Below are 57389 nucleotides of genomic sequence, written 5' to 3' on the forward strand. Positions count from 1 at the left end.
ATTGATCTGGTAGCCGGGGAGTCGAGCCGGGGTGCTTTGCCCTTCTCCACACCTCACTCCCGCCTTGCTTCCTGGGCAAGTGGCGGCACCATGCGCGCTCCTACCATGGCCAAGAAAGCAGCATCCCAGAAACCCGAGTCCCTTCACCGCAAACACAGCGCCATCGTCGTCGATGGACCCGAACGCGCCGCCAGCCGCGCGATGCTTCATGCGGTCGGATTCAAGCGCGAGGACTTCCAGAAATCGCAGATCGGCATCGCCAGCACCTGGAGCATGGTCACGCCGTGCAACATGCATATCGACCGCCTCGCCAAGGAATCCGCGAAGGGCGTGGACGCCGCCGGTGGTAAGAGCATCATCTTTAACACCATCACTATCTCCGACGGCATCTCGATGGGCACGGAAGGGATGAAGTACTCGCTCGTGTCGCGTGAGGTCATCGCGGACAGCATCGAAACCGTCGTCGGCTGCGAGGGCCTGGACGGCTTCGTCGCCATTGGTGGTTGTGACAAAAACATGCCGGGCTGCCTCATGGCCATGGCCCGCATGAACCGCCCCAGCGTGTTCGTTTATGGCGGCACCATCCTGCCGGGCTGCGTGGGCGCGGAAAAGAAGGACGCAGACATCGTCACCGTCTTCGAAGCCGTCGGCAAGCACGCCAACTGCCTCATCAGCGACAAGGAGCTGATCGACATCGAAGAGCACTCCATCCCCGGCGAAGGAAGCTGCGGCGGCATGTACACAGCCAACACGATGGCTTCGGCCATCGAAGCCCTCGGCATGAGCCTTCCCAACTCCGGCGCTCAGGCGGCAGTCTCGAATGAGAAACTCATCGACTGCTTCGACGCCGGCGCGGCGGTCATGAACATGATCAAGCGCGGCATCACGCCACGCGACATCATGACAAAGGAGGCGTTTGAAAACGCCATCACGCTCATCATCACGCTCGGTGGCAGCACGAACGCCGTCCTGCACCTCATCGCCATGGCGCACAGCGCGGGCGTGAAGCTCGGCATCGAGGACTTCGTCCGCATCGGCAAAAAAACGCCGGTGCTCGCCGACGTGAAGCCCAGCGGCAAATACTTCATGAACGACCTCGTCAAAATTGGCGGCACTGTTCCTCTCATCCGCATCCTGGTGAACGAAGGCCTCATGCACGGCGACTGCCTCACCGTCACTGGCAAGACGATGAAGGAGAATATGAAAAACTCCAAAATCGTCTGGCCTAAGAACCAGACCATCGTCCGTCCGCTGAGCGACCCGATCAAGAAGGACAGCCACCTCGTCATCTTCCGAGGCAACCTTTGCCCCGAAGGTGCCGTCGGCAAGATCTCCGGCAAAGAAGGCCTGAGCTTCAGCGGCAAGGCCATCGTCTTCGAATCTGAAGAAACCGCGCTCCAAGCCATCCTGAACGACAAGGTCAAAAAAGGCCATGTCATCGTCGTGCGCATGGAAGGCCCCAAAGGCGGCCCCGGCATGAGAGAGATGCTTTCCCCCACCTCCGCCATCATGGGCAAGGGGTTGGGCAAAGACGTCGCCTTCATCACCGATGGTCGTTTCAGCGGTGGCAGCCACGGTTTCGTCGTCGGCCACGTCACACCCGAAGCCTTCGTTGGCGGCCCCATCGCCGTCATCAAAAACGGTGACCCGATCACCATCGACGCCGAGAAGCGCTCGATCACCCTCGGCATCCCTGCCAAGGACCTCAAAGCCCGCCTCGCCAAGTGGAAGCAGCCAAAGCCTCGCTACACCCGTGGTGTGCTGGCGAAGTATGCCAAGCTCACGAGCGATGCCAGCCACGGCGCGGTGACGGATTTGTAGAACGAGTTTTCAACTCGTAAACTGGTGGGGCGGGTTTGAAACCCGCCCTTCTTTTTGGGTGAGATACAATCTCACCCCACCAGTGTACGACTTATAAAGTCGTTCTACTTCGCCAGCGCCTCTTCGAACCGTGCGATGAGATCCGCGCTGTCTTCCAGACCGGCGGACACGCGGATCAGATGTCTCGGCACGCCGCAGCTCTCTGCCCAGTCGAGTTCGTCGTAGTGAGCCAGCAGGGTATAAGGGCTGACGAGGGTGAAATTCGTGCCGAGGCTAGGGCCTTTGCAGACGCGGAGGTGGTCGTAGAAGCGTGGGCTGGTATTGGCGGCGTCTTTCAGCAGGAAGGAAAAGAGGCAGCCGTAGCCGCCGCCTTCACGTCGGATGAACTCGTAACCGGCACCGCCTTGTTCGCGGGCGTGCCACACTTTTTCGACTCGTGGATGCGCACGCAGGAACTCGGCGAGAGCGAAGGCATTGCGGCTCATCGTGTCGGCACGCTGGGCGAAGTCGCGGCTGTTTTGCTCCAGCGCCACGGCATCGCCACGCCAGAGGATGTGATCGGCGTGCTGCGTGAGGAAGGCGGAGAACGCAGCGTGATGCGGCGAGGCGCGATTCAGGATCACGCTGCCGGCGAGAACGTCGCCTGCGCCGGAGAAGCTCTTCGTGAGGCTGGTGGTCACGACATCGGCCACCTTCAGAGCATCCGCATGAGCGACGGTGGAGATGGTGTCATCGATAATGATCGGCACGCCGGGCTGCGAGGACGCACGGATGGCGAGCAGGCGCTCCAGATCCACGCAGCGGAGCATGGGATTGCTCGGTGCTTCGCAGAAGATGCCAGCGAGCGGCTCGGACTTCAGCAGCGAGTCGAGCGTGTCGTATTCCTGCTCATCGATCATCGGCAGGAAGTGCGCACCGTTGCCGAACATCTGCTGGAGCTTCAAAACATCGACATAGGGGAAGTCGAGCTGCGCCGTTTTGCGCCCTGGGAAGAGAGTGGTGAGCATGCGATGCACGGCGAAGTTCGCCGCCATGCCGCTCGGGAAGAGGAAGACATCGCCGGGCTGCTGGCCGGAGTGTGTGGCAAGCCGTTCGCGGATGGTTTGATTGGCGGCGAGACCTTCGGCCTCGGTCACGGTGGTCTTGCGGGTGCCGAGGGCATCGCAGGCTTGGCGAGTGCTGACGATCTCACCGCAGAAGCGCCAGAAGCGGCGGGCTTTGACATAGGCGTCAGCCGGGAAGATGGCGACACCAAGCCCCTCGTGCCAGCTCGCTGCTCGTCCAGTGAAGCCATCGCGTGCGATGAACTCGATGCAGCGCTCGGCGTGAAGCAGACGCGGGAAGACAAGGCAACGCTCACCCGCACTGGCGAGGTCCTTTTCCGCTGCTGCAAAGAGCTGGCTCACGGCAGGTGGGCAGCAGAAGCGCGGATAGCCCGAGCGGAACTTCGAGACGATGTCCTGATCCCCCTCCTCATAGCCGATGACGTGACGCCACAAGGGCAGGCTGACGCTGACGCCGAACTCGTCATCCGGCAGCGCGCTGCCCAGCGAGTCGGCCTGCCAGAGGGGATGGCTCAAAAGGTCGGACATGAAGGTGAGGTGTCCGTTAACCCGACTTCGCGGCGAGGCAAGGCGAGGTTCCATCTTGCCGATACCTCGGCGGCCTCAGAGCAGCCTTGCCAAAATCGGGCGCAGGCTGTCCACGGTCTCCGTCGGCCAGAGTTTCCGGTCCGTCATCACCGCGCCTTCCAGAGACTTGTGCTCAGGCCAATTGGCCTTTTTGGGGATGCGCGGGATGACCCGGGCGATCACTTCTTTTGCCAGCGCGACATTCGCCGCCACATGCGCCATCACGGCCTCGACGGTGACGTGCTCCTCATCCGTCTTCCAGCAGTCGTAGTCCGTGATCATCGCCATGGTTGCCAGGGCGATCTCCGCCTCGCGGGCCAGCTTTGCCTCAGGCAAATTGGTCATGCCGATGACATCGAAGCCGAGCTGGCGGTTCGCATTCGACTCCGCCCGGGTGGAGAAAGCCGGGCCGTCCATGTTCACATAAGTGCCACCATCATGCACGCGGGCTCCAGTGGCCCGTGCCTCCTCCGCCAGCAGCCCACGCAGACCTGGGCTGATCGGATCGGCAAAGGCCACATGCCCCACGATGCCACGGCCGAAGAAGGTGTGATGCTCGCGGCGGCTCGTGCGGTCGAAGAACTGATCCGGCAGCAGCACATCACGTGGGTGGTATTCCTCCTTCAGGCTGCCCACGGCGGTGACGGCGATGATCCAGCGCACGTTCAGGCTGCGCAGCGCCCAGATGTTCGCGCGGTGATTCAACTCCGTCGGCAGAATGCGGTGGCCTTTGCCATGCCGTGGCAGGAAATACACCCGACGGCCGGCATATAGACCCGTCACCAGCTTGTCCGAAGGCGGGCCAAAGGGTGTCTCCACCGTGATCTCCTCCCGCTGCTCGAAGCCCTCCAGATCGTAAAGTCCGGAGCCGCCGATGATGCCGATGGAGAGGGGAAGGTCTGTCATGCGAGCGAGGCTAGACCTTGTCTCGAAACGTCTCCAGCTTTTCCTTCAAACGTGACAACTCTGTTTCCATCTCGGCGATCTTTTTCTCCAGACCGGCGCAGTACTTCCGTGGGTTCCGCTGCTGGAAGCGCTCGAAGAGATTGAAGGCCAGCATGAGCTGCCAGACGCGGCTTTGCAGCGTGCGCAGGCGATAGGCGCGCAGCAGCTTGCCCGCGCGGAGGAAACGCAGCGCGCTGAGCACCCGCAGGAAGGCCACGAGTGGCAGGAGGATGATCGCGAGATTGATCCAATGCTTCTGGCAGTAGAGGAGCTTTTGCGGTGTGGCGGAGATCATCCAGAGAAACTCCGCCGTGAAGCCGATCCAGATCAGGCTCGTCGCCAAATGCACCGCCGTGGCCAGTCGCGGGCGGGTTTCCAAAGCCTCGCCTGCGCCGAGTTCAACACCGAGCACGGGCAGAACGAGCAACGTCAGCACCAGCATCGGCACGGCAAGTTTGCCCTCCAGTTTGGCGGAAGTGGTGGGACCTGTCGCGCGCCAACCGACGCCGGGAATCCATAGCCAACCGTCCGGCGTGCTCGTGGCCGTGGTCATGCGCAGCGGCGGGATCAGGATCGTGAGCACAAGCCGACGCAGCCGCGCCTGCCACGCATCTTTGGCAAAAAACAAACCCGCCACCGCCTCCAGGCCGATGCCGCTCCACAGCACCAGCAACGCCCAACGATGCCAGGGATGCGCCTGCAGCATCTCACGAAAAGCCTCCCCGCTGTCGCCATGCGGCAGGATCACGCCCACCACGACCAAGAACGCCATCGCCAGCACGAGCATCAGCCCGTGACGCAGCGTGCCACCCGCAGGCGGAGTGTGGAAAGGGGCGTCGGGAGAGGTCATGACGGGCGGGATTGTACAGGCCGATGCGCATTTGCAAAGCGGCCACTTTCCCCCATCTTCGCGCCCCTTTTATGCCCGAACTCGAAAAGACCTACACGCCAGCCGACGTCGAAGCCCGCTGGTATCAGCGCTGGCTGGATGACAAATGCTTTGAAGCCGATCCCGCCCGCGTCAGCGAGAAGCGCCCGGCTTACTCCATCGTCATCCCGCCACCGAACGTCACGGGCATCCTCACGCTCGGCCATGTGCTGAACAACACCATCCAGGACATCCTCGCCCGCCGCGCCCGCATGCTGGGGAAGGAAGTGCTCTGGCTGCCCGGCACCGACCACGCTGGCATCGCCACGCAAAACGTCGTCGAGAAGACGCTGAAAAAGCAGGGCGTCATCAAGCACCGCGACGATCTGGGCCGCGAGGGCCTCGTGGCGAAGATCTGGGAGTGGAAGGAGAAGCACGGCGGCATCATCATCGAGCAGCTCAAGAAACTCGGCGCCTCCTGCGACTGGAGCCGCGAGCGCTTCACCTTTGACGACGACTACAACGCCTGCGTCATGCGCGTGTTCGTCGATCTCTACAAAAAGGGCCTCATCTACCGTGGCAAGCGCATGGTGAACTGGTGCCCGTCCTCCCTCACCGCGCTCAGCGATGAGGAGGTCGTCATGAAGGCGCAAAACGCCATCATGTATCACTTCAAAGTCGAAGTCGTCGAGGAGCCCGGCACCTGGCTCACCATCGCCACCACGCGTCCGGAAGTGATCCCGGGCGACCAAGCCATCGCCGTGAATCCGAAGGATGAACGCTATGCCCATCTCATCGGCAAACACGTCCGCCGTCCGCTGCCGATCGAAGACCAAGCGCTGCTGCCGATCATCGCCGATGAGCATGTCGATTTCACCTTCGGCACCGGCGTGCTGAAGGTCACGCCCGCGCATGACAAGGCCGACTTTGAGATCGCGCAGCGTCACAACCTGCCTGCCGTCGATGTCATGCATCCGAACGGCGTGCTCAACGAACTCGCTGGCAAAGACCTCGCCGGCATGGAGCGCTTCGCCGCCCGCAAACGCGCCGCCGAGTTGCTCGCGGAAATCGGCAGTCTCGTCAAAGAGGAGCCGTATCAGAACAACCTCGGCTACTCCGAGCGCGCCGACGTGCCCATCGAGAGCCGCCTGAGCGAGCAGTGGTTCCTCAAATACCCGAGCGTGAAGGAAAGCCAGGCCGTCGTGGCCCATGGCGAGATGAAATTCCACCCCGACCGCTGGGCGAAGGTCTATGACCACTGGATGACCGGCCTCCAGGATTGGTGCATCAGCCGCCAGGTCTGGTGGGGGCATCGGATTCCGGTGTGGAGAAATCGACTTCGTGTCCCAAATCAACCCGGTTATCACGGCAAGGGCTGGTGGTTTGGAGAATTGGACAGTGTGTTGGACAACGAATGGCCCGACACAGTGGTTCGCATCATTCACGTTGGCAGTGGCAAGGAAGTTGATCCGCGAAACCTTGCCCTCACAGAGGAAATGGATTCAGGGAAACCCGACCATGAGTTTGATGTCTTTGTTTGCACAACAAATGAGGAGGCAGTCCAGAGGCTTGTGACCGACGAAGGCTTCACCCAAGATCCCGACGTCCTCGACACTTGGTTCAGCTCCTGGCTGTGGCCGTTTGCGACGATGGGATGGCCGGAGAAGACCTCCACGTTGAAGGCCTTCTACCCCACGACCGATCTCGTCACGGGGCCGGACATCATCTTCTTCTGGGTCGCCCGCATGATCATGGCGGGCTTCGAGTGGATGGGCGAGCTGCCGTTCAAGAACGTCTATTTCACCGGCATCATCCGTGACAAGCAGGGCCGCAAAATGTCCAAATCGCTCGGCAATTCGCCCGATCCGCTGGAGCTCATCGCCAGCTACAGCGCGGATGCCTTGCGCTTCGGCATCATGCGCAGCGCCCCGCTGGGCCAGGACATCTGCTTCGACGAAAAGAACGTCGAGCTCGGCCGCAACTTCTGCACCAAGCTCTGGAACGCCGCCCGCTTCCGCCAGATGCAAGGTGGCGAGGTCGAGACCGAGATCAGCGCCGCCCTGCTCAGCAGCGACGACAAATGGATCCTCCTGCGCCTCAACACCGCCATCGCCGAGGTCAGCACCGCTTTGGAAGAATACCGCTTCAGTGACGCCACCGCCACGCTCTACCGCTTCTTCTGGAGCGAGTACTGCGACTGGTACATCGAGGCCAGCAAAGCCGTGCTCCAAGGCAGCGACGACAAGCGCAAAGCCAACACCCTCGCCGTCATCGACTTCGTGCTCGGCCACACGCTGCGTCTGTTCCATCCCTTCATGCCCTTCATCACCGAAGAGCTGTGGCATGGCATGGGCTTCAATACCGACCTTCCCGACAACCAAGGCGGCAAGAGCATCATGTTCGCCATTTGGCCGAAGCCGCTCGATGCGGACGAACTCGCCCACTTCGGCATCCTTCCCGAGGACGAAAAGACCGCGAACGACAAATACGAAGCCGTCAATTTGGGCCGTGGCCTGAAGAGCACCTTCAACATCAACAAGCGCGTCCGTTTCGTGCTCAAGCCGAGCCAGGAGCTGCCCGACCACGAGATCGAAGTCCTGCGCATCCTCCTGAATGCCGAGCCTCTCGATGTCGATGCCGCATTCGTCCCGACGAAGGGCACCCCAAGCGCCCTGACCCCGCTGGGCACCATCTTCCTCCCGCTCGATGGCCTCATCGACGTGGAAGCCGAGCGCGCCCGCGTCAGCAAAGAGATCGCCAAAGTCGAATCCGAGCTGGAGAAAGTCACCGCCAAGCTCGCCGACACGAACTTCACCTCCAAGGTCCCGCAAAAGGTGCTCGACGAGCATCAGCAGCGAAAGACCGACTGGCAGGAGAAGCTGGCAAAGCTGCGGGAGATGATGGCGGCGCTGGGGTGATGTCCAATTTTCGACAGCCATGAGAGATGTTTTTGCAGGCAACTCGATCGGCGGAGGCACTTCTGCTCGTGTGGATGAATTTGAAGAATTCATCCACACGAAGATGCCTGCTGACTACCGGGACTTTCTCGTAGCCTTCAATGGAGGCCAGCCCTCGCCTTCAAGCAGTCTGTATCGAAGCGGTCTCGAATTGCCGGGAGGAGCTGAAATCGAAGTGAGTCAGTTCTTTACCCTCGAGAGCAGCCACCCCGTCGTGCGCAACCTCCATCGCGAGCTCGAGAAGAGCATCGAGTGGCTGGGAATGAATTCCATCTGCATCGGGGCCGATGATTTTGGCAACTTGATCTGCCTGGACTGCGAAACGGGGTTTGTCGAATGGCTGCTGCTTGAAGAGCGATTCCATTTGGACTTCGCTCGCACCTTTGAACTTGGTGTAAGATTGCCTGATTTTTTAGATAAGCTCGAAGCTGGGGCTTACGCGACAAGTTGAATGCGGGAGATGATGGCCGCGCTGGGTTAAACCAGCGGCGTCTTACTCCACGATCTCGTGTTTCCCCTCTTTCACGGCGACGGCTTTCAAGCCGCTGCCCGTGATTCGGTTTGCCTTCACGACTTGCCCTTCGCCGGAGAGGCTGATGCCGTTCCTGCCGCTGCCCGTGATCTCGTTCTGAACCACCGTGTTCCCCTTGGTGCCGGTGGCGATCTGCACGGCATTGCCCTTCGTGGTCTCAAACAGGTTCTGCGCGATGATGTTGCCTTCGTTGAGCCCTGGCTGCTTGCACCAACGCCAGAGATTGATGCCTGTGCCGCAGTCGCGGAATTCGTTTCCGGCCACGAGGCAGCTCGTCGCATCATTCAGCTCCACGCCGACCAAGCTGCGGGCGATGTAGTTGTGCGTGGCGGTGGATTTGATCGTGAAATGGTCAAAGTCGATCGCCTCGTCGGAGGTGTCCCGGATCGTGCAACCTTCGATCTCCGCGCTCTCCACCGAATACAAGGCGATGCCGCGCCCATGGCAGTTCTGGATGAAGCAGCGTGAGATGGCCAGCTTCTTCACCTGGGGTCCCGTCGGACCTTTTTCATAGCTGTAGGCTCCGGCAGCCATGATGCCACAGAGCTGAGCATGGCCACGAATGGATGGATCATCCTCCACGCGACCTCCGTCGAGCGTGAGCTTTTCAATCCGCACGTCCTCGCAAGCACCACGCAGCTCGATCAAGTTCGGCGCGTCCTCGTGGCGGATCATCGTGCCGTCGGGAACGGGAAATTTCAGCGCTGCTTCGAGCTGGATCGCTTCTTTTTCGACTGCCTTCACGATGGCGAGATGGAAGGGCTTCGGCTTTTTCGTGAAGGAGTCGATTTCGCCATCCGCTTCGATCTTCAAGCGCATGCCTGGCTTGAATCCACGCGGTGACTTCACCCCGATCTGCATCGCTCCAGCCGCAGTCGGCCCGGACGCGATGGCATAGGCCACAGGAGGCAGTTTCAGCACCGTCTCTTCCGCATCCAGACCGACGAGGCGGAGCTTCTTCGCGTCCTTCAGCATGAGGCCACGCTCGATGAGATGCACCCCCGGCGGAATGACCACCTCACCGCCACCCGCCTTGATCGCGTCATCAATGAACCGCTGAATCTCCGCCTCCGGCAGCGCCAGGGCGGGCGAAACGGCGGAGATCAGCAGCAGGGCAAGCGGGGGGAGAAACTTCATGGCCGGGAAAAGACGATCCCAACAGGCTCGAACTCGCTTTCAATCTTCTGCTACTTGGTGAAAGCGGCCACGACACGTGGAGCGGAACCCTTTTTCAGCGCGAAGACTTCAGGGCTCGCAGCATGAGGATCGTCTTTGTAGCGGACAGCGAGGTCGGCGATGAACTCCTCCAGTGCTTCAGCTTTGGCAGGAAAGACGAACAAGGAGTGTCTGTCGGGCAGGGCGACCCAGATCTCAGGGCCGAACATCTCTTCAAAAATCACGGGTAGCGACGGCGCGATGAGCAGCGAGGCCATGACGGGACGATCACCGCGATAGACGGCATAGGTCACTTTGCCGTCGGCTCCTTTGATGAGGTCGGGTTTGATCTCGGTGAGCAGATGTTCGGCGGTCTTTTTCGAGCGCTCGGCGAAGGTCTCCGGACTGAGGCCGAGCTTGGCGAAGTCTTCCTTGGGGTACACCTCGATGCCGGGCACGTCAGCGATCTCGCGGGCTGGAGTAAGCACGGTGGACTGAGCGCCTTCGGGGACGATGGAGCGCTCCGTCCGCATCTCGCGCGGCTCGGGAAGCATGAGCAGGGTTTCCAAACGTGGCTTTTCCTGCGCCAGGGCGGCGGTGGTGAGCAGGAGGAGGGCGAGTTGTTTCATGTGGATGAGGATGCACGCGAAGGCCAGGTTCGCCAGCTTGGAGATCAAAGCTCTTGCACGGCTTACCGCTCGCGGCTTGATGGGCGGCATGATCGCCTTTCTCCGGGGAAAACTCGTCGAATCCATGCCGCACCAAGCCATCGTCGATGTCGGCGGTGTCGGCTATCTCACGAACATTCCGCTGACGACCTTTGATAAGCTGCCGCAGCAGGGTGGGGAGGTGAAGCTGCTGACGCATCACCACGTCACGGAGCGAGAGCACACGCTGTTTGGCTTTTTCACTAGTGATGAGCGCGATTTGTTCCGGCTGCTGATGGATCGCGTGTCGGGCATCGGGCCGAAGATGGCGCTGTCGGTGCTGAGTGGGATGCCGGTGATGGCTTTCAAAGATGCGGTGATCCGCAATGACACGGCGGCACTGGCTCGTATCAAAGGCGTGGGCAAGAAGACGGCGGAGCGCATCGTGCTGGAACTGAAGGACAAAGTCGGTGTCGTGGATGCCTGGCAGGCGGCTGTGGTCGCCAAAGGCACGCACGATCCAAAGCAGGAAGCGCTTAGTGACGCCGTGTTGGGCTTGATCGCCCTCGGCTACAAGCAGAGCGAGGCGCAGAAGGCGGTGAATGCCGTCGTGAAGCAGCCCGGATTCGAGATGGGGAATGGCCCGGACAAGATCATCCGCGAGGCACTGCGCGAGTTGCAGTAATCGGCCTTCAAAACCCGAAGACCATCGGTCCAGGAATGATCTTCACACCGCCACCACCGAGCGGGTTGCCTTTCGTTTCTTCGATGGTGTCCACGACGTTGTCTTTGAGGTTCACGGCGAGGCTGCCGGTCTCGACTTTGATGTAGGTCACGGTTTGAAAGGGGCGGCCAAAGGCATCGACGCTGGTGGTGTACTGCGGCACGCGTTCGTAGATCACATACTCGAGTTTCTCCTCCTTGCCGGTGGCGCTGAGTTTGCTGGATTTGCGGGTCGGTTTGCCCATGGAGGCGGAGACTTCCTCGCCCGTCATGCCGAGCGCAATCTGGTGGGCGGCGATGAGTTCCTCGACCTTCGTCTGGCGCTCGTGGAGCTTCTTTAAATTGGTGACGAGGTTCGGATCAGGATGGGCGACGGCGGCAGCGGGCAGCCAGCCGGAGGTATCGCCATGACGTGCTTTTCCGCGGACGCGGAAGGCGGTGTCTGACATGCCGACGAGCTTCACGATGGTGCCGGGGGCCATGGAGCCGATAGCGCGATCCAGCTTCGAGCTGACGTAGATCGGCGAGTCCTGCATGACCTTCATGAAGACGGCCTTGGGCAGGATGTCCTCGACATGGATGGTGCCAGGCTCGACGGCGAGTCGTGAGCTGGGGCGTTTGGCCGTCTGAGCGCTGAGTGTGCCGACGAGAAGGGCCAGGAGGAAAGGGATCAGTTTCATGGCGGGCGGAAAGTAGCAGACTCCGACGCGCCTTGGGAAGCCTTTGTTCGACTTCGTTGATCCTCAGCGGGAAACTACTCGGCCTTCCTGGCGCGCGGTTCGCGGGCGACGGTGTCTTTGCCACCAGCGCTGGTGACGAAGGGTCCATCGGCCATTGGAGCGACGTTCGTGAAGCCGACTTCGGGCATGTCGCTCGGTTTGCCGGCGAGGGGGAATTCTTTCCGCAGGGGGAAGAAGGGGTAGCCCTCCCACATGAGGATGCGGCGGAGGTCGGGATGACCGGCGAACTTCACGCCCATCATGTCCCAGGCTTCGCGCTCGTGCCAGTTGGCGGTGGGCCAGACATCGCAGACGGTGGGCACATCTTCGCCGTCGGGGATTTTGGCACGCACGCGCAGATGCTCGTGGTGGCCGTAGCCGTAGATTTCATAGACGACCTCGAAGCGGGGCTCCTCGCCCATGTGGTCGAGCGTGGAGATGTCCACGAGGTAGTCGAAGCTCAACTCGTCACGGCAATACTTCAGCAGCGGCTTCGCGGAGGCGAGGGTGACGTGAAGCGTCTGCTCGCCACGAAACTCGGTGGTGCTGAGCACGGCGTCGCCGAATTTTTCCTTCAGGGCGGTGACCATTTGCGCGGCATTCATGGGCGGAGTCAGTGACTAGAGATTCAGTGGGACGGCAGATCAGGCGCTCATTTCCTCGAAGAATTCCTTCTTCTGGTCTTCGATGGCGTGCTCGGTCTCGATCTTCTTTTGCAGGCGCATCAGTCCCTCAAGCAGCGCCTCAGGGCGTGGAGGGCAGCCGGAGATATACACGTCCACAGGGATGAGATTGTCGATACCCTGAAGGACGGCGTAGCTGCGATACATGCCGCCGCTGGAGGCGCAGGCACCCATGGCGATGCACCATTTTGGCTCGGGCATCTGGTCCCAGATGCGCTTCACGGAGAGCGCCATTTTGTAAGTGACGGTGCCGGCCACGATCATCACATCAGCCTGACGGGGGGAGAAACGCATGACCTCCATGCCGAAGCGGCTCAGGTCATAGCGGCTGCACGCGGCGGCCATCATTTCAATGGCGCAGCAGGCGAGACCCATCGGCATCGGCCAGAGGGAGTTTTTGCGCATCCAGTTCGCAGCCGCATCGAGCTTCGTGAAAACGATGTTTCCCTCGATTTTCGAGTCGTAGGCGGCATGGGTTTCAGCAGGGGCGACCATGGTTTTGGGGGGCAAAATTGTGCGCAGGGATACGCCCCTGCCTCCCCCCCGGCAACCCCTTTGTGAAAGTTTTCACAAGCACGACGAAGGCCCGTTTTCGCAAGCCGCAGCCTGCCTCCCGCAGCGGAGAGTGGGCATCGCGGCGCGAGGAAAGCTAGCCTCGGCACGTTTCATCCGACCTGTGACCTCCATCATCGCCTTCTTTGTCATCGCGCTCGTCTCGCTCATCGCCGTGCGGGTGGGGTCCACGGCGCTCATGATGACCGGCCTGAGCTATGACACCGCCAGTTTTCAAGCTTACTCCGCCTTCTTTGGCGTCGGCTTCACTACCCGGGAGGCTGAGATGGTAGTGAATCACCCCGTCCGCCGCCGCATCATCCGGGATCTGATTTTAGCGGGCAATGTGGGCCTGACCTCCGCGCTCGCCACCTTGGTGGTCACGCTCATGCAGTCGGCCACGACGGCGCGACTGCTGATGCTTGTCGGCTTGGCGATCCTGGGCCTGATCTCCCTGCTGATGCTATCGAAAGTCGGCTGGCTGCAAAAGCTGCTCGATCACACCATCCAGCGTGCTTTGGAAAGCACCGGCATGGTCCGCGCGCTCGACTACGAACTGCTCCTGCGCATCCAGCACGGCTACGTCGTCTCTGAGATCGAGGTGCTGACAGACACCTACCTCGCGGGTCGTGCTCTCCGAGATTCACGCCCCTGGGACCGCGGTGTGGTCATCCTCTCCGTGAGCCGGGGCACTGAAATCATCCCCGGCCTGCCCGGCCCCACCGATGTCATCCAGCCCGGCGATGTCGTCACCGCCTATGGCAAAGAAGCCTCGCTCAAAGCCATGGTGGAGCCTTTGAAGAATGATCCTTTGCCGGGGCCGGCGGAGTGAGGCTCAGGCACTGGCCGACGCCTGCCGCACGATCTCTTCGAGCACCTGATGCGTGCGCACGATCCACTTCTCCTCCATCGGAGTCTTCCAAAGCAGTTGGCGCACCTTGGCTTTATCGAGACGATTCGTTTTCAGCAGGAAGACCAGGCAGAGGTTTCGTTTGCCCGGCTGGCAGGAAGCGCAAGACTGCCGGGCCGTGCCTCGTTTGCACACGCTCATCCCTCCACTACCCAAATGATCCGCCCTTCGCTTCTCCTCGCTGGTGGCTCGCTGCTCGCAGCGGCCAGCCTTTCCGCCCAAACCGCCGCCCCTGCCGAATGGGCGAAGTTCCGTGGTCCGAACAACGACGGCACCGCGCCCGTGCTCAAAGTCAGCAATTGGAAGAGCGCCAAGATCAAGACCCTGTGGAAGACAGACACACCGGCGGGCTTCAGCTCCTTCGCGGTGGCTGGAGCCAAGGCCTACACCATCGTCACCGGTGAAACGGATGGCAACGTGGGTGAGGTCGTCGTCTGCCTTGATGTCAGGAATGGCAAGGAACTCTGGAAACAGCCCCTGACAGTGATCAGCAAATACGATGGCGGCGGTGATGCTGGCGCGAATGACAACAAAGGTGGCGACGGCCCCCGCTCCACGCCTGTGGTCGATGGTGATAAAGTCTATGCCATTGACGCCAACCTCGGCGTTTTCTGCTTCGATGCAGCCACCGGCAAGCCCGTGTGGAATCTCGATGTCATGAAGGACAATGCTGGCGTGCAGATCAAATGGCAGAACGCCGCATCTCCCGTCATCGACGGCAACGTGCTCATGATGTGCGGCGGTGGTGCTGGCCAGGCGCTGCTCGGTCTCGACAAGACCACCGGCAAAATTTTGTGGAAAGGCGAGGACGACAAAATGACCCACGCCACGCCCGTGATCGCCGACATCCACGGCGTGCATCAGTGCATCTTCTTCACCCAGACCGGACTCGTGGCCGTGGCTCCTGCCGATGGCAAGGTTCTCTGGCGCGCTCCCTTCCCCTACAAAGTCTCCACCGCTGCCAGCCCGGTCGTGTTTGAAGACATCGTCTATTGTTCGGCCGGTTACGGCGTGGGTGCAGGTGCCTTCAAAATCAGCAAGACCGGCAGCGGCCTGAGTGCCGAGCAGATCTGGCGTCGTGAAAACGAGTGCTTCAATCACTGGAGCACTCCCGTGGTGAAGGACGGCTACCTCTACGGCATGTTCAGCTTCAAAGAGTACGGTGCCGGCCCCCTCGCCTGCGTGGACATCAAGACCGGCAAAGACATGTGGAAAGAAGCCGGCTTCGGCCCCGGTCAGGTCATTCTCTCTGGTGACAAGGTCATCGCTCTCAGCGACAAGGGCGAAGTCGTCGTGGCTGAAGCAACTCCTGAAAAATACACCGAGCTGAAGCGCGACGACGTGCTCGACGGCAAGGTCTGGAGCTATCCCGTGATGGCCTACAACCGCCTTTTTGCACGCAGCACCAAAGAAGGTGTCTGCCTGGAAATTCAGTGATGCGATCTTGGACGTTCGCGATGTGAAACACCAAGGCCCGGGGCGAAAGCTCCGGGCCTTTTTGCTTACTCGACTTCGTTCACCGGCTCATCGAGCGATGACTTCTGCCAGCGCCCATCCAGCGTGTAAACGAGATGCGGCGTGTAGAGCTGAGGTTCGAGCAGGAAGGAGTCGTGCCCTTTGTCCGAATGCACGGTGATGTGCATGGAGGAGACTCCAACTCGCTCCAAAGCCGAGACCATTTCCGCCTGCTCTTCGGGATAAAAACAGAAGTCACTGTCGATGCTGAAGATCAGGTAATGATGCCCCGCCGCCTTGCTGCGGGCGAACAACTCTTCGTAGCTGCTGACACCAGCGTCACGCAGAGGATCGTAGCGCAGCCACATGTCGAGGATGCGCAGGTAGGAGTTCGCATCGAAACGCTTCACGAACTTCTTCCCCTGATGCAGCATGTAGCTCTCGACGTTATGCCCGACTTTATACCAGGAGAGCTGTCCGTTCGGCTGGGACACAGTCTGGCTCGCCCGTTTTTCGATGGCATCGAGATGCACGAAGGTCTTGTGTGAGATCATGCGAGCGAGTGCGAGCCCATATTCCGGCGTGGCATCATCGCTGTAGTCACCGCCGTGGAAATGCGGATCGTTTTCGATGGCGAGCACCTGCTCAAACAAAGTCAGCCGCGTGAGCACGGTCGTGCGCAGGCCCGTAGCCACGGGCATGATGATTTTCACCCGCTCGGGATAAAGCGTGGCGAAGTTGATGGCGAGCAAGCCGCCGACGGAAGAGCCGATGACGGCATGAAGTGTCCTGATGCCGAGATGATCCAGCAGCGCCGCCTGACTGCGGACCACGTCACTGCTCAGCACAGGAGGGAAATCCTTCCCATACGGCTTGCCCGTTTCGGGGTTCGTCGAAGTCGGGCCGCTGCTGCCATAGCAACTGCCGAGGTAGTTCGCGCAGATGACGAAGTAGCGGTTCGTGTCCAAAGCCTTGCCTGGGCCAATGAAAAGATCCCACCAGCCCTGCTTCACATCATCGGTCCAGCGTCCAGAGAGTCCCGGCACCTCGGAATTGTGTCCCGCAGCATGCTGGCTTCCCGAAAGCGCGTGGAAGAGGAGGATGGCGTTGGTTTTACGCGCATTCAGCTTCCCGTAGGTTTCATACGCCACCGTGATTCCCGGCAGCGAGTCTCCGCTGGCAAAGACAAAGGGCTCGGCAGCGCTGCCGAGTTGGAAAAAATGGGTGGATGTCTCGCCGAGACTTTTGGACATGGGCTGGGATGAAGAGGTGAAGATGAGCCTGCTGTCAAAGGCCGAACCAGTTTACAGCCAGCCCGTCTGCTGTAGGCGGCCTGTGAGGTCCATCTGACGTTCGAGCTGCTCGGCGTAGTGCTTGGCGTTCGCGGCGTTGGGTTTGCAGCGGGTGCTTTCATCCAGTGTCACCAGCTTGGCGCAGAGCGCCTCGTAGCTGATCGTCTCGCCGTGTTCGTTGGCTTGGGCATACGCGGCCTGGATGGCTCCGCCGAGAGCGGCACCTTCACTGGTGCTGAGCGTGACGACTTCGGCATTGAAGCAATCGGCGGCGATCTGACGCCAGACACTGCTTTTGCTGCCGCCGCCGGTGAGGCGGATCTCGGTCGGGTTCATGCCGAGGTCACGGAAGCGCTTCAAACCATACGCGAGGCCGAGTGTGGCACCTTCCACAGCGGCACGGGCGATGTTGGCAGGTGTCATGTTCGTGGGGCGCAGGCCATGGAGCACGCCGGTGCCGTTTGGTAGGTTCGGGGTGCGCTCGCCATTGAGGTAAGGAAGGAACATCACGCCATCCGCACCGACAGGCGCAGAGGCCACGGCGGCTTCGAGCTGTTTCAAATCCCAGCCATACATGTCACGCACCTGCTCGGTGACGACGGTGACGTTCATGGTGCAGACGAGCGGCAGCCATTGATCCGTGCTGTCGCAGAAAGCGGCCACTTCGCCCTGGCCATCGACCACGGGTGATCCGGCGACGCCATAAAGCGTGCCGCTGGTGCCGAAGCTGGCCGTGATGACGCCGGGTTTGATATTGCCGGTGCCGATCGCGCCCATCATGTTGTCGCCACCACCGGCGGAGATGATGACGTTGTCGCCGAGTCCCCAGGCTTTCGCCAGCTCTGGGCGGAGCCGACCATGCACGCTGCGGCTGGAGCCAAGCTCAGGCAGCATGGAGCGCACACGCGGGTCGATGTAATCGCACAGCTCGTAGCACCACTGACGCGTGTTTACGTTGAGGATGCCCATGCCGGAGGCGTCGCCATATTCCATGCGCTTCACGCCGCTGAGCCAGAAGTTGATGTAATCGTGAGGCAACAGGATGGAGGTGATCTTGGCGAAATTCTCCGGCTCGTTTTGTTTGATCCAAAGCAGCTTCGGGATCGTGTAGCCGGGTAGCATGGCATTCCCCGCCAAAGCGATGACTCCGGGCTGACCGCCGAACTCATGGGCGATCTCAGCGCACTGAGCCTGCGTGGAAGTATCGCACCACAGCTTGGCGGGCCGCACGGGTTTGTCGTCCGCACCAAGCGCCACCAGACCATGCTGCTGACCGCTCACGCCAATGCCCGCGATCTTCGATTTGTCGGCCCCGATCTTCCCCAGGCACTGCTTCACGCTGCTCTCCACAGCGTCGATCCAGCTCTGCGGATGCTGTTCGAGATGACCTGCGGGCAGGCCTTCGATCAAATCATAGGTGCTGTGCCCGGAGGCGAGGATATTGCCGCTGTCGAGATCGAGCACGATGGCCTTCGTGCTCTGGGTGCCGCTGTCGATGCCGAGGAAATACATGATGAAAAGATTGGGTGAAGTGGCCGCGATGATGGCGGGGCGGGTGAGTTTGGGCAAATGAGAAAGTGGCTGACCCAGGTCGCCTCATGCCGCGATCATTGTCAGCCCGAACGACGACCTGTAGCTCAGCCAATGGAAACCCAGTATCGCCCCTGCCGCTCTATCATGAGTCTTTGATCGGCAACATCCGCTGAGTTCAGCCCGTAGGTTTCGGCCCCCTGATGAAGTTCCCAGCTTTACTTTTACTCACCGCCTCTGCTTCCGCAGTAGAGCCACTGCTCACCTTTGAAAAGGACGTGCGGCCCATCGTGAAAGCACACTGCACGCACTGCCATGGTGAGGAAGAAAAACCGAAGGGGGACATCGATCTGCGTCTTCGACGTTTCATGGACGAGATCGTCGTGGTCGGGCATCCCGAGAAGAGCAAGCTCGTCGAAGTGATCCGCAGCGGCGAGATGCCTGAGAAGGGGAAGCCGCTCACCGAAGAGCAACTGGCTGTGATCGAGAAGTGGATCACCCAAGGTGCCAAGACAGCGAAGACGGAACCGCTCGTGCTGGCACCAGGACCGATCATCTCGGATGAGGATCGCGAGTATTGGGCCTTCCAGCCGGTGAAACGGCCTATGGTGCCCAAAGCGGCGAACACTCGAAATGCGGTCGATGCATTCATCATCGCCAAAGCGTCCGAAAAGGGCCTCACGATGGCTCCCGAGGCAGATCGTCGATCATTGATCCGCCGCGTGACGCTCGATCTGACCGGCCTGCTACCAACGCCAGAGGAAGTGGAGGCATTTGTCGCCGACAAATCGCCGCTGGCTTATGAACAGCTCGTGGAGCGCTTGCTGGCCTCGAAAAACTACGGCGAGCGCTGGGCGCGGCATTGGCTGGATGTCGTGGGCTATGCCGATTCAAACGGTTACACCGAGGCGGACAGCGTCCGCCCTCACGCGTGGCGTTATCGCGACTATGTGATTCGCTCAATGAACGAGGACAAGCCGTGGGACCAGTTCATCCAGGAGCAGATCGCGGGAGACGAACTCGCTGGCGCGACGCATGGCGACTTTCAACAGGCGGTGCTCGATCCGAAGCGAACCGACCAGCTTATTGCCACCGCTTTTCTGCGCATGGCTCCCGATGGCACGGGCGACACGGTGGACGATGCCAAGCTCGCGAAAAACCAAGTCATCGCCGAGCAGATCAAGATCACAACCTCGTCGCTCATGGGCATGACCGTGGCTTGCGCGCAGTGCCACGATCATCGCTACGATCCGATCACGCAGGCCGATTACTATCGCCTGCGGGCCGTCTTTGATCCGGCGTATCATTGGGAAGCATGGCGTGCGCCGAACAGCCGCCTCTACTCGCTTTACACACCGCAGGAGCGCACTAAAGCCGCCGAGATCGAGGCGAAAGCCAAGGAGATCGAGGTCGAGGCCCGCGCGATGTCGAAGAAGTTCCTCGACGAGATCTTTGAGGTCGAGATCAAGAAGGTGCCGGAGGCCGAGCAGGCCGCGTTCCGTGTCGCCCGCGACACGCCGGTGGCCAAGCAGACGCCGGAGCAGAAAGCACTGATCAAGAAGTATCCATCCGCGCTCGCCACCTATTCACTCGACCTGTACGACAAGAAAAAGCAGGACATCGTCGATGCAAAGATGGCCGAGGCCACGAAGCTCCGCGCGACGAAGCCTGCTGAAGGCTTCGTCATGGCGCTCACCGAAGTGAAAGGCCAGATGCCCGTGTCGAAGCTCTTCAATCGTGGCGATCACGACCAGCCGAAGCAAGTCGTGCAACCTGGCGAACTGGGAATTCTCGCCAGCCCGCAGATCGAGCCTTTCAAACCGGTGCCGGTGAGCAGCGGCTCCAGCGGTCGCCGACTCGCGTATGCGCAATGGCTCACGAGCGGCAAGCATCCGCTCGTCGCGCGAGTTTTAGTGAACCGCTTCTGGCTCAATCACATGGGTCGCGGCATCGTGAACACGCCAGGCGATTTTGGCCGCCAGGGCGAGCTGCCCACGCATCCCGAACTGCTCGACTACCTCGCCGATGAGTTCGTGAAGAGCGGCTGGAAGCTCAAGTCACTGCATCGCCTCATCCTGCTCAGCAGCGCTTACCGTCAGTCGTCGGTGAATGACGCCTCGCTGCGGGCCGATCCCGAAAATCGATTCTATGCCCGCTTCAAAATGCGCCGCCTCGATGCCGAGACGCTCCGTGATTCGATGCTCGCCACCACTGGCACGCTCGTGCAGGCCAGCTACGGCCCGCCCAGCGGCATTGGTCGCGATCCGCAGGGTCGTGTGATCACTGGCATCGACAAAGGCACCATCACCAATCACAAGGTCGATCCCGCCGGTGCCGATGACTTCCGCCGCTCGATTTATGTGCAGGTGCGCCGTAGCAAACCCGTCACCGTGCTCGACACCTTCGACGCGCCCACGATGAGCCCGAACTGCGAGATGCGCAGCCAGACCACCGTCGCGCCGCAGTCGCTCTTGCTCATGAACGACACCTTCGTGCTCGACAGCTCGCGACGTCTTGCCGACCGCGTCACCGCCGAAGCCCCGAACGACCGCGCGAAGCAGCTCCAGCGCGTTTGGAACCTGCTTTACAGCAAGCCCGCCACCGATGCCGACATCACGAAGTGCCTCGCTTACCTTGATGAGCAAACCAAGGCGCTCACGCAATATCACCACGACATCCAGCACCCGAAGGGCGTCGTCCCGAATCCACCGCAAGAAGCCATGGCCAGCCTGTGCCAGATCCTTTGCAGCTCGAACCGTTTCCTCTACGTCGAATGAACCACCCCCAACTCTGCTCACGTCGTCATTTCCTTCACGCCAACGGCTTCGGTCTTGGCACCGTGGCGCTTGCCTCGTTGCTGGAGCGCGATGGCTTGCTTGCCGCGCCGGTGAAGCCGGAAAGCTTTGGCGAGATCCGTTATGATCTGTCGCCGAAGAAGCCGCACTTTGAGCCACGCGCGAAGGCGATGATCTCGCTCTTCATGATGGGCGGGCCGTCGCAGATGGACCTCTTTGATCCAAAGCCGATGCTGACAAAGTATGACGGTCAGAAATTCCCCGGTGAGATCAAATACGACAACCTCGCGCAGGCATCGGCCAAGTGTTTCGGTTCGCCATGGAAGTTCGAAAAGCGGGGCCAGTGCGGCATGGAGATCAGCGAGTTGCTGCCGAACCTGAGCAAGGTGGTGGATGAGATCACGCTGATCCGCTCGATGACCTCCGGCGTGAGCAATCATGCGCAAGGTCTCTACGCGATGAACGGCGGACGCATCACCGCCGGACGCCCCGCGCTGGGCTCGTGGCTGACGTATGGTCTCGGCAGCGAGACGGACGAACTGCCCGCCTACATGGTGCTCTCGCATCCCGGCGGCCTGCCAACTTTCCAGGGCGAGCATTTCACGAATGGCTGGCTGCCCGCGTTGTTCCAGGGCACGCTCGTGCGGCCCACCGAGCCGCGCATTTTGAATCTCGATCCGCCTGCCTCACTTGCTGGTGCGCCGCAGGAGCGGCAACTCGCGTTGCTGAAGGCCTTCAATGAAGATCATCTCTCGCAGCATCGCGGCGAACTCGATCTCCAGGCGCGCATTTCGAGCTACGAACTCGCCGCGAAGATGCAGACTGCCGCGAAAGAGGCTCTCGACATCTCGAAGGAGCCCGAGCACGTCAAAAAGCTCTACGGCGTCGATAATCCGATCACGAAGGACTACGCCACGCGCTGCATCATCGCGCGTCGTCTCGTCGAACGCGGCGTGCGCTATGTGCAGGTGCTGAATGCGGGCCAGTCTTGGGATCAGCACGGCTCGCTCATCACCGCGTTGCCGAAAAATTGCGAGGCGACCGATCAACCGAGCGCGGCGCTCATCAGCGATCTCAAACAGCGTGGACTGCTCGACACCACCGTCGTCCATTGGGGCGGCGAGATGGGCCGCCTGCCCGTGCTGCAAAACGACGCAGGCCGCGAGAAATGGGGCCGCGACCACAACACCTATGGCTTCAGCATGTGGGTCGCCGGCGGCGGCTTCAAGAAGGGCTACGTCCACGGCGAGACCGACGAATTCGGCCACAAGGCCGTCATCGACGAGGTGAAGCACTTCGATTATCACGCCACGCTGCTGAAGCTCTTCGGTCTCGACCACACCAAGCTGACCTACAAACGCAACGGCCTCGCCGCGAGTCTCACGGACAACCAGGGCGCGAAAGTAGTGGATCAACTGATCGCATAAATCGCAGTCACATCGCCGCTCGAATCCGACATGACTCCCGACGTTGATTCGAGCGCGACAAATCGCTCCGCCACCTGGAAGTGGACCATCTGCGGCCTGCTGCTGCTCGCCTCGGCGATCAACTACATGGACCGCCAGACGCTGGCGAATGCGTCCGTGCGCATCACCAGGGAGTTTCAGCTCACGCAGGCGCAGTATGGCAACATCGAGGCCGTCTTTGCTTATGCTTTTGCGGCCGGATCCATTGTGTTTGGCTGGCTGGCGGACCGTTTCTCCGTGCGCTGGCTGTATGCCGGCGTGCTGACGATGTGGTCGCTCGCCGGACTGGCGACAGGTTTCGTGCATAACGAACAAGAGCTGCTGTGGTGTCGCATGGCGCTCGGTTTTTTCGAGGCCGGGCACTGGCCTTGTTCCATCCGCACCACACGGGCGCTGCTCGATGCGCGCGAGCGTTCACTCGGCAACAGCGTGTTGCAAAGCGGCACCTCGATCGGCGCGATCATCACACCGCTGATCATGGCCGGACTCATGACCTCGGAGATCGGCAGTTGGCGCATCGCATTTCAAGCCGTCGGTGCGGTCGGTTTCGCGTGGCTGGTGTTGTGGTTCGCGCTGGTGAAAAAGTCCGACCTGCCTGCACCGGTGAGATTGAGCACGAACGAGGTGGAACCAGCCTCGGAAAGCCTGTGGAGCATCATCTTCAGCCGTCGCATGCTCGTCGTGTTCTTCGTCATCGCCTGCATCAACACGACCTGGCAAATCCTGCGCGCCTGGCTGCCAAAAATCCTTCAAGAAGGGATCGGCTACACGGAATCGCAGACGCTTTACTTCACTTCGGTCTGGTATGTGGCGACGGATGTCGGCTGCCTCGGCGCGGGTGCGCTCGCGGTGTGGCTCGGCAGACGAAAGCTCTCGGTTCATGCCGCTCGCGTGATCGTTTTCGCCGCGTGCGGTGCGTTGTGCGCCACCTGCGCGCTCACGCCGATGCTCGACAAAGGCTGGGTCTTGCTTCTCGTGCTGCTGCTGGCCGGTGCGGGCGCTCTCGGTGTGTTTCCGCTCTACCACGCCTTCACGCAGGATCTTTCCGCGCGACATCAGGGCAAAATCACCGGCATCGCGGGTGTCGTCGCGTGGGTGCTGCCCGCGCAGGCGCAAAAGCTCTTCGGCGCGCTGGCAGATCGCTCGCACTCGTTCGATCAAGGCCTCCTGCTTGCCTCCTTCCTGCCGCTCATCGCCGTTCTGCCTCTTTGGTTGTTTTGGGAAAACAAATCGGACCGCACCTCATGAACACGAAGCTCATCACCCGTCGCTCCTTTCTGCTCACCAGTGCCGCTGCGGCCGCCGCCAGCGCCGCGCCAACTCCAGCGCGCAAAAAGATCGCTCTCATCGCCACCGTCGTGTTCGAGAAATCACACGCGCAGCATTTCATTGACCGCTTCGCGCTCGGTTACGGCTGGAACGGTGAATGGCGGAAGCCGAAGGTCGATCTCGTGTCGCTCTACGTCGATCAATTCCCCGAGAAGGATCTCGCCCGTGGTCGCTCGAAGCGCTACGGTATTCCCATTCACAAAAGCATCGCCGAGGCACTCACTTTGGGCACTGGCAAGCTCGCCGTCGATGGCGTCGTCATCATCGGCGAGCACGGCGACTACCCCGAGAACGAAAAGGGCCAGACGCTCTACCCGCGCTACGAGTTCTTCAAAGAAGTGGTCAAGGTCTTCGAGTCCAGCGGACGCAGCGTGCCCGTCTTCAACGACAAGCATCTCTCCACCGACTGGAAAAAGTGCGTCGAGATGGTCGCTGACTCCAAGCGCCTGATTTTTCCCTTCCTGGCTGGCTCCTCATTGCCCGTGACACGCCGTTTGCCCGCCATCGACCTGCCATGGGGCACGCCGTTGAGCGAAAGCGTCTGCGTCGGCTACGGCGGCGTCGAGAAATACGACTTCCATGGTCTCGAAACCGCCCAGTGCATGTCCGAACGTCGCAAAGGAGGCGAAGTCGGCATCAAGAGTGTGCTGGCGTTGCGCAGTGACAAGATGTGGTCACACGCCGCCGGTTTGAAGCAAACGCAGCGCCTCCTCCTCGCCGCGTTAAGCCGCAGCCACACACTACCAGTCAAAGAAGGCTATCCCACCGAAGCGATCAGCTTCGATTGGGCGAGGCGAAACTTACCCGACGCCTACGCCTACTTCATCGAGCACCGCGACGGCTTCCGCACCACGCTCTTCATGCTCGGCGTGCGCGACTTCAACTACGCCGGCCTCAACAGCGAATCCGGCGAGATCACCTCCTGCCAAATGTTCCTGCCGATGCCCGGCAGCAGCGCGACCACCGCCGACTTCTTCAATCCACTCGTTCAACACATCGAACGCATGGTCATCGAAAACCGCGCCGCCTATCCGCCCGAGCGCACTCTTCTTACTTCTGGGATGATCATCGCCGCCGTCGAATCGCTCCATCGCGATGGGATGGTCATTGAGACGCCCGACATGGAGGTGCGCTACACCGTGCCGAAGGAATCATCCTTCTGGAGGGACTGATGAATTACTTCTCCGCATCAAGCCGATCACAGACGGCGGCGGCGAGGGCTTGCACGCCGGTTTTGATCGAGGCTTCATCGCAATCATACATGGGGGTGTGACCACCGGCGGTGATGCCTTTTTCCTCATTGGCCACGCCGAGGCGAAAGTAGAAGCCGGGCACGACTTGGGCAAAGAAGCTGAAGTCTTCGCCACCCATGCCGGGGATGAGTTCGACGACGTTGTCCTTGCCGAAGAGGCGGCGGAAAGATGGCAGCGTGGCTTCGATGAGAGGCTTGTCGTTGATGATGCTTGGGTAGGTCTTGCGGTATTCCATCTCGTAGCTGGCCCCGTGGGCTTCGGTGATGCCTTTGAGGATGCGATGCATCTGCTCGATCACGCCATCGCGGAAGGCGGCGTCGTAGGTGCGGACGGTGCCGCCGAGTTCGACTTTCTCGGCAATGATGTTTTCACGGTCGCCACCGCTGATGGTGCCGATGCTGATGACGAGCGGCTGTCGTGTGTTGGTCTGGCGGCTCTTGATCATTTGCAGAGCCATGATGGCCTCGGCGGAAACGGTGATGGCATCCACGCCTTTGTGCGGCGCAGAGCCATGGGCCATTTTGCCACGGATGATGATGTGAAAGCGGTCGCTGTTCGCGTTGTCGATGCCGGGCGTGTAGCCGATCTGGCCTGCCTTTAAATAATGCACGCCATCGTCGGTGGTGCTCGCAGGCTGGACGATGGCGGTTGTGTGCAGGCCGAAGACCGCGACGGGCTTTGGATTCTCCATCACACCTTCGGCCACCATGAGCTTCGCGCCCCAGTCGCCTTTAAAGGTGGCGGGCATGGCTTCCTCGGCGGGCTGAAAGAGGAACTTCACGCTGCCGCGCACCTGATCGCGATGCTTCGATAGCAGCTCGGCGAGTCCCAGCGCGCAGGTGACATGCACGTCGTGGCCGCAGGCGTGCATGACGCCGGGGGTTTGCGAGCGATAGGGCACGCTGCGCAGTTCTTTGATGGGCAGTGCGTCCATGTCGGCACGTACGGCCACGCAGGGTCCATCGCTGCCGCCTTTGAGCAAAGCGACGACGCCATGTTTCGCGATGCCGGTCTTCACCTCCAGGCCGAGTGATTTCAATTTTTCCGCGACGAGTGCAGCAGTGCGGACTTCTTCGTTGGAGAGTTCGGGATGGGCGTGGATGTCGCGCCTGATCTCGACGAGCTGCGGGAACATCGTTTCGACGGACTTCGCGAAGACGGCATCTCGGGTGGTGGTGTCGGCAGCGCTGGCTTGAAGTGCGAGGAGGAGGAAGAGCGCGAATTTCATGCGGCGGATGTTAGGGGCACGGCTATGGAAGGCAAGGCTGCTTCACACACCAAGTCTGCACTTCCCCCGACTGGAGGCTGTGCGTAAGGTGAGGCTGACCTTTCTCTCCTGATGCTCGATCCTTTTGCCAAACTCGCCGAAGCTGGCTTCTCCCAACAGGGAGGCCTGATCACGGCTGGACCGGTGACGGAGCACTGGACGCCGGAGCTGATCGCGAGTCTGGACTGGATGCGTGTGGCGGAGCTGGTGCGGGCCATCGCGGCGCATGGTGGGTGTGAGCTGGCGAGATCGATGGTGCTGGAGGATGGCTCGGTGATGTTTGCGATGATCGAGCAACCGCTCACCGCGCATCCGCAGCGGGCGCTGGTGAAAATCGCGGCATGGAATGAATGGGGGGCCACGCCTGAGGCGGTGATGCAGTTCGCTCGTGAAGTGCGCACGGCGCATAAGGCTCGTGGCATCATGATCTCGCCGGGCGGGTTTACGGCTTCCGCGATGTTGGCGGCGCAGGAGCATCGGATTGAGGCGGTGGATGCGGCGGCGCTGCATCAGGTGTTGCTCAGTCTGCCGGCGGATCGCAGCGATTTCTTTTTCACCTTCGCCACGGCGGGTGACTGCACGACGCCGACATGTCCGGTGTGTTTGCAAAAGCTCTCGCGGGTGGAGTCGGTGACGCGCACGGATTTGCCGGAGGTGCGTGTGTTCAAGGAGACGGGTCTGATCGCCGAGCATGTGCAGGCGCGTCGTGTCATCGTGGCACCGTTCACGGAGGTGACCTTTCTGCATGAGGTGAAGGCGGGCGAAGTCCAGATCGCCGGGAATGCGACAGGCGATTTTTTATGCGAAGGGCCGGTGACGTTGATCTCCGGCGGCACCTTGAATGGCACCGTGGCGGCGCGCTCGATCAACGTGGAGGACGGAGGTGAACTGCGCGGGAGCTTCCGCATCCTGCAGGGAGCTCCCCAATCCTTTGTTACGGAGATCCGCCACTGGCAATGGCTGTGCCGCAGTGATCGCGCGAAGCCGGAGTGCCCACGCATCGTCTTTGAACCGCACGGCGATCAGAGAAGCGCCAAACTCGCCAGCTCGCGGTAGTAGGTGCAGCTCTCCACGAGTTCGTCATGCCGGCCATGCGCGAGGATCTGGCCTTGGCGCATGACGTAGATCACATCCGCACTCACGACGGTGCTGAGACGATGGGCGATGACGAGGCAGGTGCGGTCCGCGCGCAGTTTTTCCAGAGCTTCCTGAATCGCAGCTTCGGACTTCGTGTCCACGGCGCTGGTGGCTTCATCCAGCAGCAGGATGGGGGCGTCTTTGAGAAAGGCCCGCGCCATGGCGATGCGCTGCCTTTCGCCGCCGCTAAGCATGACGCCGCGCTCGCCGACCTCGGCATCGAGGCCAGCAGAATGACGACGGACAAAGTCCTCGGCGCTGGCATGGCGGAGGGCGGCCCACATTTCGTCATCGGTGGCAGCGGGATCACCGAGGCGGAGGTTGTCGCGGATCGTTCCGGCGAAGAGAAAGGCGTCCTGCGTGACGTAGGCGAGCGAGTCCCGCAGTGTGACGCGGCTGTAGTTGGCGATAGGCTGGCCATCGAGGCTGATGCTGCCTGACTGCGGTTCGTAAAAGCGGGCGAGGAGCTGGAAGAGGGTGCTTTTGCCCGACCCCGTGGCACCGACGATGGCGACCGTCTGACGCGGCAGCACGCGCAGGTTCACGCCTTGCAACACAGGCTTGTCATCGTTGTAGCCAAAGACCACATCGCGGAACTCAATGTCACCGCGCACGGCTTGGAGCGGCTTGCCGACATCGAGATCCTCCTGGCCTTCCTGATCGAGAATCTTGAAGACGCGCTCGGCGCTGGCGAGGCCAGTGACGATGGTTTGATTCACTCCATGAAGTCGTGCGATGGGCTCGAAGAAGAAGCCAAGGAGGAAGATGAATTTAAAAAGCTCGCCCGTGGTCATCTCGCCCTGGATCGCCCCATATGCGCCGAGGCTGAGCAGCAGCACGAGGCCAAAGCTGCCGAAGAATCCCATGAGCGGACTGTAAACAGCCCACGCGGTCATGAGTCGCTGCTGCGAGCGGCGGAGATCATGGCTGGCGCGGTTGAAGTCATCCTGCTTCGTGTCTTCGGCGGTGTAGCTTTTGATCTGGCGGATGCCGGTGATGGTGTCGTGCAGGAGGGAATTCATTCGGCTGCTGGCCTCACGAGCCTCACGTGAACGTGGCGCGATCCAGCGCGCGAAGAGCCAGCCGCCCGCCGCGATGAAGGGCGTGGGCACCATGACGATGAGCGCGAAGGTGACGTTGGTGTAAAACATGACCACCGCGCTGATGATGATCTGGAGGATGGAAGTGAGCCCCTGCTCGATGCCTTCGAGGATGACGCGTTGTGTAGCGGGCACGTCATCGGCCATGCGCGTGAGGATGTCGCCCGTGCTCTGGCGATCAAACCAGGCCAGCGGCAGGTGGGCGATCTTGTGGTGGAGCTGCCCGCGCAAATCAAAGATCATGCGCTGCTCGAAGGTGCTGTTTACCCGCGTGCGGATGTAGAAGAGGAACTCGCGCAAGAAGAACGCGCCCACGGCCAGCGAGCCCGCCTTCCAGATGCCGGGCACGTCTTTGCGCGGGATGAGGTCATCCACAAACCACTGCACCACGCCGGGAAACACGACGATCAATGACGTGCCAAGCACCGCGAGCACGAACTGGATCAGCGCCATGCGCCAGTGCGCGCGGGCGAACTGAAGCAAGCGGCGGCCAGTGGCGCGGAGAGAAACGGGTTTGGATGACATGGGCAGCTTCAGACGCAGTTCGCCCTGCGCCATTCGGAGAACTTCGTGCCTATCGTGCCTGATAGACGACGGTGTCCATCGCCTCCTCCAACGCGAGTCCTTTGAGGAAAGGTTCGAGCTGTGGATTTGCGGCAGCACGGGCGACCTGCGGAAGTTGGATCAGGCCTGCGAAGTCACGATGCTCGATGGCCTGACGCACCTTGGCATCGCCGCCGAGAGCGATGATGTCGGGATGATTGAGCGCATTGGCTTCTGTCTGACCGCGCATGGCTAGCTGCTGCCAGACGCGGCCATCCGGCCAGAGGATGAGCAGACGTGCGAGATTTGCGCGGGCACGCATGTCATAGGGGTCCAGCTTTTCGACGAGACTGCCGACGGAGGTGCGGTCAATCTTCTGTGCCATCTCTTCGATCCATGCACCGAGCTGGCTTTTCGTGCCCTTGCCCGCCAGCTCGATCTCGGCGTTTTCCATGCCATACACGCTGCCGAGCAGACGCATGACCATGGCCCCGAGCCAGACGAGCACGCCGGAAGGCAGCAAGCTCAGCAGGCCCGCTTTCCAACCGGTAAAGCTGGCCAGCAGGGAGATGAGGCCGAATCCGGCAACGAAATTCACCACGCCACGGACGAGAAAGTAGGTCAGCACCGCCGCCGCTGCCGAGGTGCCGAGCAGGGTGTTCGTGCTCATGGTCGAGGCGTAGGCTCCGAAGACCTCTGTGCGATGCTGAAAAACAAACAGCCCCGCCATGACCGCGATGGCCAGATTGATCATCATGAGCATCTGCGAGACGATGCCGCGGGCCACGGCCATGCCGACAAAGAAGGCCACGATGGCGAGCCCCCAGGCATTCATGCCCTGGCTCGAAACCGCGCGCTTCACGCTTTCGACAGTGCCGCCGAGTTCAGGCAAATTCAGAGCGAGGAAATCCATGGATCAGCTATCAAAGGGCACGCCGCTGGCGGTGCAAGCCGTTTGTGGAAGACGCAGAGCCTGCCGCCCGAATGTGGCTAGGCTGCTCGCTACTCAGCCAGACAGCAGAACCTGCACGATAAGACATGAGTTTGTCCGGAAACGGCAAGTGATGTGGGGAAGGTTGTGGGAAGCTTCTGCGTAAGCTCTTCAAACCTCTTTTTCCCATGACTCGTGCCGCGCCCATTCTTTGTCTGCTTGCTGCCAGTTCGGCTTTTGCCGCTGACAAACTGAGCTTTAATCGCGACATCCGCCCGATCCTCTCGGAGAACTGCTTTGCTTGCCACGGCTTTGATTCGAAGAAGCGCGAGGCCGAGTTGCGGCTCGATACGCCGGAAGGTGCCTACACGGCCAAAGAAGGCGCGTTCCCGGTCAAGCCAGGTGATCTGGCAAAGAGCGAGGTCTGGCAGCGCATCATTACGAGCGATGAGGATGACCTCATGCCGCCGACGAAGTCGCACAAGAAACTCATTCAGCAGCAGAAGGACACCATCAAACTGTGGATCGAGCAGGGAGCGTCGTATCAGAAGCACTGGGCATTTGAAAAACCTACCGAGAAGGCTGGAGCGAGCATCGACAGTCTGCTCGCCGAACGCCAATCAATGGACAAACTCACCTTCGCTGATGAAGCCGAGCGCGAGACGCTTATCCGCCGTGTGTCCTTCACGCTCACCGGGTTGCCGCCGACGCTGGCGGAGGTGGATGCCTTTCTCAAAGGTCAGTCCTACGAGGCGATGGTGGACCAGTACATGAAGTCGCCACGCTTTGGTGAGGAGATGGCGCGGCATTGGCTGGATGTGGCGCGGTATGCGGACACGCATGGCCTGCATCTCGACAACGAGCGCAGCACCTGGGCGTATCGAGATTGGGTGGTGAAGGCCTTCAACGAGAACCTGCCTTTTGATCAGTTCACCGTGTGGCAGATCGCGGGCGATCAACTCCCGAATGCCACGCCGGATCAAATCACCGCCACCGGTTTCTCCCGTTGCAATGTCACGACGAGTGAAGGCGGTGCGATTGATGAAGAGTATCGTCACCTCTACGCCGTGGACCGCGCGGCGACGCTCACGACGGCCTGGATGGGCCTCACCGGCGGCTGCGCACAATGCCACGACCACAAATACGATCCGCTGACAACGGCGGAGTTTTACTCGCTCTACGCCTTCTTTTACAGCGGTGCTGATCCGGCGATGGATAAGAACATCTCGTCCACGGAGCCCTTTTTGAAACTGCCGTCGCCGGAGCAGCAAAAGGCGCTCGATGCGGCCACGAAAGATGAAGCGGATGCGCTGAAGTCACTCGAGGCCTTCGTGAAAAACGTCGCCTACACCGATCCAGTATCGCTCAAACCAGTTCCGGGAGCACAAACGACGACACAGGTCATTTTCGACGATGACTTCGCCCTCGGCTCCGAGACGAGGAACACCTCGCGCAATCCGAGCCTGTGGCTGGTGCAGCCCGGCTTTGGAGCCAAATCAGGCCGACGTGTGTTGAAGCTCAGCAACGGGCAGTTCAGCCAGGAAGCCATCACGCCCGTGCTTCAGCCGGTTGTTCTGGGAGATTCGCCGCGTGTAAGTGTTTGGGTGCGGCTTGATCCGCTGAATACGCCGGGTGTTGTTTGCCTTGAGATCAATGGCCGCCGCGTCGTGTGGGGCGATGCCCAGGTCTTTGATGCCACGACTTATGGCAAGGAGGACACCATAACCGCTGGTCCTTTGCCGAAGCCCGGCGTGTGGACCTTGCTGAGCTTTGATCCCACCACGCTCGGCTTGAAAGCCGGTGCGCGCATTAGCAGTGTCGCCGTGCAGCAAGTGGGCGGCACGGTCATGTGGGATTTGTGCAGCGTGACGAGCCAGGCTCGGCCATCGTCAGATTTGCTGGCTTCATTCGCCGCCTGGTGGAAAGCGGTGAGCACGGGCAAAAAACAACCGTCGGAAGTCCCCGCGAATTTGGTGGGCACCCTGATGACAGATCCAGCCAAGCTGTTTGAAACTCGTCTTGCCGCCTTGAAGGCCAAACTGCCGAAAGCCGAAGCGTCGCCGACGCCTGAAGCCGCTGCTGCGTCTGCCAAACAACTGGCAACCGCAGAGCGTGAAGCGCGCGCCGCCGAAGCCAAAGAACGCGAGGCCCTGCTCCGATTCTACCTCGCCCGCATCATGCATGCCACGACGGACGAACTCGCCAAACATCGCACCACTTGGGCAGAGGCGAAGGTCGCTCGCGCCGCCGCAGACTCGGCCATTCCGGGAACCTTCGTCTTCCGCGATGCCGAAACACCTCGCGACACCTTCATCGCCATGCGCGGAGCCTACAACAAACTCGGCGACAAGGTCGAGCCCACCACGCCCGCCGCCTTTCATCCGCTGAAAAAAGCTGGTGCCCGCGCCACGCGGCTCGATCTCGCGAAGTGGCTCGTGGCCCCTGAAAACCCGATGACAGCTCGCGTGACGGTGAATCGCTTCTGGCAGCAGGTTTTCGGCATCGGTTTGGTGAAGACGAGCCACGACTTCGGCTCCCAAGGCGAGCCACCGAGCCATCCTGAGTTGCTCGATGATCTCGCGGTGCGCTTTCAGAAGAACGGCTGGAATGTGAAGGAGCTCATCAAGCAACTCGTGATGACCAAAGCCTTCAAACAAGCCTCGCCAGTCGAATCAAACCTCCTCAGCCTCGATCCTGAAAACCGACTGCTCGCCCACGGCCCACGCATCCGTCTCGATGCCGAGCAGATCCGCGACAACGCGCTCTTCGTCAGCGGCCTGATCAATCTGGAGATGGGTGGTCGCGGCGTGCGCACCTACCAGCCGCCGAACATCTGGGAACCCGTCGGCTACGGCGACAGCAACACGCGCTACTACCTGCAAGACCACGGCCCCGCGCTCTACCGCCGCAGCCTCTACAGCTTCCTCAAACGCACCGCCCCACCACCCTTCATGAGCAACTTCGACGCGCCCAACCGCGAACAAAGCTGCACCCGCCGCGAACGCAGCAACACCCCGATGCAAGCCCTCCAACTCATGAACGACGTCCAGCACTTCGAAGCCGCTCGTGCTTTGGCTGAGCGAATCATCGCTGAAGGCGGCAAAGAAGACGCTACAAAGCTCAACTGGCTCTTCCGCACCGTTTTGAGCCGCCAACCGGACGCGAAGGAGTTCTCGATGATCACCGCGGCTTTGGCCAAACAACGCGAGTTGTATCAAAGAGACCCGAAAGCGGCTGAGAAGGCCATGCAGGCCGGTGAATCGACGCCAAAGAAGGTCGCCGCACCTGCTGAAACTGCCGCGTGGACCTTGATCGTGAATTTGGTCCTGAATTTGGATGAAACCGTCACCCGCAACTGAGTCATGAACCCACTTTTCGAATCCAATCTCCTCCAAACCCGCCGCCAGTTCTTCGGGCACTCCGGTTTGCGACTCGGTGGCATGGGCCTCACCTATCTGATGGGCAAGGATGCACTTGCGGCACCGGATGCTCGTGTTCATCCACCGATTCCTGGGCTGCCGCATTTCGCAGCGAAGGCGAAGGCGGTGATTTACTTGCACATGAATGGCGGGCCGTCGCAGCTCGATACTTGGGATTACAAACCGGGCCTACAGCAGTGGTATGACAAGGATTTGCCGCCGAGCGTGCAGGGCGGGCAGCGGCTGACGGGCATGACGAGCAAGCAGGCGCGGTTTCCGGTGGCGCCGAGCTTGTTCAAGTTCGCGCAGCATGGGCAGTGCGGGCGCTGGGTGAGCGAGTTGCTACCGCACACGGCGAAGCACGTCGATGACATCGCTTTGATCAAGACGGTGCATACCAACGCGATCAACCACGACCCGGCCTGCACCTTTGTGATGACCGGACGCGAAGTGCCGGGCTTCGCGAGCCTCGGTTCGTGGCTGAGCTACGGCCTCGGCAGCGAGAGCAATGATCTGCCGGCCTTTGTGGTGCTCACGCCGAACTGGAGTGCGAAGGCGATGGCTCAGGCGCTCTTCACCCGCATGTGGAGCAGCGGCTTTTTGCCGAGCAAATTCAGCGGTGTGGCGCTGCGTGCGGTGGGCGATCCCGTGCTCTACATGCAGAACCCGGAGGGCGTCTCGCCCGCGAATCGTCGCGCGATGCTCGACACGCTTTCGCAGATGAATGCGCACAGCTTTGAGAAGTTCGGCGATCCCGAAATCCAGACGCGCATCTCGCAGTATGAGATGGCCTTCCGCATGCAGACGAGCGTGCCGGAACTGGTCGATCTGAAGCAGGAAAGCCAGTCCACGCTCGACCTGTATGGCCCGGAAGTGCTCAAGCCGGGCAGCTTTGCCGCCAGCGCCATCCTCGCGCGTCGGCTCATCGAACGCGGCACACGCGTGGTGCAGGTGCTGCATCGCGGCTGGGATCAGCATGGCAATTTGCCCGCCGACATCCGCCTGCAATGCCGCGACACCGACCAGCCCATCGGCGCTCTTTTGACCGATCTCAAACAGCGCGGCCTGCTCGACAGCACGCTCGTCATCTGGGGCGGTGAATTTGGCCGCACGGTCTATTCGCAGGGCGGTCTCACGCAGACGAACTACGGTCGCGATCACCATCCGCGAAACTTCTGCATGTGGATGGCCGGCGGCGGCATCAAAGGCGGCACCACCTACGGCGAGAGCGATGACTTTAGCTACAACATCGCCACCGACCCCGCGCACCTCAATGACATCAACGCCACCATCCTCAACCAATGCGGCATCGACCACGAGCGCCTGAGTTACAAGTTCGCCGGACTCGATGCGCGGCTGACAGGCGTGGAGAGCCAGCATCCGATCAAGGAGATCATTGCGTGAGGAAGCTGGCCTCCAGTTGATGAAGTCGGAGGAACACATCCGCTCGAAAAAAACTCCGACAAACTCAAACCAGGTTCACTTGGAATGAAGTTGAGGAAACTCTTGCACCTGCGCCTTCGTTAGGCTTACGACAACGCAACGCATGTGGGACTTCGTGACAGAGCATTGGCGCGACGGCGTGGAGATCATCATCCTCGCCGCGCTGGCTTATCATGGATATCTGTTTTTCCGGGCTACGCGTGGCGCACGCATCCTCACGGGCCTGCTGATCCTGCTGCTCAGCCTCGCGCTCATTTCTCAGCTCCTGGAGCTGGAGGTGATCAACTGGCTGCTCCAGCGCATCTCCGTCTTCCTTGCCATCGCGCTCGTCGTACTCTTCCAGCCTGAGCTGCGACGCGTGCTCGCCGAGCTGGGCAGCCACCGCGTATTTTCCTTCAATCGACCTGACCCCGAGTCGCTCGATGTGCTGCTGGAGGCGATGCAAAAGCTGTCCGCCCGCCGTTGCGGTGCCTTGTTTGCCCTGAAGCGGGGCATCGACTTGAAGCAGTTCGTGGAAACCGGCGTCGAGGTGGACGCTGCCATGAGCGTGGAACTCATCACCACCATCTTCCACCCGAAGACCGCCCTGCATGATGGTGGAGTCATTATTGACCAAGGAAGAATCCAGGCGGCGGGCTGCGTTTTCCCCGTGAGTCAAAAAGAGGTGCGTGACCGCGCCATCGGCCTGCGTCACCGTGCTGCCATGGGGGTCACGGAAGAGACGGATGCCATCGCCCTGATCGTCAGCGAGGAAAGTGGCGCGCTCTCGATCGCGTATCGCGGCAAGCTGGAGCACGATTTGGAGCCTGAAGAGGTCCGAGACCGCCTGAACGAGATCCTCACCTTTGGCAGTGTGAAAAACGAAACCTCAACGGAGGAACCAACTCGTGAAATTGGAGCAGCTTAAAAACATCTTCGTCCGCAATTGGAAGGAAAAGCTGCTCGCCGTCGTGCTGGCCTTCCTTTTCTGGTTCATGATCAAAGGTCAGGCCGCCCGCTCAAACATGCCCTACGGCTACGGCAGCGAGCGCTTCCCGCGTGCGGGCACGCGACTTTGAGACCTTTATCATCAAAGCCGTGCATTCAGCAGCCGCCTCACTTTGTAGCCCATGTGCCAGAGGAAGGGTCGCACTGAGCCGATGCGCTTGCCGATCAGGCGGGTGGCTCGGCGGGCGCTGTCCAGCATGATGGGATTGCCGGAATGGCTGTTCATGAACTTCTCCAGCCGCACGGCGGTCGCGCTGAAGGAGGCTGGGGTAGGTGAGCGGTCAGCCTGATGCTCCCGGAGGGCTTTTTGGAAGTCGAGCAGGGTGTTTCCATAACCATCGAGCTGGGCTGGGTTTACGGCGTCCATGAATTCATCGGCCTTGCCCGCATCACCGACGAGGAGGCTTTCCATCGCGCACCAGATGTGGAAGCGCATCTTGATGCCGCCGTTGCTGGCGAGGGTTGTTCCGTGGAGCATCACGGCCTCCGCCTCCGCTCGCTGATTGGTTTCCTGGAGACTGAGCAGGAGGTTGTTCAGGATGTAGGGCTGGATGTGGATGCCACGTTCGCGCCAGTCGGAGAGCCATTGGATGGTTTCCCGCGGCTTGCCAGAGGCATGCAGGGTGTAGCAAACAGCGCCGTAGAGGGCGGGGTCGGTGCGCAACCAGTCGCGGTTCTTGGTGAGGATGCGATGGAGGAGGCGTCTCTCTCCCAGCGCGTTGAGCTTCAGCCACCGGAGCGGGGACTCGACACTCTTTTTCCAGCGCTCACCGATCCAGTGTAGCATCTCGATGAAGGCCAGGCTGCGGGCGCTGTCATCCTTGAGATCTGCCAGAAGGTGGTAGGACGGGAGCAGGTTTCTGAGGCGGCAGATCTCGACATGGAGCTTGCCGGTGCGCGGGTTGCTGACGGGCTTTTGGAGGGCCTCGTGGGTGATGGCGTGGAAGGCTTTGAGCTGCCGACCGCGCTCCCAGAGTGGCAGGTTTTCCATTTCTGTGCGGACGCGGACAAAGGCTTGTTCGTCATCCTCGGGCTCGGCCAGCATCGCTCTCAGCACCTTCCGGGCTTCATCCCACTTTTCACGGCGGCAGTGCAGGATGAACCAGCGGGATTGAATATGCGTGTCCGAGTAGTGATCGGCCTGCCGTTCGAGCAAGGCAGCGGCGGCATCCCACTCTTTTTCCTCAATGTGCAGCCAGAAGAGCCGCTGGAAGGCGAACTCGTAATGAGGGAAGCGATCCACGGCCTCCGCGAAGACCTCTTTAGCCTCCTTGAGCTTCTTTTGAGAGGCGAGGACGCTGGCCAGATAGCCCAGCGGCACAGGCTCATCACATTCGATGCGGGCCAGCTGGCGGCAGGCGCGTTCGGCCTCGGGGTAGAGTTCGTCCTGCTGATACCAGTCGATCAGCATCCGCCACGGCCAGGAGTAGCGTGGATCTTCGGCGACGGCCGTCTCCAGCACTTTCACGGCTTCTTTGCGCGCGCCTTTTTCATTCAGCAGCCAACCTTCACGGAAGCGGATGTTCGGGTTTTTCGATGGATGCGTGCGGCAAAGCGTCAGTGCCTCGTCAAAGCGGCCCGCTTCACCGAGCAGCAGTGCTTTGGCATCTATAGGACCCCAGGAATCGGGTGCGAGCGAGATGGCTTTGTCCAGTGCGGCGAGGCGGGCGGTGAGATCGTTCGGATGGTAGAGCCGCTCCGCCGCGATCATCCAGGTGCGGGCCTCGCCGGGGCGCTCATCCATCACGCGCTGGGCGGCTTCACGCACGGCCTCGGGCTTGTCAGCTATCGGCCCCCATCGCTCCAGGGAATTCCAGGCCCAGTGGTAGCCGGGATCGAGCTTCACCGCCTGCGTGAGGCAGGTGATGGCGGCCTCACGCTCGTCCAGATCCCAGAGCACTTCGCCGAGCCAGCCGTGATTCAGGCCATCCTGCGGATCGTGTCGGAGCAGTTCTTCCAAAACGGCACGTGCCTCTTCATAGTCGCCCTCCTTGCGCATCATTTCAGAAAGGGAACGCATGCCCCATGACCAGCCAGGATTCAGCTCACGCATCTTCAGCCCTGCCTGAATGGCTTCAGGGCGGCGGCCAGCGGCCTCCAAGTTCAACGCGTGCTCCATCCAGACTCGCGGCAAAAGCGGGAACTTCTGCGTCGTGGCCTCAGAGATGGCGACGGCTTCGTCTTCCTGATCATTCTGCCGCAGGTGCTCGGCCAGCATCAGGGACGTCTGCCAGAGGTCAGGCCGCTCCTGAGCCGCATCGCGGAGGCAGGCTTCCACTTCGTCTGGCTCGAGCACGGCCTTGGCGAGTGAGGCAAACTCCAGCACGCCGTCGCCCATCGTGACCTGCTTTTTCAGCTCGGCTTGGATGAGGCGCAGCGCCTCCACGCGCTGCTCCTGGCTTTCACTCACACGCACGAGCCCACGCAGGGCGGAATTCTGGTCCACATCCAGACAGACTGCCCGGCGATACTCCTCACGCGCTTCGTCGCGGCGCTCCTCGTCCTCGAAGACGCTGGCGCGCACATTGTACTGGCAGACGGAACTGCTGTCGATGCGCTCGGCCTCGTCTAGCTCGCGATGAGCTTCCTCAAAGCGCTCCTGAGCACGCAGGGCATCCGCCCGCTCACGATGAGCCCAGGCATCATGTGGATCGATGCGCAGCAGCTCGATCACGGGCAGCTCCCACTCCTCCGCCCCTTCTCCACGGGCCCAGTCCAGCCATGCCAGATGCAGATGCCAGTGCCAGCGGAAGCGCGCGCAGGCTTCTTTGAGAAAGCGCAGCCCGCTCTGCCCGCCCTCCTGGGAGTCCAGCAGGCTGGCCACGGCGCGGTGGGCATCGGTATCGAGTGGATTGTCCTCCAAAATGGCGCGCTGATGCTCCATCTGCGTGGCACGGTCTCCCTGCATCCGGGCCAGACGTGCCTTGGCTCGATGCCACTCCGCCGCCCGGGCACCACTGGTGACGGAATCCAGGATCTCCCGGGCCCGCTCGCGGCGGTTCCAGATGGCCAGTTCCCCGGCGACGAAGACGGCGTGCTCCGCGTCGTCGGGACGCTGCTTGAGCGACTCTTCGAGCACTTGCAGCGCTTCTTCGGAAAGCTTCAGCATGTCGAGCGCACGATAAAGTGTGACCGCTGGCTGGCTGGAGCGCGTGCCTTCCAGCGCCAGCCGTTGGCGCATCATTTGCAGCGCTTCGTCCGTCTTCTTCACCCAGCGGCTGGCTTTGAAGTAAGTCATCACCGTGTCCTCATTACGGAAGTCAAAGCTGGCCGCCAGCCGATACAGCTCCGTCGCTTCTTCATAGCGCTGTTCCCGCCAGAGCATGTCTGCTTCACAGGTGAAGAGGGTGGCGTCCACACGTCGGCGTTCGATGCGGCGCAGCAACCGGTGCGTCTCGGGGCGGTGGCGTTCATCGTAGTGCAGCTCACGCGCCAGCATCTGCCAGTGCAGAGGATGGCTTTCCTTCTCCGCACAGAGCTGCTTCAGCCGCTCCAGCATCGCCTCGCGGCCATGGACTTGATTGATGAGATGCAGGTGGCTCGTGCGCCAGTCCTCCACCTTCGGATGCCGTTTCAGCATCTCTTCGAGCGCCGCCAAATGCTGCGACTGCTGCCCATCATAGCGGGCCATGGAAAGCTCGGCCCGCCAGCGCAGGGTCGTGTCTGCATGAGCGGCCCGCAGATCTTCCAGGGCAGCCTGGGCCGACTTCCGGTCATGGCGTGAGAGCGCCAATTGCAGTCGATGCAGACAATCGTAGGCTGCCGTGTCCAGCAGTGGCAGGGAGGCCAGCTTTTCCGCCTGCTCCTGTGGCACCATGGCAAAGCCACGAGGCCCGAAAGGAAGCTGCTCTTCCAGGGATTCCAGCGCCAGAAACTCAGATGTGTGCCGGCTTCCCGGATCACGGATGAAGAGCACGGCGCGGTGGTCATCGTAACCCATCACCACCTGCGCATGAGCGCCGCCGGGATAGACCGTGTTTAGCACAAAGGGCATCCCCGCATCGATCAGGCACTGGGCGGACTCCACCGTCACGCGGAACTCACGCACCGCCCAGCCTGCCTTCTCCGCCCAGTCACGTTCGCGATAGTCCGGGGTGCCGTCGTAGCAGATCTCGTCCGCCACCTCCAGATGCTCCACCCCGCGCTTCCAGTATTGGGCGATGCTCGTCAACGCCGCCGGAGCACAGGTGTGGTGATGCTGCTGCACAAACGGCACCGGCAGGATCACGCGACGCCATTCCTTGGAGCCTGCGGCCTCCAGCTTCGTCACCAGCTTCTTGTGAAAGCCGCTCTCCTTTACCTGACGTGCCCAGTGCAAGGTCTGGTCATGGTCACGCGCATGACTGGCGATGTCACAACGAGTGGCAGCCAGCCAGTCCTCGCAGGACTCATCGCGCAGCGGCATGAGTTCCTCATAAAGCTTCAGTACGGGTTCGGCTTCGTCATAGCGGTCCAGCTCCGTCAGCAGGTTCGCCAGACGCCGGGCGATGGCCCCGGACTGCACCACTTCCAGCGCGGATCGCATGGCCTGCACGGCATCCTCATCGCGGCCGAGTTCGACCAGCAGCTCTGCTTTGGAAATGTGGGCCGTGATGTAGTCCGGCTCGGCTTTCACCACCTCTTCCACCAAAGCCAGAGCCTCTTCGCGCAGATCCTGCTCCTGGAGCATGTCTGCCCGCAGCAGGGAAAACCAGCGCTCCTTTTTCTGGATCTTCTGCCCGCGGTCCAGACAGGCACGGGCGCGCTCAAAGTCCCGCAGCCGCATCAGCACCACGGCCATGTAAGCCTCATGATCCGCGTGACGGTCCTCAGATTCCTCCGGAGATGGCGCATGCTTCCGCAGCCATTTCCACGTCAGAAAAGCTCCACGCATGTGTAACACCTCCCAGAACATGTCGGACCGGGCTTCAGCCCGTGATGCGGGATCATGCCAGGCCCGGAAAACGATTTTCTGCGCACGCGCATCCGCGCCCAGCTTTTCCAAAAGCAGTGCCCCGCCGAGCCGGTCAGACACCGTGGGCCACTGTTCCGGCGGAGCCAGATCACGCACGAGTTGCCACGCATCCAGGATGCGGCCTTCCCTCCGCAACCTCTTCACCTCGCTTAAAATCGACTCATCAGGCAAATCCATCCGCGCTTTCAAGCAGTGCGGATGAAGTATGCCAAGCAGAAACTCGAGGCTGGTGCCTCTGTTGTCACATCGCGTCCTTTTTGGGATAACTCCTCCCTGTTCGTCATTAACCAACCAGCCCTTTGACCATGAAGATCCCTGCCTTTGTTCTTTGTCTGACCCCCTGCCTTCTTCAGGCCCAGGAGGTGAAGCTCGAATGGATGCCGAAAGGCTTTTTTGAGATCACCGGCTACTACAAGCCCAAGATGGCCAATCTCTCGGAGGTGAAGCCCGCCCACATCAGCAAGCTCCCAGAAGCCTTGGTGAAGCCTCAGTTTGCCAGCATCGAAATGGGGCCGAAGGAAGCGCGCATGAAGGTGGGAATCGTGATCGAGCAGCGGGGCCTGAAGGAGGCGCGCATGTGGCTGGATGCGAACGGCGACGGCGATCTGACCAACGATCCTGCGGTGGACTGGAAGCCCCGAGTGATGAAAAGCGATGCGGGTGAAAAAGTCAGCTGGGGCGGCGAGGCTCAGGTCTCCGTGAAGCATGGCGACACCACCCTGGGCATGGGGCTGCGTTTTTACCGTAATGGCATCTCGGATGGAGCCAGCAGCAGGCCCGGGCCGCTGATGTATAACCGAGATTTTGGGCGCAGTGGCGTCATCCATCTCGGTGAGCGGGCCATCAAAACCTACCTGAGCGACGACACCACATTCGGCGACTTTCTGGCGGGTGACACGAGCATCGGCATCGATCTGAATGGCGACAATCGGATCGAAATGCGGACAGAAAAATTCGCGATCACCGCGCCTTTCAATATCGTCGGCACGACTTATGAAGTGAGCGGTCTGACATCGGATGGCAGTCACTTTGAGTTAGTGAAATCCGACAAAACCGTGCCGGAGGTGAAGCTCGCCCAACCCTTCACGCCGGAGATGAAGGAGCGGCAGAAAAGCGCCGCCGCAGTGCGTTTGGCTGAGGCTCGTTCGGCTCAGGCGGCCATGGTGGGCAAGCCACCGCCTTCTTTTGAGGCCAAGACGATTGATGGCAAGGCGGTGAAGTTCCCGCAGGACTACAAAGGCAAACTCGTGATGCTCGACTTCTGGGCCACCTGGTGCGGGCCGTGCCTGCACGAACTGCCTGGACTGATCCAAGTGCATGAGGAGTTTCACGCGAAGGGTTTCGAGGTGCTGGGCATCAGTCTGGACAGCGAGGACGATGTGGCGACGCTGCCCGAGTTCACAAAATCCAAAGGCATGAGCTGGCCGCAGATCTGTGATGGGCACGGCTGGCAGTGCGCCATCGCCCGCAGCTACGGCGTGCGCGGCATTCCCTCCTGCTGGCTCATTGATGGAGACACAGGTGTAGTCGTCGCGACCTCACAGGAGCTGCGTGGTGCTGCTCTACGTGGCACAGTGGAGCGCTGTCTGGCAAACCTTGGCAAAGCGGTGCCGACGAAGGTTGAGGCGAGCAGCCCGCAGCCTCCCGACCCCGTGGCGCTCCGGGTGCAGAGCCTGGCTGCGGAAGGCAGGCTGACTCCGGCGGAGAAGATCGCGCAAGAGCTGAAAAGCCCGAAAGCTGCACGTATCGAGCTTCCCGCCGCCTCAACGACTCCCATTCGCGGACGCGAGATCGCCAAGCGTGCCGCGGCTGCTCATGTGCGTGTGGGATGGGTGTATCAATGCACGAAATGCGACCGCTGGCACAGCAACCTAGCCGGTGGATATGCCATCGATACGGATGTCGTGGCGACGGCTCGCCATGTGGTCGAGCCGCCCGTCACCATGCGCCCTGGCAGTGGCCATGCCGTTGTCGTCAGGGGTTCTGACGAGGTGCTGAATGTCACCAGCGTGATGCTGGCTGATGAAGTCAGCGACACTGCCATACTGCGAGTTTCGGCGAAAGACCTGAAGCCGCTCGCCTTCAGCCGGGATGTGCAGGTGGGAGACACTGCCTACTGCCTCAGCGATCCGAAAGGGGTGATCGGGCATTTCAGCGCGGGCATCGTGAATCGCCTCTTCTCACTGAGCAAGGCGGGCGAGAAGGCGGATCCACTTCAGGAAAGGATCGCCGTGAGTGCCGACTGGGCTCCTGGCAGCAGCGGTTCGGCGATCCTTGATGAATACGGGAACATCATCGGCCATGTGGCCCGCATTCGTCCGCTCTTCGGCAAGCCGGGAACGCCTGATTCACACGGCAAGGAGCCGACGACCATTCCGACTCTGATGACCGTGAACGAGGCTATCCCCGCATCGGTGATTGTGTCATCGATTGAGAAGCTGGGGGAGAAGTGAGAGGTCAAAGGTTCGTCAAGAGGTCAAGCGTCTATGCTTGACCTTCTTGACCCGCTTCACGGCGAAGCCTTGCCCCTCTCATCCACCTACTTCTTGCCGAAAAAGTCCGCCAGCTTCTTCAAATCTGTCGGCTCTGCAGGCTTCATGGCGCTGTCGATGACCTGCTGCTGGAGCGCGCAAAGTTCAGCCACGCCTTTGCGGCCGAGCACCAGCATCGCATCGAGCTGAGCCTGGGTGAAGGTGGCCTCTTCACCGCTGCCCTGGATCTCCACGAAGTCTCCGCCCTCGGTGAGGACGATGTTGCTGTCCACGTCAGCCTTGGCGTCTTCTTCGTAGCAGAGGTCGAGCAGAGCTTCCTCTTTCCAGAGGCCGACGCTGATGGCGGCGACCTTTTTCTTCAGCGGCTGCTGAGTGATTTTCCCCTTCTCCAGCAGTCGGTTGAAAGCGATCGCCGCTGCGACACAGGCACCAGTGATGGAGGCGGTGCGGGTGCCGCCGTCGGCCTGGAGCACGTCGCAGTCGATGCAGAGGGTGCGTGAGCCGAGCTTCTTGAGGTCCACCACGGCACGCAGACTGCGGCCGATGAGGCGCTGGATCTCGATGCTGCGGCCATCTGGCCGACCGCGGGAGCTGTCGCGGTCTTTGCGGTCGAGCGTGGAGTAGGGAAGCATGGAGTACTCCGCTGTCAGCCAGCCACCCTGGACTCCTTGCACCTTCATCCAACGCGGCACTTCTTCCTGGATCGTGGCAGCGCAAATGACGCGCGTATTGCCAAAGGCGATGAGAACGGAGGCATTGGCATGGGGGGCGATGTCGAGAACAAACTCGACCGGACGAAGTTGGTCGGCACTACGGCCATCGATACGGGGCATGGCAGCCCTTAGCACAGGCTGGGCGCGTTGCGCAAGGCAGGCCCGTTTAGATCAGCACCATGTCCTTCACCATCTGGAACCACAGGTAGAAGCAGCCGCGCCAGGAGTAGCGGAACTCGCCTTCGCCCGTGAGTTCGATGAGGCCGACGTTGATGTTGTGGTCGATCTGCGCGCACATGTCCCGCTCGATGTAGGCGGGCAGTTGCTCGGCATCGATGCCGATGAAGTCGGCGTCTTCGAGTCCCTGGCTTTCGAGAAAGTCAGCGTGGGAGGCCAGCAGATCCTCCATCGAATCCGCGTAGGTGAAGCGGTTGAGATGCTGCCGGGGAGAGGGCTGCATGGTGGCGGGGAAGGGATAATTGCTCGTCGTGTAGGTCACGCCGTCCTTCGTGCGGGAGGTCAGGCTGACGTAGGAAAAGACAAAGCCCTCCTGCTGTGCGAGCCCGATGGCTGCCTGGGCACGCAGATCGGCATCATAGAACAGCCGCATGAAGTGATCCGTGTCACTCCACTTCCAGCCCGCGTCCTCCACGCGCTCGAAGCCGTGGCCTTCGATCTCGCGGGTGATTTCATCGAGATCAGGAAACAGATCGTCAGAGGGCGGGAAGCGGCCTTTCACTTCACTCTTCACCGGAAAGCGCATCCGCCGGATATGCACCACGATCTCCACCCACGGCAGCATGAACCACAGCGCGATGCCACAGGCTCCGGCGGCGTGACTGCCCGTGAGGAAGTAGCCGAGCATGTACGAAGCCGCCAGCAGCGAGAGAAAGCCCAGCTTGCGCACATGCCGGTGATGGAACGTCCGGCAGGCGAACGCGAACACCACGACGGCGGCGAGGATGAGAAACTGCTGGAGGTCCATGACAAAAACAGGCGGGGTTCAGTTTACGAAACAGCGGGCCTCAAGTCCACGAAAGATTCTACCGGCTCAATTTCGCTGCCGTTTGCCCAGTCGATAGGCCGTGCCGTAATACATGCAGCGGAAGCCGAAAGTCGTGAGCAGGGAGAGCACGGCGGAGGCCCGGTGGGACAGTGGCCACAGGCGGAAGGCATCCGCATGCTTGTGGCAGCGGCGCTGGCGCATCACCGCGCCATGGCAGAGCGGGCAGGTGAGTCCATCACCGATGATGAAGACGACCACCCGCGTGATCACCACCACCCCAAGGCCACCGAGCGCCAGCCAGCCCCACTCCGGCAGACGAGTCGCCATCATTCCTGCCGCACCTGCTACGAAGGCCAGGAACCCCACGAGGGCCAGGAACAGCAGCAGCGCCACGATCAGCAGGCGGGCCGAGTGGGGGAAGTGCCGCACCCGCCGCTCACGCGATTCCTCACGAGGGCGTGGTTCAGCAGGTTGGAAGCCGGGGTCTTTCATGGATGGAGCGGACAGCTTTTGAAATAGCGAATGACTCGACGGACGAAAAGAACAAAACGAATCCCGGCGGCAGAAGTCCTTTTTATCCTTTCCGTCTCTGGTGTCCTTCGCTAGCACTAGGCACTCTGCCATTCTCCCCATGTCCACCGCGCTGCTTCCCCTCACCGACTTCCCGGACCGGCTCTCGCCGATGGTGGTGAAGGAACTCCGCCAAGGGCTGCGCACGCGCGCCTTTGCCAGCACCCTGCTGATGCTGCACGGGCTGCTCATCATCACCACCCTGATCACCGGTTCTGCGAGCAATGCCGATGATACCCGCTGGATGTTTGACGGCCTTTCCACGCTCGTGCTGTGCTTCATCATGCCCTTCCGCGTCTCCAATGCGCTGGCCGAGGAGGTGAAGCAAAACACGCTGGACATGCTCATGCTCACCCGCCTGTCCTGCGGTCGCATCGTCTTTGGCAAATGGGCCAGCGTGGCGCTTCAGGCCGGTCTCATCACGCTCAGCCTCATGCCCTACGTCGTCGCACGATACGTCTTCGGCGGGCTGGAGCTCACGTCCGAGCTGCTGATGCTCGGGGCGAAGTGGCTCGTCGGCATCGTCATCACCGCCGCGCTCGTAGCACTCTCCACCATCCGGCAGGGCTGGCTGCGCATGGTGCTCATCATCGTGCCTCTGTTCTTTGGCGGCTTTGGTCTCTTTGGCTGGTTCTTTGCCGTGTCGATGAGCCGCACCCTCGGCGGCGGTGTCAGCGCCGGGCCGACGACGTTCGAGATCACAGCACTCCTCGGCACCATCGCCTTCTCGGCCTGGGCCATCTTCGCCTTCCTCAGCCTCGCCGCCTCACGCATCTCGCCGCCGAGTGAACCGCTCTCCTGGCTGAAGCGCAGCGTGCATGTCGTGGCGTTCTTCGTTCCCATCGTCGCCTACTGGATCACCGGAGAAAAAGCCCTGCTCGCCGCCTGCTTCCCCATTCTCGCCGTGCTCACACTGGATGCGCTCACGGAGACGCTGAACGACGTGCCCTCCGCCTACGTCCCGTTTTATCGTCGTGGCATTCTCGGACGCTGTCTGGTGAACCTGCTGTCGCCCGGCTGGGCTTCGGGATTCTGGCTCTCGCTGGCCCTGGGCGCTGCGATTGCCGCTTTGATGGCGACCACTGGTGGCAATGACGAGCTGCCCTACTTCGTCCTCGCCGCGTGTTCGGTGTGGATGATCAGCGCCATCATCCAGCTCCTGCCCACACGTCATTCGCACGATCTCCTGCCCATCTTCCTCGGCCTCTTCGCCCTCGTTTATCTCATCACCGCCATGTTCTCCGGGCTCGGCGTCATCGTGGCAAAAAGCGCGGGCGAGCAGCCCTGGTTCCTCACCGTGCTGCCACCTGCGGCGATCATCGGCGCGCAGAGCATCACCTCCGGTCCGCCGCGTGATCAATTCCTCCAAACCGCCATGCTTTGTGCCTCTGCATGGCCGCTGCTCCACCTCGTGCTCAGCCTGCGCGCCTGGCGCTGGCTGCGTCCCGTGCGCGATGAAGCCCGCCAGCTCGCCACCGGCCCCGCATGACCCCGCCGCTGCCAGCCCTGCGTGATTTCAGCGACCGCCTCAGCCCGATGGTGGTCAAAGAGATGCGCCAGGGACTCAGGACTCGGTTTTTCACTGCGGCGCTGATCCTTTTCCACCTCGTGCTCGGCTGCCTGATGCTGAGCTACCTATTCGATGTAAACCAGCGTGACACGAAAGAAGTTTTCTGGCTTGTGATCATCGTGACCCTTCTCGGCGTGCTGCCCAGCCGCGCCTTCAATGCGCTAAATGCGGAGGTCAAAGATGGTACGCTGGACATGCTCATGCTCACGGGCATCACCTCCTTTCGCATCGTGTGGGGGAAGTGGGTGTCGCTCTACTCACAGACGCTGCTCGTCGCCAGTTCGCTGCTGCCCTACATGATCGTGCGGTATCAGTTCGGCGGCGTGGAGATTGCCCGCGAGGCGTTGGGGCTGGCTGTGTTGGTTCTAGGATCGGGGGTCGTCACGGCGGCACTCGTCGGCTTCTCCTCGCAAAAGCTTCTGCTCGTGCGGTTGCTCATGGCGGCGGCCGTCGGTGCCGGAGCTTTTTCCATCGGCGTGTTAGCCTATCTCCTCGCGGCTGAAGACTTCATAGGTCAGGAGATCAGCCAAAATCTGATCTCCGCAGGTGCGACTCAGGCCAGCCTGATCTGCCTCGGCATCGCAGCGATGGCATTCTATCTTGGGTATCAATTTCTCTGCCTGGGTTCCGCTCGGCTGCCTTGCGTGACGGACTCTCATGCGGCGATCAAACGCGTGACTGCCATCCTCCTGATCGCGGGATTGGTCGTCTTTGCGTGGGTGCTGGTTTGGCAGGGCTTTGGTCAGTCGGTGATCATCGCCTCCACCTACATGCCAGCCATGCTGTTACTTTTGATCCTCGGTATGGATCTCGTGACGGAAGAGCCGCCTGTGGAAAGTCAGACATCCTCCCGCTGGTTTCTCAAAGCGGGCTGGCCTTCCGGAGTACCCTTGTCCTGCCTGCTCTGGCTGGCGCCATTCCTGATCCTGCTGGCCTATGAATGGCGAACATCCGATGGCTGGGAAATAGAGCCCTGGTTCATGACACTCGGCTTCATGGCAGCGACCTTCGTTCCCCTCTGCATCCCGATCTTCCGCCGCCATTCGCGACTGAGCCAGTGGTGGGCGGTGCAGTTGTTGATGCTGGCGGCGGGTATCGTCCTGACCATCGCCCTGGAAACCATGAGCTATGGTGATCGAGAAGGTTATGGCTTCCTGGGTTTGTTCTTCCCCGTGAGCAGCATGTTCGCCTCCGAATCCGCGTCTTCCGCCGACCGAGATGCCATTCGCTTCCTGGGTTTCTTCACGCACTCGATCTGGATCATCGCCGCCCTGGTTTCAGCCATCCGCGAGCGCCGCCGGGTGCGTGATCTCAAGACTGCGATTCATCGGGCAGACTCGCCCATCCCCGCATGACCAATCCGCTGCCAGCCCTGCGTGATTTCAGCGACCACCTCAGCCCGATGGTGGTCAAAGAAATGCGCCAGGGACTCAGGACGCGCTTCTTCACCGCAGCACTGATCCTTTTCCACGTCGTGCTCGGCTGCCTGATGCTGAGCTACCTCTGGGATCTGAATCAAGAAAACACGCATGAGATGTTTTGGCTCGTGATCATCTTCACCCTGCTCGGCGTGCTGCCCAGCCGCGCCTTCAATGCGCTGAATGCGGAGGTCAAAGATGGCACGCTGGAGATGCTCATGCTCACCGGCATCACCTCCTTTCGCATCGTGTGGGGGAAGTGGGTGTCGCTCTACTCGCAGACGCTGCTCGTCGCCAGTTCGCTGCTGCCCTACATGATCGTGCGGTATCAGTTCGGCGGGGTTGAAATCGCCCGTGAGGTGCTGGCGCTGGCAGCGCTGGTGGTCGGATCGGGTCTGGTGACAGCGGCGCTCGTGGGCTTTTCTTCCCAGCGGCAAATGTTTCCCCGGCTGATCACAGCGGCGGTGGTAGGGCTGGGGGCTTTCGCTGTGGGGGCCTTCGCTGGAGTGCTGGCTTGCGAAGACTATGAAGCAGAGGAAATCATGACGAAGCTTTCGGCCATGGGAGTGACCCAAGTAACCCTGATCTTTTCGAGCATCACCCTGCTTACTGTCTATCTGGGCTATGTCTTCCTCTGCGTGGGCTCGGCACGTCTTTCCGGCATGGGAGACAGCCAGCAGGCGCTAAAAAGAAAGGTGGGTTTGATCGTCCTGAGCTTCTTAACCTTGGTCAGTTTGTGGATTGGTTTCGTGAGGCCCTGGGGGCTGACTCAGAATGAAGCGGAGAAAATCATTGAAATTGCGGTTATGTTTCCCGCACTTCTAATCTGCCTGTTGCTGAGCATGGATCTCTCCAGCGAGTCGGTGCCAGAGGTAGAAAGCCGGTTCGCAGCGCAGGCAGTGAAAGTGAACTGGTTTACTCCTGGCTGGCCCATGGGAGTGCTTTTAAGTCTGGCGCTGTGGGCGATGACCTTTCTGATCCATCTCTGCATGTGTAAAATCGCGGGTAGATGGTATCAACAAGGTTGGTTCCTCATTGCCAGCTTCATGGCGGCGAGCGTGATGCCGGTCTGTCTGCCCCGCCGTTGGCTCGCCAGCTTTTCACTACTCAGCCGTTGGTGGCTGCTGCAGGCCTGCCTTGTTGTCCTCGCCATCGTTTTGCTGGCTGGGACGGAGGCCATGCACTATGAGGAAAGATACTTATTTGGGTATTTCGGCGTCATGACACCGCTGGCCGGGCTGCCGCTTTCCTTATCCTTACCTTGGGGACATCGCGAGGTGATCTGTGCTTTCGGTCTCTATACCCATGGCCACTGGATTTTCCTATCTACATTCATCTCCCTGCGTGCCCTGTTCCACCAGACTCGCCGCAGCCCCTCAGGCGCACCTTTCTCCTCTCAAGACTCCCATGCGTGACTCCCCCGATGACCTCCGCTCCATCCAGGCTCATGCCCGGGCGTGGGCGCGTGTGCTGAAGCTGCCCTTCCGTCAGCAGCGCTGGCGTGGACAGACGGGGGAGTTTGCGGGCACAGGCACGGGCAGCAGCCTGGATTTCCAGGATCATCGCTCCTACATGCCGGGGGATGATCCGCGCCAGATCAACTGGCAGGCCTACGCGCGCACCGGCAGCTACACGATGAAGCTGTATCGCGAGGAAGTCCGCCCGCTGGTGGATCTGATCCTCGATGCCAGCGAGTCGATGTTTGCCTATCCCGCCAAGGAACAACGTACGCTCGAACTGCTGGCCTACACCGTCGAAGCCGCGCTGCAAACCGGGGCCACCGTGCGCGCCTTTGCCGTGCGGGGTGCCGCGCATGTGCCGCTGGAGGTGGATGCGCTTGTCACGGGCCGCTGGGTCAGTGAGCTGGATAAACTCCCCGCCACAGGCGATGCCCCCGCGCTCTCGCGCCTGCCTTTGCGCGCCGGAGCCATGCGCGTCTTCATCAGCGATCTCCTCTTCCCCGCCGAGCCCGAGCCCATGCTCGCGCCTCTGGCTTCAAGAAATGGACGCGGGCTGGTCTTCGCTCCCTTCGCCGCCGCCGAAGCCGCGCCGGAGTGGGATGGAAACTACGAATTCATCGATGCAGAGACACAGCAGCCTCACGAGCACCGCGTGGAGTCGGATGTCATGCAGCGCTACCTCCGTGCCTACACGCGCCACTTTGACCTGTGGAAAAACGCCGCCGCCAAACATGGCATCGCGCTCGCTCGGGTGAGTGCGGAGGCGGAGTTCCTGACCGCGCTGCGCGCCGAAGGGATCATCACGAATGCCGTGGAGGCAGCGTGAGAGACTTGTGCTTTCTTATACCGCGTTTGTGCATCCTGCCAAAGATGGGTGAGTTGGCCCGTTGAAGCCTGCGTGCGTCCCATCCCGCTCATTCTGTCTGCTGTCATGCTTGCCCTGCCCATCGTCGCCGATGAAGCCGGGCCTTTGCTGTTTAAAACCGTCTGCGCCCAATGCCACGGCGAGAAAGGTGAGGGCAAGATCGAGATCAGGACTCCCTCCATCGCCAATGAACCCGTGTGGTATGTGACCACGCAGCTCACGAACTTCCACGATGGCAAACGCGGCTCGGACACCGCCGTGGACCCGCAAGGCGCGATGATGGCCGCCATCGCGAAATCACTGAAGCCCGAACAGATCAAAGCCGTGGCCGAGTATGTGGAAAGCCTGCCGCTCGTGCCGCCGAAGGAGCGCGAGATCGCGGGAGCCGATGTAAAGCGCGGCCAGGAGTTGTTTTACGAGCGCTGCATGGAGTGCCACCGCTACAACGCGAGCGGTGAGATGGCCTTCGGCAGCCCGCCTCTCATCGGTCGGCAGGGCTGGTATCTGCTGGATCAGTTGAAGAAGTTCAAGAAGCTCCACCGCGGTGCCGCGAAGGGCGATGAAAAGGGCGCGAAGATGGTGCAGATGGCCACGCTCTTCATCGAAGACGAGCAGGCGATGAAGAACGTCGTCAGTTACGTCCTTACGCTGAATCCAGCACCGACAGAGGAAGCGGCGGATGATCTTTTCGGAGCTCCTGCCGCAGGCAAGTAGGCCGCTTATCGCTCAATGCTGAAGCTGCGCACTCCCACCAGTGCCGGGATGCTGGACATCTCGCGTTCTTTGATGAGAGAGCCGAGATTGCTCTCGTCGATGGCGGCGAGGAAGGCGTCCAGTTCATCGGCATCGTGGGCCATGGCTTTCAGCTCCACGCGCCCGTCGGGAAGATTGCGCACCGTGCCCGTGACATCGTAGCCAGAGGCGATCTGCTTCGTGCTGTAGCGGAAGCCGACGCCCTGGACGCGGCCGGAATAAAGGATCTGTTTGGCGGGCATGAAAGGCGCGTGCTTTAGAGCTTGGCGGCGGCTTCTGCAAATGCTGCGCTCGCGGCATCGATGAGCAAGACACCGGTGCCCTCACGATTGGTGACAAGACGAATGTGTCGTCCCAATGCCTCAAGTTTGAGCTGACCGGCCTCGTCATTGATAGGCTTCACGTCGTAGCGCTGCGTGAGCCAGGAACGCATGGCTTTGGCAAAGGCGGCGGCGTCCTGCGGCGTCAGCCAAAGCGTCTGCCACACCGCGTGATCACGTGGTTGATCCGGTGCGGCATAGGCTAGCAGACGGTCGCCCTTCCAACCTCGCGCACCTTGTCCGGCGTCCTCATCACTGTTGTAGGTTCGCAGTGCGGTGAAGGTGGCGAAGCGCCCGAGCCGATCATCCCAATAAGGCGTCTCTCCGGCGATCTCCGTGCTCGCGAGTTCGACCTTCGCGGGCGGCAGGCGATTGGCATCAAGGAAGCGCTCTGGCTCGATGACCTCGCCACAAGATTGCGGTGGGCGCGAGTAGGCGGCGTTCAATTGCGGAAACTGCCCCGCGCTATGCAGAGCCTGGGCAAACTCAAAGCCGCGAGCGAAAGGAAAGAGCGCCAGCTCGCGCAGGTAGAGCGGCATCATCACCTGATTCAGAGGATGATCGGGGTCCTCAGGCGGCAGGTCCGTGGGACTCTGCGGGATAGGATTCTGGATGCTGTAAAGGAAGCGCGTCAGAGCGGCATCACCCGTGAGCAGCGAGAGTCGTGCGAGACGTTCATCCGTGCTCAATGGAGCCCGTGGTTCACCCTCCCTCTGCGGCGGGAAAAGCGTGCCACCATACTCGCGCAGGAGCTGCCCATAAGCCACGGCCATGGGGCGATCTGGCGAGGGTTTGCCCGGCTCGGGTTTGTCATCAATGACGAGCAAGGTGCCTGACTTCGCATCGAACCAGCCGCCGAGCTGGCGGGCGAGAAGCGCCGCCTGCAGCGGCAGCGGGTCCACGGGCTTTTCAATCCAGCCCAGCGCCGTCAGTGCGAGCGCGAAACGCGGGGCCTCATCATCCGGCTGCTGCTCACGCAACCACGTCAGGATGGCAGCCTCCACCTCCGCCATGCTCGCGCCCACAGTCGGCACTGGCAGCGCTTTGATTTGGCGGAACTTCATCAGCTCGATCCCGAGCCCGACGAAGTCCGGCGGCTCATCCGTCGGCAGGGGTGTCGCATCCATCTTTGCCACGCCCTTCATGCCCAGCGTGCCGAGCTTTTGCAGGAGTTGCGTGTTTTCCTCCTGAAGCGCGCCGACCTGCCCCTGAAGATATTCCACCTGACCTTCGAGCAGGGTGATCTGCTTCATCAGATCCTCGGCGGGTTCTTTCGGTGCGCTGACGGTTGGCTCAGAAGCCGGTCTTTGAGAGATCCAGACACCAGCACCCACGCCTCCGAGAAGAAGCAGGACAAGCAGAGCGGCGGGGGAAAGTTTAAGCATCGGGCGCGGACAGTAGTGAGATGCACCATTGCCGCAAGGTGCCCATGTTTTTCAACCAAACAGCCTTCGATAGTTCTGCGCGATCTGCCCGATCAACTCCTCCACCTCCACGCCACGCACTTGTGCGAGCAATTCATAACTCACGCGGAGGTTCGCCGGATGGTTGATCGTCTTGCCTTCGTGCTGAAGCGGATGCGGGTTCAGTTCGTCAGGCGGCCACATGTCAGGTGCATCCGTCTCGGCGAGCAAACGATCCAACGGCACGGCGGCAAAGGTCGCGAGCTGTTGCGCTTTGCGAGCATGGCCGAAGTATGGTGAGAGGGAGAAATAGGCTCCGAGCTTCACGAAGCCGGGGATCATCTCCACCGGGCCACCATACGAATGCAGCAGGAAACCTCGAGAAGGCAGCCGAAGCGTGCGGAGCTGCTCATCCAGCAAGCCCCAGGCGCGCAGGCAATGGATCGTGGCGGGGCGATCGAGTTCGGTGGCGAGTTCGAGCTGCCAGCGGAAACATTCGATCTGCGCCTCAATGTCTGGATTCGCGATCCAGCGATCCAGCCCGATCTCGCCGACAGGTGCCTTTGAGAAGGCGTGCAAGTAGTCGCGCAAACGCTCCTGCCAGGCTGGCGTGCGCTTCTTCACATGCCACGGATGCAGGCCGAATGAAGGACGTACCCATGCATAACTCCTCGCGAGTTTGGCGACGTCTTCCCAGTCATCTTCCGCCGAGCCATCAACCACGACTTCACCGATGCCGAGCGTCGGCAAAAGCTGCATCACCTCGTCGCGAACCGCATCAAGCCGGGTGTCCTGGAGGTGATTGTGAGCGTCGAAAAGCATGGCGAGCTACTGCCATTGTTGGGCGAGTGCCTTGATCCTGCCACGCACGGCGGCGAGACCGTTCAGGCGTGTGGGTGAGAGCAGCTTCGTGAAGCCACAGCGCGTCCAGATTTCAGGTTCGACTGCGGCGACCTCGGCGGGCGTGGATTCGTTGTAGAGATCACAAAGCAGAGCAATCAATCCAGCGACCATCGGTGAATCGGCAGCGCAGCGGAAGTGCGTGAGGCCCTCGCGCAACTCGCCAAGAACCCAGACGCGAGAGACGCAGCCGGGGACGATGAGGTCATCGGTTTTCAGCTCTTCGGGAAGACGAGTTCGGGCAATGTAACTCGTCAGCGCAGCGAGGCGCTCGTGAGCGTCTTCGATGAGGTTGAGGTCGTCGATGAGTTCGGTTTGTTTCGCGGCGAGAGACATCAGAGCGAGGTATTATTTTCCGAGCAATCCGCCGCCGAGTCCTTGGAGCAGATCGATGCCTTTTTTGGCGGCATCGCCGGGGTTGGTAAGGACTTCTGTGGCGCTCTTCATGACTTCGCCGGGCTTTTTGGACAGGTCTTCACCCAGCACCGGCTTGAGCAATGTCTCACCGGCTTTGCCGACGATTTCCGCAGGTGCATTGAGCAGAGCTTTGCCAGCTCCGCCGATGAGTCGCTCAGTCAAATCCTCACGCGGAGCATCGACACTGCCGCTGATGTGCAGCGGCGTCCAAATCATGCCGGCGGGTGCGGTGGGATTCGTGCTGGTGAAGACGTGCTGCTGAGCACCGGGAATCCACGACAAGGTCTCGGGCGTGACGCCGACCATGAAGCGCCCGTCGATCTGTCCGGCCTGGATGGTGACACTGCCTTCGAGGCGCATGAGGCCGTTGGATTGAATGACGATCTTGTCGAGATGCCGTGTCTGACCGCTGCCACGCACACGAGCGCTGGCGATGTCGAGGACGATGCGCTTGAAGCGATCGACGTGGGTGTAAGTGGCGAGCTTGTCGAGCAACGGGATGGCGGTGAGCACGGCGTTCTTGAGCTGCACATCACCTTCGACTTTAGGATCAGTGCCATGGCTGCCCGTGATATTCAGATCACCTTCGAGCAGACCGGTGAGCCGGAGCTTCCAGTCATCGCTCACGATCTCGCGCAGCGGGATGGCGGTGAGGTGCGTGTTGAGTTCCCAGGTCTTGTCCTTCGGACGAATATGGCCACGCGCGGTGATCTCGCTGTCATTGACCCAGCTCAAGGTGGCGTTGGTGAGATGCAGATCCTCGCGGCTCAGACGCGCTGTGGCACGCGTGAGATTGAACTTCATGGGATGAAGCTGCGCGGGAAGCTGCACTGGAGTCTCGAAGATGCCACCTTCTACCGTGGCTTGCACGGACGTCTCTCCCTGCTGCCACGCGCCGAGGCGGAGCTTGGATTCTTTGAGCCACCAGCCGCCGGGATAGGTGAGCGTGAAAGCATCAAAGCGGAGGCCGTCGATAACGGTTTGGTTCGGCAGGTAACCTTTCAGCCAGGAAGGGATGGAGCTTGAGTTTGAGTTAGGAGCTCCGGCTTCGGACGGTTCTGAATGGATTCCGGCTGAAGCCGGGGCTCCGAACTTCAGATCCAAACCGTCTGCACCGGCATTGATGATGCGCCACTGGCGGTCACGGAAGGCATTCCAATCCAGCGCGAGATGCAGGCTGCTGATCTCAGCCTTCCAGCCGGTGGCGGTGGTGGCTTCGGCGGATTGCGTGGTGACTTCATCGCCAGTCCAGCGCAGGGCATCGAGCGCGACGGTGCCCCTCATCTGCGTGCCAAGAAACTGCTCCATCTTGCCGCGAAAGGCTTCCTTTTGCAGATAACCACGCACCCAGCTCATGACGAGCATGGGTGCCAGCATGAGCATCACGACCACGATGACAACGAGCCCGATGAGGGCAAAGAGCCAACGGGGTGATTTCTTGGAGCGACGATGTGAGCGGGCGGACATGACGGTGTGGAAGATGCCCAGTTTCGTCGCCGTGGCAAAAGTCTAGCTGCCGGACAGTTGAGCCAGCGCGTTGTTCACCGCGATCACAGCATCAAACAAGGTGCTGACGCCGAGATGTGCGCCCGCAGCGGCTTTGGCCTGCTTTTTCGTTTCAGCATCGGCAGCCATGGTGCGGATGATTTTGTCCCAGTTCAGCAGGAGCCGCTTCTTGTGGAGGTAATAGAGCTTCTTCGTGTCGTCGCTGGTCTTTGGACTGAAGGCTGCCTCGGCGCTGGCGAGCGTGGTCATGGCCGATTTGTAGCCGCTTTCGACCTGGGCATAGGCCTCGGGGGAGTAGCTCTGGCCCGCTGTCTGCCAGTCGCGCACGAGCTCGGAGTCGATGACTAAAGCGGGCAGCATGAGCAGCAGGATGTGATCTCGATTGCCCGCCTCAGGCTGGGCTGAGAGGCCATCGCTGACGCTTCGCAGAGCGGGCTTGAAGCTGCCCGTGCGCCATTCAGAGATGCCACGCATCATCCAGGCGGTGGGCTTGAGCTTGTCATCGGGCAGCCCGCTGATGAAGGCGGGCGTGATCGTGCTGACGACCTGCGTGTAGCCTGAGGCGGCGCCTCGGATTTCGCCATCGCCGAGGTTGTCGGCTTCGGCAGCGGCTTCGTATTTGGCACGGACGTTTTGGTAGTCCGCGAGGCTGGTCTTCGTGCCGCGATGGAAGATCTCACAACTGCTGAGCAGCAGTGGCAGGATGAGGAGGAGAGGCAGTTTGGTCATGGCGATGGGTTAGAGGGTTTTGAGGATGATCTTGGCGGTGGCAATGACGGCGGCAGTGTCACTGGTGGCGAGTTCCTCACGCAGTACCTTGAGTAGCATCTGCTCGATGAGTGGGGCGAGATTTGCCCCATTGACGAAGTTTTCCAAGGCCCCGCTGGAGGCTTGATCCAAAATGATTCGGATGGTGGTTTTCACGGGTTCCTTCACTCTTTTGCCGAGCAGA

47 protein-coding genes (1 of these 47 running past the window's edge) are annotated in these 57389 nt (G+C 61.0%); 21 read left to right on the forward strand and 26 right to left on the reverse strand.

What is annotated here, in order from left to right; genetic code table 11:
* Positions 1-90 precede the first annotated feature (90 nt).
* Positions 91-1821, forward strand: coding sequence for a dihydroxy-acid dehydratase (ilvD, locus tag AC6FTP_RS06345; protein WP_497206107.1), 1731 nt, complete (start codon positions 91-93; stop codon positions 1819-1821).
* Positions 1822-1925: 104 nt separating this feature from the next.
* On the opposite strand, the gene AC6FTP_RS06350 is transcribed toward ilvD, so the two are convergent.
* From AC6FTP_RS06350 to AC6FTP_RS06360, 3 genes are all read right to left on the reverse strand, one after another.
* Positions 1926-3413 carry a PLP-dependent transferase gene (locus tag AC6FTP_RS06350; protein WP_497206062.1) on the reverse strand — a complete coding sequence of 496 codons (1488 nt, stop codon included), beginning with the start codon at positions 3411-3413 and terminating at the stop codon, positions 1926-1928.
* A gap of 75 nt (positions 3414-3488) precedes the next feature.
* A complete protein-coding gene (mtnP, locus tag AC6FTP_RS06355) occupies positions 3489-4358 on the reverse strand; it encodes an S-methyl-5'-thioadenosine phosphorylase (protein WP_497206063.1) in 870 nt (289 codons plus the stop codon).
* 10 nt (positions 4359-4368) lie between these two features.
* On the reverse strand, positions 4369-5247 hold the full coding sequence (locus AC6FTP_RS06360; RefSeq protein ID WP_497206064.1) for a hypothetical protein: 879 nt from the start codon (positions 5245-5247) through the stop codon (positions 4369-4371).
* Between the two features lie 71 nt (positions 5248-5318).
* Here AC6FTP_RS06360 and AC6FTP_RS06365 point away from each other — a divergent pair, with 71 nt between their 5' ends.
* A complete protein-coding gene (locus AC6FTP_RS06365) occupies positions 5319-8183 on the forward strand; it encodes a valine--tRNA ligase (RefSeq protein WP_497206065.1) in 2865 nt (954 codons plus the stop codon).
* A 19-nt stretch (positions 8184-8202) separates the two neighbouring features.
* Positions 8203-8673 carry an SMI1/KNR4 family protein gene (locus AC6FTP_RS06370; RefSeq protein ID WP_497206066.1) on the forward strand — a complete coding sequence of 157 codons (471 nt, stop codon included), beginning with the start codon at positions 8203-8205 and terminating at the stop codon, positions 8671-8673.
* Positions 8674-8715: 42 nt separating this feature from the next.
* Here AC6FTP_RS06370 and AC6FTP_RS06375 read toward each other — a convergent pair whose 3' ends face one another.
* Together AC6FTP_RS06375 and AC6FTP_RS06380 are read right to left on the reverse strand one after the other, a co-directional pair.
* Positions 8716-9891 carry a right-handed parallel beta-helix repeat-containing protein gene (locus AC6FTP_RS06375; protein WP_497206067.1) on the reverse strand — a complete coding sequence of 392 codons (1176 nt, stop codon included), beginning with the start codon at positions 9889-9891 and terminating at the stop codon, positions 8716-8718.
* 50 nt (positions 9892-9941) lie between these two features.
* Complete coding sequence (locus tag AC6FTP_RS06380) at positions 9942-10538, reverse strand: hypothetical protein (RefSeq protein ID WP_497206068.1); 597 nt, start codon at positions 10536-10538, stop codon at positions 9942-9944.
* 10 nt (positions 10539-10548) lie between these two features.
* Between AC6FTP_RS06380 and ruvA the strand changes: the two genes are divergently transcribed.
* Positions 10549-11241: a Holliday junction branch migration protein RuvA gene (gene ruvA / locus AC6FTP_RS06385; protein WP_497206069.1), complete on the forward strand. Its 693-nt coding sequence runs from the start codon at positions 10549-10551 to the stop codon at positions 11239-11241.
* A 7-nt stretch (positions 11242-11248) separates the two neighbouring features.
* Here ruvA and AC6FTP_RS06390 read toward each other — a convergent pair whose 3' ends face one another.
* The 3 genes from AC6FTP_RS06390 to nuoB form a co-directional block, all read right to left on the reverse strand.
* Positions 11249-11959 (reverse strand): hypothetical protein, encoded by a 711-nt coding sequence (locus tag AC6FTP_RS06390; protein ID WP_497206070.1) that lies wholly within the window; start codon positions 11957-11959, stop codon positions 11249-11251.
* 74 nt (positions 11960-12033) lie between these two features.
* Positions 12034-12603 carry an NADH-quinone oxidoreductase subunit C gene (locus AC6FTP_RS06395; protein WP_497206071.1) on the reverse strand — a complete coding sequence of 190 codons (570 nt, stop codon included), beginning with the start codon at positions 12601-12603 and terminating at the stop codon, positions 12034-12036.
* A 39-nt stretch (positions 12604-12642) separates the two neighbouring features.
* Complete coding sequence (gene nuoB, locus AC6FTP_RS06400; protein WP_497206072.1) at positions 12643-13176, reverse strand: NADH-quinone oxidoreductase subunit NuoB; 534 nt, start codon at positions 13174-13176, stop codon at positions 12643-12645.
* 181 nt (positions 13177-13357) lie between these two features.
* On the opposite strand from nuoB, the gene AC6FTP_RS06405 reads away from it, so the two are divergent.
* Positions 13358-14065, forward strand: coding sequence for a cation:proton antiporter regulatory subunit (locus AC6FTP_RS06405; RefSeq protein WP_497206073.1), 708 nt, complete (start codon positions 13358-13360; stop codon positions 14063-14065).
* Positions 14066-14068: 3 nt separating this feature from the next.
* On the opposite strand, the gene AC6FTP_RS06410 is transcribed toward AC6FTP_RS06405, so the two are convergent.
* Entirely contained in the window at positions 14069-14284 is a 216-nt protein-coding gene (locus AC6FTP_RS06410; protein WP_497206074.1) for a hypothetical protein, read from the reverse strand.
* Positions 14285-14299: 15 nt separating this feature from the next.
* Between AC6FTP_RS06410 and AC6FTP_RS06415 the strand changes: the two genes are divergently transcribed.
* Positions 14300-15580, forward strand: a complete 1281-nt coding sequence (locus AC6FTP_RS06415) for a PQQ-like beta-propeller repeat protein (RefSeq protein ID WP_497206075.1) — start codon at positions 14300-14302, stop codon at positions 15578-15580.
* Positions 15581-15645: 65 nt separating this feature from the next.
* Here the strand turns inward: AC6FTP_RS06415 and metX are convergent, their stop codons facing one another.
* Both metX and xylB read right to left on the reverse strand, forming a co-directional pair.
* Positions 15646-16851, reverse strand: coding sequence for a homoserine O-acetyltransferase MetX (metX, locus tag AC6FTP_RS06420; protein ID WP_497206076.1), 1206 nt, complete (start codon positions 16849-16851; stop codon positions 15646-15648).
* 51 nt (positions 16852-16902) lie between these two features.
* Positions 16903-18402 carry a xylulokinase gene (gene xylB / locus AC6FTP_RS06425; RefSeq protein ID WP_497206108.1) on the reverse strand — a complete coding sequence of 500 codons (1500 nt, stop codon included), beginning with the start codon at positions 18400-18402 and terminating at the stop codon, positions 16903-16905.
* 221 nt (positions 18403-18623) lie between these two features.
* On the opposite strand from xylB, the gene AC6FTP_RS06430 reads away from it, so the two are divergent.
* The 4 genes from AC6FTP_RS06430 to AC6FTP_RS06445 are packed head-to-tail and all read left to right on the forward strand — an operon-like array spanning position 18624 to position 25182.
* Positions 18624-21197: a PSD1 and planctomycete cytochrome C domain-containing protein gene (locus AC6FTP_RS06430; protein WP_497206077.1), complete on the forward strand. Its 2574-nt coding sequence runs from the start codon at positions 18624-18626 to the stop codon at positions 21195-21197.
* On the forward strand, positions 21194-22642 hold the full coding sequence (locus AC6FTP_RS06435; RefSeq protein ID WP_497206078.1) for a DUF1501 domain-containing protein: 1449 nt from the start codon (positions 21194-21196) through the stop codon (positions 22640-22642). Before AC6FTP_RS06430 ends, AC6FTP_RS06435 begins: the two co-directional genes overlap by 4 nt.
* 30 nt (positions 22643-22672) lie before the next feature.
* The gene (locus AC6FTP_RS06440; RefSeq protein WP_497206079.1) at positions 22673-23929 is read left to right on the forward strand and encodes an MFS transporter; all 1257 of its coding nucleotides are present in this window, start codon (positions 22673-22675) and stop codon (positions 23927-23929) included.
* Entirely contained in the window at positions 23926-25182 is a 1257-nt protein-coding gene (locus AC6FTP_RS06445; RefSeq protein ID WP_497206080.1) for a hypothetical protein, read from the forward strand. The genes AC6FTP_RS06440 and AC6FTP_RS06445 overlap by 4 nt, the downstream gene beginning before the upstream one ends.
* Before the next feature lie 4 nt (positions 25183-25186).
* Here AC6FTP_RS06445 and AC6FTP_RS06450 read toward each other — a convergent pair whose 3' ends face one another.
* On the reverse strand, positions 25187-26491 hold the full coding sequence (locus AC6FTP_RS06450; protein ID WP_497206081.1) for a M20 metallopeptidase family protein: 1305 nt from the start codon (positions 26489-26491) through the stop codon (positions 25187-25189).
* 111 nt (positions 26492-26602) lie between these two features.
* Here AC6FTP_RS06450 and AC6FTP_RS06455 point away from each other — a divergent pair, with 111 nt between their 5' ends.
* Positions 26603-27586, forward strand: coding sequence for a polymer-forming cytoskeletal protein (locus tag AC6FTP_RS06455; protein ID WP_497206082.1), 984 nt, complete (start codon positions 26603-26605; stop codon positions 27584-27586).
* On the opposite strand, the gene AC6FTP_RS06460 is transcribed toward AC6FTP_RS06455, so the two are convergent.
* Both AC6FTP_RS06460 and AC6FTP_RS06465 read right to left on the reverse strand, forming a co-directional pair.
* A complete protein-coding gene (locus AC6FTP_RS06460) occupies positions 27553-29292 on the reverse strand; it encodes an ABC transporter ATP-binding protein (protein ID WP_497206083.1) in 1740 nt (579 codons plus the stop codon). The two genes, AC6FTP_RS06455 and AC6FTP_RS06460, sit on opposite strands and share 34 nt — an antisense overlap.
* A gap of 49 nt (positions 29293-29341) precedes the next feature.
* Complete coding sequence (locus AC6FTP_RS06465; protein ID WP_497206084.1) at positions 29342-30223, reverse strand: hypothetical protein; 882 nt, start codon at positions 30221-30223, stop codon at positions 29342-29344.
* Between the two features lie 206 nt (positions 30224-30429).
* On the opposite strand from AC6FTP_RS06465, the gene AC6FTP_RS06470 reads away from it, so the two are divergent.
* From AC6FTP_RS06470 to AC6FTP_RS06485, 4 genes are all read left to right on the forward strand, one after another.
* Positions 30430-33600 (forward strand): PSD1 and planctomycete cytochrome C domain-containing protein, encoded by a 3171-nt coding sequence (locus AC6FTP_RS06470; RefSeq protein WP_497206085.1) that lies wholly within the window; start codon positions 30430-30432, stop codon positions 33598-33600.
* A gap of 3 nt (positions 33601-33603) precedes the next feature.
* Entirely contained in the window at positions 33604-35064 is a 1461-nt protein-coding gene (locus AC6FTP_RS06475; protein ID WP_497206086.1) for a DUF1501 domain-containing protein, read from the forward strand.
* A 142-nt stretch (positions 35065-35206) separates the two neighbouring features.
* The gene (gene cdaA / locus AC6FTP_RS06480) at positions 35207-36010 is read left to right on the forward strand and encodes a diadenylate cyclase CdaA (protein ID WP_497206087.1); all 804 of its coding nucleotides are present in this window, start codon (positions 35207-35209) and stop codon (positions 36008-36010) included.
* Positions 35991-36161, forward strand: a complete 171-nt coding sequence (locus AC6FTP_RS06485; RefSeq protein ID WP_497206088.1) for a hypothetical protein — start codon at positions 35991-35993, stop codon at positions 36159-36161. The genes cdaA and AC6FTP_RS06485 overlap by 20 nt, the downstream gene beginning before the upstream one ends.
* 11 nt (positions 36162-36172) lie before the next feature.
* On the opposite strand, the gene AC6FTP_RS06490 is transcribed toward AC6FTP_RS06485, so the two are convergent.
* Complete coding sequence (locus AC6FTP_RS06490; RefSeq protein ID WP_497206089.1) at positions 36173-41221, reverse strand: tetratricopeptide repeat protein; 5049 nt, start codon at positions 41219-41221, stop codon at positions 36173-36175.
* A 128-nt stretch (positions 41222-41349) separates the two neighbouring features.
* On the opposite strand from AC6FTP_RS06490, the gene AC6FTP_RS06495 reads away from it, so the two are divergent.
* Complete coding sequence (locus AC6FTP_RS06495) at positions 41350-43497, forward strand: redoxin domain-containing protein (RefSeq protein ID WP_497206090.1); 2148 nt, start codon at positions 41350-41352, stop codon at positions 43495-43497.
* Between the two features lie 86 nt (positions 43498-43583).
* On the opposite strand, the gene rph is transcribed toward AC6FTP_RS06495, so the two are convergent.
* The 3 genes from rph to AC6FTP_RS06510 form a co-directional block, all read right to left on the reverse strand.
* The gene (gene rph, locus AC6FTP_RS06500; RefSeq protein WP_497206091.1) at positions 43584-44369 is read right to left on the reverse strand and encodes a ribonuclease PH; all 786 of its coding nucleotides are present in this window, start codon (positions 44367-44369) and stop codon (positions 43584-43586) included.
* 46 nt (positions 44370-44415) lie between these two features.
* On the reverse strand, positions 44416-45234 hold the full coding sequence (locus AC6FTP_RS06505) for a hypothetical protein (protein ID WP_497206092.1): 819 nt from the start codon (positions 45232-45234) through the stop codon (positions 44416-44418).
* A gap of 66 nt (positions 45235-45300) precedes the next feature.
* Positions 45301-45747, reverse strand: a complete 447-nt coding sequence (locus AC6FTP_RS06510; protein WP_497206093.1) for a hypothetical protein — start codon at positions 45745-45747, stop codon at positions 45301-45303.
* A gap of 139 nt (positions 45748-45886) precedes the next feature.
* On the opposite strand from AC6FTP_RS06510, the gene AC6FTP_RS06515 reads away from it, so the two are divergent.
* A complete protein-coding gene (locus AC6FTP_RS06515) occupies positions 45887-47314 on the forward strand; it encodes an ABC transporter permease (protein WP_497206094.1) in 1428 nt (475 codons plus the stop codon).
* Positions 47311-48750: an ABC transporter permease gene (locus AC6FTP_RS06520; RefSeq protein ID WP_497206095.1), complete on the forward strand. Its 1440-nt coding sequence runs from the start codon at positions 47311-47313 to the stop codon at positions 48748-48750. Before AC6FTP_RS06515 ends, AC6FTP_RS06520 begins: the two co-directional genes overlap by 4 nt.
* On the opposite strand, the gene AC6FTP_RS06525 is transcribed toward AC6FTP_RS06520, so the two are convergent.
* Positions 48720-48926 (reverse strand): hypothetical protein, encoded by a 207-nt coding sequence (locus tag AC6FTP_RS06525; protein ID WP_497206096.1) that lies wholly within the window; start codon positions 48924-48926, stop codon positions 48720-48722. The genes AC6FTP_RS06520 and AC6FTP_RS06525 overlap by 31 nt on opposite strands.
* Positions 48927-48941: 15 nt before the next feature.
* Between AC6FTP_RS06525 and AC6FTP_RS06530 the strand changes: the two genes are divergently transcribed.
* The 3 genes from AC6FTP_RS06530 to AC6FTP_RS06540 all read left to right on the forward strand — a co-directional run bounded on the left by AC6FTP_RS06530 (position 48942) and on the right by AC6FTP_RS06540 (position 51852).
* Positions 48942-50228 (forward strand): ABC transporter permease, encoded by a 1287-nt coding sequence (locus AC6FTP_RS06530; RefSeq protein WP_497206097.1) that lies wholly within the window; start codon positions 48942-48944, stop codon positions 50226-50228.
* Positions 50221-51099 (forward strand): DUF58 domain-containing protein, encoded by an 879-nt coding sequence (locus tag AC6FTP_RS06535; protein WP_497206098.1) that lies wholly within the window; start codon positions 50221-50223, stop codon positions 51097-51099. The genes AC6FTP_RS06530 and AC6FTP_RS06535 overlap by 8 nt, the downstream gene beginning before the upstream one ends.
* Positions 51100-51204: 105 nt before the next feature.
* Entirely contained in the window at positions 51205-51852 is a 648-nt protein-coding gene (locus AC6FTP_RS06540; protein WP_497206099.1) for a c-type cytochrome, read from the forward strand.
* A 5-nt stretch (positions 51853-51857) separates the two neighbouring features.
* Here AC6FTP_RS06540 and AC6FTP_RS06545 read toward each other — a convergent pair whose 3' ends face one another.
* The 7 genes from AC6FTP_RS06545 to AC6FTP_RS06575 all read right to left on the reverse strand — a co-directional run.
* A complete protein-coding gene (locus tag AC6FTP_RS06545; RefSeq protein ID WP_497206100.1) occupies positions 51858-52133 on the reverse strand; it encodes an acylphosphatase in 276 nt (91 codons plus the stop codon).
* A 14-nt stretch (positions 52134-52147) separates the two neighbouring features.
* Positions 52148-53596 (reverse strand): hypothetical protein, encoded by a 1449-nt coding sequence (locus AC6FTP_RS06550; RefSeq protein WP_497206101.1) that lies wholly within the window; start codon positions 53594-53596, stop codon positions 52148-52150.
* Between the two features lie 51 nt (positions 53597-53647).
* Positions 53648-54436 (reverse strand): TatD family hydrolase, encoded by a 789-nt coding sequence (locus AC6FTP_RS06555; protein WP_497206102.1) that lies wholly within the window; start codon positions 54434-54436, stop codon positions 53648-53650.
* 6 nt (positions 54437-54442) lie between these two features.
* Positions 54443-54850, reverse strand: a complete 408-nt coding sequence (locus AC6FTP_RS06560; RefSeq protein WP_497206103.1) for a SufE family protein — start codon at positions 54848-54850, stop codon at positions 54443-54445.
* A gap of 12 nt (positions 54851-54862) precedes the next feature.
* Complete coding sequence (locus tag AC6FTP_RS06565; RefSeq protein WP_497206104.1) at positions 54863-56398, reverse strand: hypothetical protein; 1536 nt, start codon at positions 56396-56398, stop codon at positions 54863-54865.
* Positions 56399-56440: 42 nt separating this feature from the next.
* Positions 56441-57166, reverse strand: coding sequence for a hypothetical protein (locus AC6FTP_RS06570; protein ID WP_497206105.1), 726 nt, complete (start codon positions 57164-57166; stop codon positions 56441-56443).
* Between the two features lie 9 nt (positions 57167-57175).
* The coding region annotated (locus AC6FTP_RS06575; protein WP_497206106.1) for a hypothetical protein crosses the window boundary (this coding region is incomplete at its 5' end): on the reverse strand, positions 57176-57389 show 214 of its 1321 nt. 1107 nt of the annotated region lie beyond the right edge of the window.

Origin of the sequence: Prosthecobacter sp. (assembly GCF_044378005.1) — a bacterium.
GTDB lineage: Bacteria > Verrucomicrobiota > Verrucomicrobiia > Verrucomicrobiales > Verrucomicrobiaceae > Prosthecobacter.

What these genes read in the sequence shown, in the direction of transcription:
- ilvD (WP_497206107.1), top strand. Translation starts at nt 91, where the DNA reads ATGCGCGCTCCTACCATGGCCAAGAAAGCAGCATCCCAGAAACCCGAG.
- AC6FTP_RS06460 (WP_497206083.1), bottom strand. Translation starts at nt 29,292, where the DNA reads ATGTCATCCAAACCCGTTTCTCTCCGCGCCACTGGCCGCCGCTTGCTT.
- AC6FTP_RS06525 (WP_497206096.1), bottom strand. Translation starts at nt 48,926, where the DNA reads ATGCGTGTTTTCTTGATTCAGATCCCAGAGGTAGCTCAGCATCAGGCA.
- AC6FTP_RS06440 (WP_497206079.1), top strand. Translation starts at nt 22,673, where the DNA reads ATGACTCCCGACGTTGATTCGAGCGCGACAAATCGCTCCGCCACCTGG.
- AC6FTP_RS06545 (WP_497206100.1), bottom strand. Translation starts at nt 52,133, where the DNA reads ATGCCCGCCAAACAGATCCTTTATTCCGGCCGCGTCCAGGGCGTCGGC.
- AC6FTP_RS06465 (WP_497206084.1), bottom strand. Translation starts at nt 30,223, where the DNA reads ATGGATTTCCTCGCTCTGAATTTGCCTGAACTCGGCGGCACTGTCGAA.
- AC6FTP_RS06445 (WP_497206080.1), top strand. Translation starts at nt 23,926, where the DNA reads ATGAACACGAAGCTCATCACCCGTCGCTCCTTTCTGCTCACCAGTGCC.
- AC6FTP_RS06520 (WP_497206095.1), top strand. Translation starts at nt 47,311, where the DNA reads ATGACCCCGCCGCTGCCAGCCCTGCGTGATTTCAGCGACCGCCTCAGC.
- xylB (WP_497206108.1), bottom strand. Translation starts at nt 18,402, where the DNA reads ATGTATTTCCTCGGCATCGACAGCGGCACCCAGAGCACGAAGGCCATC.
- AC6FTP_RS06415 (WP_497206075.1), top strand. Translation starts at nt 14,300, where the DNA reads ATGATCCGCCCTTCGCTTCTCCTCGCTGGTGGCTCGCTGCTCGCAGCG.
- AC6FTP_RS06490 (WP_497206089.1), bottom strand. Translation starts at nt 41,221, where the DNA reads ATGGATTTGCCTGATGAGTCGATTTTAAGCGAGGTGAAGAGGTTGCGG.
- AC6FTP_RS06430 (WP_497206077.1), top strand. Translation starts at nt 18,624, where the DNA reads ATGAAGTTCCCAGCTTTACTTTTACTCACCGCCTCTGCTTCCGCAGTA.
- AC6FTP_RS06390 (WP_497206070.1), bottom strand. Translation starts at nt 11,959, where the DNA reads ATGAAACTGATCCCTTTCCTCCTGGCCCTTCTCGTCGGCACACTCAGC.
- AC6FTP_RS06380 (WP_497206068.1), bottom strand. Translation starts at nt 10,538, where the DNA reads ATGAAACAACTCGCCCTCCTCCTGCTCACCACCGCCGCCCTGGCGCAG.
- AC6FTP_RS06470 (WP_497206085.1), top strand. Translation starts at nt 30,430, where the DNA reads ATGACTCGTGCCGCGCCCATTCTTTGTCTGCTTGCTGCCAGTTCGGCT.
- nuoB (WP_497206072.1), bottom strand. Translation starts at nt 13,176, where the DNA reads ATGGTCGCCCCTGCTGAAACCCATGCCGCCTACGACTCGAAAATCGAG.
- AC6FTP_RS06550 (WP_497206101.1), bottom strand. Translation starts at nt 53,596, where the DNA reads ATGCTTAAACTTTCCCCCGCCGCTCTGCTTGTCCTGCTTCTTCTCGGA.
- mtnP (WP_497206063.1), bottom strand. Translation starts at nt 4,358, where the DNA reads ATGACAGACCTTCCCCTCTCCATCGGCATCATCGGCGGCTCCGGACTT.
- AC6FTP_RS06375 (WP_497206067.1), bottom strand. Translation starts at nt 9,891, where the DNA reads ATGAAGTTTCTCCCCCCGCTTGCCCTGCTGCTGATCTCCGCCGTTTCG.
- AC6FTP_RS06565 (WP_497206104.1), bottom strand. Translation starts at nt 56,398, where the DNA reads ATGTCCGCCCGCTCACATCGTCGCTCCAAGAAATCACCCCGTTGGCTC.
- AC6FTP_RS06350 (WP_497206062.1), bottom strand. Translation starts at nt 3,413, where the DNA reads ATGTCCGACCTTTTGAGCCATCCCCTCTGGCAGGCCGACTCGCTGGGC.
- AC6FTP_RS06510 (WP_497206093.1), bottom strand. Translation starts at nt 45,747, where the DNA reads ATGAAAGACCCCGGCTTCCAACCTGCTGAACCACGCCCTCGTGAGGAA.
- AC6FTP_RS06435 (WP_497206078.1), top strand. Translation starts at nt 21,194, where the DNA reads ATGAACCACCCCCAACTCTGCTCACGTCGTCATTTCCTTCACGCCAAC.
- metX (WP_497206076.1), bottom strand. Translation starts at nt 16,851, where the DNA reads ATGTCCAAAAGTCTCGGCGAGACATCCACCCATTTTTTCCAACTCGGC.
- AC6FTP_RS06365 (WP_497206065.1), top strand. Translation starts at nt 5,319, where the DNA reads ATGCCCGAACTCGAAAAGACCTACACGCCAGCCGACGTCGAAGCCCGC.
- AC6FTP_RS06475 (WP_497206086.1), top strand. Translation starts at nt 33,604, where the DNA reads ATGAACCCACTTTTCGAATCCAATCTCCTCCAAACCCGCCGCCAGTTC.
- AC6FTP_RS06505 (WP_497206092.1), bottom strand. Translation starts at nt 45,234, where the DNA reads ATGGACCTCCAGCAGTTTCTCATCCTCGCCGCCGTCGTGGTGTTCGCG.
- AC6FTP_RS06570 (WP_497206105.1), bottom strand. Translation starts at nt 57,166, where the DNA reads ATGACCAAACTGCCTCTCCTCCTCATCCTGCCACTGCTGCTCAGCAGT.
- rph (WP_497206091.1), bottom strand. Translation starts at nt 44,369, where the DNA reads ATGCCCCGTATCGATGGCCGTAGTGCCGACCAACTTCGTCCGGTCGAG.
- AC6FTP_RS06495 (WP_497206090.1), top strand. Translation starts at nt 41,350, where the DNA reads ATGAAGATCCCTGCCTTTGTTCTTTGTCTGACCCCCTGCCTTCTTCAG.
- AC6FTP_RS06370 (WP_497206066.1), top strand. Translation starts at nt 8,203, where the DNA reads ATGAGAGATGTTTTTGCAGGCAACTCGATCGGCGGAGGCACTTCTGCT.
- AC6FTP_RS06555 (WP_497206102.1), bottom strand. Translation starts at nt 54,436, where the DNA reads ATGCTTTTCGACGCTCACAATCACCTCCAGGACACCCGGCTTGATGCG.
- AC6FTP_RS06535 (WP_497206098.1), top strand. Translation starts at nt 50,221, where the DNA reads ATGCGTGACTCCCCCGATGACCTCCGCTCCATCCAGGCTCATGCCCGG.
- AC6FTP_RS06395 (WP_497206071.1), bottom strand. Translation starts at nt 12,603, where the DNA reads ATGAATGCCGCGCAAATGGTCACCGCCCTGAAGGAAAAATTCGGCGAC.
- AC6FTP_RS06410 (WP_497206074.1), bottom strand. Translation starts at nt 14,284, where the DNA reads ATGAGCGTGTGCAAACGAGGCACGGCCCGGCAGTCTTGCGCTTCCTGC.
- AC6FTP_RS06540 (WP_497206099.1), top strand. Translation starts at nt 51,205, where the DNA reads ATGCTTGCCCTGCCCATCGTCGCCGATGAAGCCGGGCCTTTGCTGTTT.
- AC6FTP_RS06560 (WP_497206103.1), bottom strand. Translation starts at nt 54,850, where the DNA reads ATGTCTCTCGCCGCGAAACAAACCGAACTCATCGACGACCTCAACCTC.
- AC6FTP_RS06455 (WP_497206082.1), top strand. Translation starts at nt 26,603, where the DNA reads ATGCTCGATCCTTTTGCCAAACTCGCCGAAGCTGGCTTCTCCCAACAG.
- AC6FTP_RS06360 (WP_497206064.1), bottom strand. Translation starts at nt 5,247, where the DNA reads ATGACCTCTCCCGACGCCCCTTTCCACACTCCGCCTGCGGGTGGCACG.
- AC6FTP_RS06515 (WP_497206094.1), top strand. Translation starts at nt 45,887, where the DNA reads ATGTCCACCGCGCTGCTTCCCCTCACCGACTTCCCGGACCGGCTCTCG.
- AC6FTP_RS06450 (WP_497206081.1), bottom strand. Translation starts at nt 26,491, where the DNA reads ATGAAATTCGCGCTCTTCCTCCTCCTCGCACTTCAAGCCAGCGCTGCC.
- cdaA (WP_497206087.1), top strand. Translation starts at nt 35,207, where the DNA reads ATGTGGGACTTCGTGACAGAGCATTGGCGCGACGGCGTGGAGATCATC.
- ruvA (WP_497206069.1), top strand. Translation starts at nt 10,549, where the DNA reads ATGCACGCGAAGGCCAGGTTCGCCAGCTTGGAGATCAAAGCTCTTGCA.